This is a genomic window from Reinekea sp. G2M2-21, assembly GCF_015687175.1.
In the GTDB taxonomy this organism is placed as follows: Bacteria; Pseudomonadota; Gammaproteobacteria; order Pseudomonadales; family Natronospirillaceae; genus Reinekea.
On record NZ_JADPQG010000001.1, the window covers coordinates 346027 to 403043 of the forward strand.

58 protein-coding genes (2 of these 58 only partly in view) are annotated in these 57017 nt (G+C 50.2%); 23 read left to right on the plus strand and 35 right to left on the minus strand.

The features are described 5' to 3' along the window. From purL to IYN85_RS01525, 4 genes are all read left to right on the plus strand, one after another. A protein-coding gene (gene purL / locus IYN85_RS01510) for a phosphoribosylformylglycinamidine synthase (protein WP_196157085.1) crosses the window boundary here: on the plus strand, positions 1-54 show its 3' portion. It extends 3846 nt beyond the left edge of the window; only the last 54 of its 3900 coding nucleotides appear in the window; its start codon lies off the left edge, out of view; its stop codon occupies positions 52-54. Positions 55-132: 78 nt separating this feature from the next. Next, positions 133-483 (plus strand): hypothetical protein, encoded by a 351-nt coding sequence (locus IYN85_RS01515; RefSeq protein ID WP_196157086.1) that lies wholly within the window; start codon positions 133-135, stop codon positions 481-483. 110 nt (positions 484-593) lie between these two features. Then, a complete protein-coding gene (locus IYN85_RS01520) occupies positions 594-1706 on the plus strand; it encodes a trypsin-like serine protease (RefSeq protein ID WP_196157087.1) in 1113 nt (370 codons plus the stop codon). Next, positions 1703-2038 (plus strand): hypothetical protein, encoded by a 336-nt coding sequence (locus IYN85_RS01525; protein ID WP_196157088.1) that lies wholly within the window; start codon positions 1703-1705, stop codon positions 2036-2038. Before IYN85_RS01520 ends, IYN85_RS01525 begins: the two co-directional genes overlap by 4 nt. A 10-nt stretch (positions 2039-2048) precedes the next feature. Here the strand turns inward: IYN85_RS01525 and IYN85_RS01530 are convergent, their stop codons facing one another. Together IYN85_RS01530 and rsgA are read right to left on the minus strand one after the other, a co-directional pair. After that, positions 2049-2552, minus strand: a complete 504-nt coding sequence (locus IYN85_RS01530) for a hypothetical protein (protein ID WP_196157089.1) — start codon at positions 2550-2552, stop codon at positions 2049-2051. Next, entirely contained in the window at positions 2549-3574 is a 1026-nt protein-coding gene (gene rsgA, locus IYN85_RS01535; protein ID WP_196157090.1) for a small ribosomal subunit biogenesis GTPase RsgA, read from the minus strand. Before rsgA ends, IYN85_RS01530 begins: the two co-directional genes overlap by 4 nt. A 70-nt stretch (positions 3575-3644) precedes the next feature. Between rsgA and orn the strand changes: the two genes are divergently transcribed. Further along, positions 3645-4187 carry an oligoribonuclease gene (gene orn / locus IYN85_RS01540; RefSeq protein ID WP_196157091.1) on the plus strand — a complete coding sequence of 181 codons (543 nt, stop codon included), beginning with the start codon at positions 3645-3647 and terminating at the stop codon, positions 4185-4187. Between the two features lie 74 nt (positions 4188-4261). Next, entirely contained in the window at positions 4262-6127 is a 1866-nt protein-coding gene (locus IYN85_RS01545) for a diguanylate cyclase domain-containing protein (protein WP_196157092.1), read from the plus strand. Between the two features lie 13 nt (positions 6128-6140). On the opposite strand, the gene IYN85_RS01550 is transcribed toward IYN85_RS01545, so the two are convergent. Next, positions 6141-7025 (minus strand): LysR family transcriptional regulator, encoded by an 885-nt coding sequence (locus tag IYN85_RS01550; RefSeq protein WP_196157093.1) that lies wholly within the window; start codon positions 7023-7025, stop codon positions 6141-6143. Between the two features lie 110 nt (positions 7026-7135). On the opposite strand from IYN85_RS01550, the gene trxA reads away from it, so the two are divergent. Beyond that, positions 7136-7459 (plus strand): thioredoxin, encoded by a 324-nt coding sequence (trxA, locus tag IYN85_RS01555; protein WP_196157094.1) that lies wholly within the window; start codon positions 7136-7138, stop codon positions 7457-7459. Between the two features lie 19 nt (positions 7460-7478). Here trxA and IYN85_RS01560 read toward each other — a convergent pair whose 3' ends face one another. Together IYN85_RS01560 and rnt are read right to left on the minus strand one after the other, a co-directional pair. Continuing rightward, positions 7479-7787: an MTH1187 family thiamine-binding protein gene (locus tag IYN85_RS01560; RefSeq protein WP_196157095.1), complete on the minus strand. Its 309-nt coding sequence runs from the start codon at positions 7785-7787 to the stop codon at positions 7479-7481. Continuing rightward, positions 7784-8458, minus strand: a complete 675-nt coding sequence (rnt, locus tag IYN85_RS01565) for a ribonuclease T (protein ID WP_370592138.1) — start codon at positions 8456-8458, stop codon at positions 7784-7786. The genes IYN85_RS01560 and rnt overlap by 4 nt, the downstream gene beginning before the upstream one ends. 197 nt (positions 8459-8655) lie before the next feature. Between rnt and IYN85_RS01570 the strand changes: the two genes are divergently transcribed. Both IYN85_RS01570 and IYN85_RS01575 read left to right on the plus strand, forming a co-directional pair. Continuing rightward, the gene (locus IYN85_RS01570; RefSeq protein ID WP_196157097.1) at positions 8656-9537 is read left to right on the plus strand and encodes an OmpA family protein; all 882 of its coding nucleotides are present in this window, start codon (positions 8656-8658) and stop codon (positions 9535-9537) included. Further along, entirely contained in the window at positions 9538-9882 is a 345-nt protein-coding gene (locus IYN85_RS01575) for a hypothetical protein (RefSeq protein WP_196157098.1), read from the plus strand. It begins immediately after the preceding gene. Between the two features lie 19 nt (positions 9883-9901). Here IYN85_RS01575 and IYN85_RS01580 read toward each other — a convergent pair whose 3' ends face one another. The 8 genes from IYN85_RS01580 to pgi form a co-directional block, all read right to left on the minus strand. Continuing rightward, positions 9902-14590, minus strand: coding sequence for a DUF6701 domain-containing protein (locus IYN85_RS01580; protein ID WP_196157099.1), 4689 nt, complete (start codon positions 14588-14590; stop codon positions 9902-9904). 58 nt (positions 14591-14648) lie between these two features. Beyond that, positions 14649-15047 carry a hypothetical protein gene (locus IYN85_RS01585; RefSeq protein ID WP_196157100.1) on the minus strand — a complete coding sequence of 133 codons (399 nt, stop codon included), beginning with the start codon at positions 15045-15047 and terminating at the stop codon, positions 14649-14651. Beyond that, complete coding sequence (locus IYN85_RS01590) at positions 15044-15952, minus strand: type II secretion system protein (protein ID WP_196157101.1); 909 nt, start codon at positions 15950-15952, stop codon at positions 15044-15046. Before IYN85_RS01590 ends, IYN85_RS01585 begins: the two co-directional genes overlap by 4 nt. Further along, positions 15949-16539: a prepilin-type N-terminal cleavage/methylation domain-containing protein gene (locus IYN85_RS01595; protein WP_196157102.1), complete on the minus strand. Its 591-nt coding sequence runs from the start codon at positions 16537-16539 to the stop codon at positions 15949-15951. Before IYN85_RS01595 ends, IYN85_RS01590 begins: the two co-directional genes overlap by 4 nt. Then, the gene (locus tag IYN85_RS26250; protein ID WP_196157103.1) at positions 16523-17113 is read right to left on the minus strand and encodes a Tfp pilus assembly protein FimT/FimU; all 591 of its coding nucleotides are present in this window, start codon (positions 17111-17113) and stop codon (positions 16523-16525) included. The genes IYN85_RS01595 and IYN85_RS26250 overlap by 17 nt, the downstream gene beginning before the upstream one ends. A gap of 54 nt (positions 17114-17167) precedes the next feature. Next, the gene (locus IYN85_RS26255) at positions 17168-17689 is read right to left on the minus strand and encodes a type II secretion system protein (RefSeq protein ID WP_196157104.1); all 522 of its coding nucleotides are present in this window, start codon (positions 17687-17689) and stop codon (positions 17168-17170) included. A gap of 94 nt (positions 17690-17783) precedes the next feature. After that, positions 17784-18311 (minus strand): type II secretion system protein, encoded by a 528-nt coding sequence (locus IYN85_RS01610; RefSeq protein ID WP_196157105.1) that lies wholly within the window; start codon positions 18309-18311, stop codon positions 17784-17786. 367 nt (positions 18312-18678) lie between these two features. Beyond that, positions 18679-20322, minus strand: coding sequence for a glucose-6-phosphate isomerase (pgi, locus tag IYN85_RS01615; RefSeq protein ID WP_196157106.1), 1644 nt, complete (start codon positions 20320-20322; stop codon positions 18679-18681). Between the two features lie 238 nt (positions 20323-20560). On the opposite strand from pgi, the gene IYN85_RS01620 reads away from it, so the two are divergent. Then, the gene (locus tag IYN85_RS01620) at positions 20561-21430 is read left to right on the plus strand and encodes a hypothetical protein (protein ID WP_196157107.1); all 870 of its coding nucleotides are present in this window, start codon (positions 20561-20563) and stop codon (positions 21428-21430) included. Between the two features lie 113 nt (positions 21431-21543). Here the strand turns inward: IYN85_RS01620 and panD are convergent, their stop codons facing one another. From panD to pcnB, 5 genes are all read right to left on the minus strand, one after another. Beyond that, positions 21544-21927 carry an aspartate 1-decarboxylase gene (panD, locus tag IYN85_RS01625; protein ID WP_196157108.1) on the minus strand — a complete coding sequence of 128 codons (384 nt, stop codon included), beginning with the start codon at positions 21925-21927 and terminating at the stop codon, positions 21544-21546. 118 nt (positions 21928-22045) lie between these two features. Further along, a complete protein-coding gene (panC, locus tag IYN85_RS01630) occupies positions 22046-22894 on the minus strand; it encodes a pantoate--beta-alanine ligase (protein WP_196157109.1) in 849 nt (282 codons plus the stop codon). Positions 22895-22899: 5 nt separating this feature from the next. Continuing rightward, positions 22900-23697 (minus strand): 3-methyl-2-oxobutanoate hydroxymethyltransferase, encoded by a 798-nt coding sequence (panB, locus tag IYN85_RS01635; RefSeq protein ID WP_196157110.1) that lies wholly within the window; start codon positions 23695-23697, stop codon positions 22900-22902. A gap of 99 nt (positions 23698-23796) precedes the next feature. Further along, positions 23797-24273, minus strand: coding sequence for a 2-amino-4-hydroxy-6-hydroxymethyldihydropteridine diphosphokinase (folK, locus tag IYN85_RS01640; protein WP_196157111.1), 477 nt, complete (start codon positions 24271-24273; stop codon positions 23797-23799). Then, positions 24270-25616, minus strand: a complete 1347-nt coding sequence (gene pcnB, locus IYN85_RS01645) for a polynucleotide adenylyltransferase PcnB (protein ID WP_196157112.1) — start codon at positions 25614-25616, stop codon at positions 24270-24272. The genes folK and pcnB overlap by 4 nt, the downstream gene beginning before the upstream one ends. Before the next feature lie 79 nt (positions 25617-25695). Here pcnB and IYN85_RS01650 point away from each other — a divergent pair, with 79 nt between their 5' ends. Next, on the plus strand, positions 25696-25980 hold the full coding sequence (locus tag IYN85_RS01650) for a hypothetical protein (protein WP_196157113.1): 285 nt from the start codon (positions 25696-25698) through the stop codon (positions 25978-25980). A gap of 312 nt (positions 25981-26292) precedes the next feature. Here IYN85_RS01650 and nagB read toward each other — a convergent pair whose 3' ends face one another. The 4 genes from nagB to IYN85_RS01670 are packed head-to-tail and all read right to left on the minus strand — an operon-like array spanning position 26293 to position 29899. Further along, positions 26293-27090, minus strand: coding sequence for a glucosamine-6-phosphate deaminase (gene nagB / locus IYN85_RS01655; RefSeq protein ID WP_196157114.1), 798 nt, complete (start codon positions 27088-27090; stop codon positions 26293-26295). 8 nt (positions 27091-27098) lie between these two features. Then, positions 27099-28241 carry an N-acetylglucosamine-6-phosphate deacetylase gene (nagA, locus tag IYN85_RS01660; RefSeq protein ID WP_196157115.1) on the minus strand — a complete coding sequence of 381 codons (1143 nt, stop codon included), beginning with the start codon at positions 28239-28241 and terminating at the stop codon, positions 27099-27101. A 15-nt stretch (positions 28242-28256) separates the two neighbouring features. Next, positions 28257-29027, minus strand: coding sequence for a GntR family transcriptional regulator (locus IYN85_RS01665; RefSeq protein ID WP_196157116.1), 771 nt, complete (start codon positions 29025-29027; stop codon positions 28257-28259). After that, positions 29024-29899 (minus strand): BadF/BadG/BcrA/BcrD ATPase family protein, encoded by an 876-nt coding sequence (locus IYN85_RS01670; RefSeq protein ID WP_196157117.1) that lies wholly within the window; start codon positions 29897-29899, stop codon positions 29024-29026. Before IYN85_RS01670 ends, IYN85_RS01665 begins: the two co-directional genes overlap by 4 nt. 101 nt (positions 29900-30000) lie before the next feature. On the opposite strand from IYN85_RS01670, the gene IYN85_RS01675 reads away from it, so the two are divergent. The 4 genes from IYN85_RS01675 (at position 30001) to IYN85_RS01690 (ending at position 35269) form a co-directional block, all read left to right on the plus strand. Next, a complete protein-coding gene (locus IYN85_RS01675) occupies positions 30001-31848 on the plus strand; it encodes a beta-N-acetylhexosaminidase (RefSeq protein WP_196157118.1) in 1848 nt (615 codons plus the stop codon). A 151-nt stretch (positions 31849-31999) separates the two neighbouring features. Then, complete coding sequence (locus IYN85_RS01680; protein ID WP_196157119.1) at positions 32000-33256, plus strand: ABC transporter substrate-binding protein; 1257 nt, start codon at positions 32000-32002, stop codon at positions 33254-33256. Positions 33257-33481: 225 nt separating this feature from the next. Further along, positions 33482-34411 (plus strand): carbohydrate ABC transporter permease, encoded by a 930-nt coding sequence (locus IYN85_RS01685; RefSeq protein WP_196157120.1) that lies wholly within the window; start codon positions 33482-33484, stop codon positions 34409-34411. 15 nt (positions 34412-34426) lie between these two features. Further along, complete coding sequence (locus IYN85_RS01690) at positions 34427-35269, plus strand: carbohydrate ABC transporter permease (protein WP_196157121.1); 843 nt, start codon at positions 34427-34429, stop codon at positions 35267-35269. A gap of 298 nt (positions 35270-35567) precedes the next feature. On the opposite strand, the gene IYN85_RS01695 is transcribed toward IYN85_RS01690, so the two are convergent. The 6 genes from IYN85_RS01695 to gluQRS form a co-directional block, all read right to left on the minus strand. Continuing rightward, positions 35568-37019: a sigma-54 dependent transcriptional regulator gene (locus IYN85_RS01695; protein ID WP_196157122.1), complete on the minus strand. Its 1452-nt coding sequence runs from the start codon at positions 37017-37019 to the stop codon at positions 35568-35570. An 85-nt stretch (positions 37020-37104) separates the two neighbouring features. After that, a complete protein-coding gene (locus IYN85_RS26300; RefSeq protein WP_196157123.1) occupies positions 37105-40062 on the minus strand; it encodes a sensor histidine kinase in 2958 nt (985 codons plus the stop codon). After that, complete coding sequence (locus IYN85_RS01705; RefSeq protein ID WP_196157124.1) at positions 40059-40217, minus strand: hypothetical protein; 159 nt, start codon at positions 40215-40217, stop codon at positions 40059-40061. The genes IYN85_RS26300 and IYN85_RS01705 overlap by 4 nt, the downstream gene beginning before the upstream one ends. Before the next feature lie 153 nt (positions 40218-40370). After that, positions 40371-41915 (minus strand): DUF3369 domain-containing protein, encoded by a 1545-nt coding sequence (locus IYN85_RS01710; protein ID WP_196157125.1) that lies wholly within the window; start codon positions 41913-41915, stop codon positions 40371-40373. 26 nt (positions 41916-41941) lie between these two features. After that, positions 41942-43537: a sensor histidine kinase gene (locus tag IYN85_RS01715; RefSeq protein ID WP_196157126.1), complete on the minus strand. Its 1596-nt coding sequence runs from the start codon at positions 43535-43537 to the stop codon at positions 41942-41944. A 30-nt stretch (positions 43538-43567) separates the two neighbouring features. Next, a complete protein-coding gene (gene gluQRS / locus IYN85_RS01720) occupies positions 43568-44443 on the minus strand; it encodes a tRNA glutamyl-Q(34) synthetase GluQRS (protein WP_370592139.1) in 876 nt (291 codons plus the stop codon). 61 nt (positions 44444-44504) lie between these two features. Between gluQRS and IYN85_RS01725 the strand changes: the two genes are divergently transcribed. The 5 genes from IYN85_RS01725 to IYN85_RS01745 all read left to right on the plus strand — a co-directional run bounded on the left by IYN85_RS01725 (position 44505) and on the right by IYN85_RS01745 (position 48641). Further along, on the plus strand, positions 44505-45683 hold the full coding sequence (locus tag IYN85_RS01725) for an aminotransferase class I/II-fold pyridoxal phosphate-dependent enzyme (protein WP_196157127.1): 1179 nt from the start codon (positions 44505-44507) through the stop codon (positions 45681-45683). A gap of 21 nt (positions 45684-45704) precedes the next feature. Next, the gene (locus IYN85_RS01730) at positions 45705-46298 is read left to right on the plus strand and encodes a DUF998 domain-containing protein (protein ID WP_196157128.1); all 594 of its coding nucleotides are present in this window, start codon (positions 45705-45707) and stop codon (positions 46296-46298) included. 612 nt (positions 46299-46910) lie between these two features. Next, positions 46911-47783: an AEC family transporter gene (locus IYN85_RS01735; RefSeq protein WP_196157129.1), complete on the plus strand. Its 873-nt coding sequence runs from the start codon at positions 46911-46913 to the stop codon at positions 47781-47783. A gap of 14 nt (positions 47784-47797) precedes the next feature. Beyond that, positions 47798-48220, plus strand: coding sequence for a phosphoribosyl-AMP cyclohydrolase (gene hisI / locus IYN85_RS01740; RefSeq protein ID WP_196157130.1), 423 nt, complete (start codon positions 47798-47800; stop codon positions 48218-48220). A 10-nt stretch (positions 48221-48230) separates the two neighbouring features. After that, complete coding sequence (locus IYN85_RS01745; protein WP_196157131.1) at positions 48231-48641, plus strand: hypothetical protein; 411 nt, start codon at positions 48231-48233, stop codon at positions 48639-48641. Positions 48642-48705: 64 nt separating this feature from the next. On the opposite strand, the gene IYN85_RS01750 is transcribed toward IYN85_RS01745, so the two are convergent. Genes IYN85_RS01750 through IYN85_RS01760 form a run of 3 tightly spaced genes read right to left on the minus strand, consistent with a single transcriptional unit; the run spans position 48706 to position 51734 of the window. Beyond that, complete coding sequence (locus tag IYN85_RS01750; RefSeq protein ID WP_196157132.1) at positions 48706-49626, minus strand: hypothetical protein; 921 nt, start codon at positions 49624-49626, stop codon at positions 48706-48708. Beyond that, positions 49613-50797, minus strand: coding sequence for an amino acid aminotransferase (locus IYN85_RS01755; protein ID WP_196157133.1), 1185 nt, complete (start codon positions 50795-50797; stop codon positions 49613-49615). The genes IYN85_RS01750 and IYN85_RS01755 overlap by 14 nt, the downstream gene beginning before the upstream one ends. A gap of 16 nt (positions 50798-50813) precedes the next feature. Further along, complete coding sequence (locus IYN85_RS01760; RefSeq protein WP_196157134.1) at positions 50814-51734, minus strand: DMT family transporter; 921 nt, start codon at positions 51732-51734, stop codon at positions 50814-50816. Between the two features lie 150 nt (positions 51735-51884). Here IYN85_RS01760 and IYN85_RS01765 point away from each other — a divergent pair, with 150 nt between their 5' ends. Continuing rightward, positions 51885-52346 (plus strand): Lrp/AsnC family transcriptional regulator, encoded by a 462-nt coding sequence (locus IYN85_RS01765; RefSeq protein ID WP_196157135.1) that lies wholly within the window; start codon positions 51885-51887, stop codon positions 52344-52346. A gap of 77 nt (positions 52347-52423) precedes the next feature. After that, complete coding sequence (locus IYN85_RS01770) at positions 52424-52882, plus strand: YbjN domain-containing protein (protein WP_196157136.1); 459 nt, start codon at positions 52424-52426, stop codon at positions 52880-52882. Here IYN85_RS01770 and IYN85_RS01775 read toward each other — a convergent pair. The 3 genes from IYN85_RS01775 to IYN85_RS01785 are packed head-to-tail and all read right to left on the minus strand — an operon-like array spanning position 52876 to position 55927. Further along, entirely contained in the window at positions 52876-53616 is a 741-nt protein-coding gene (locus IYN85_RS01775; protein ID WP_196157137.1) for a hypothetical protein, read from the minus strand. The genes IYN85_RS01770 and IYN85_RS01775 overlap by 7 nt on opposite strands. Further along, entirely contained in the window at positions 53606-54217 is a 612-nt protein-coding gene (locus tag IYN85_RS01780) for an RNA polymerase sigma factor (RefSeq protein WP_196157138.1), read from the minus strand. The genes IYN85_RS01775 and IYN85_RS01780 overlap by 11 nt, the downstream gene beginning before the upstream one ends. 18 nt (positions 54218-54235) lie before the next feature. Next, a complete protein-coding gene (locus tag IYN85_RS01785) occupies positions 54236-55927 on the minus strand; it encodes a VWA domain-containing protein (RefSeq protein WP_196157139.1) in 1692 nt (563 codons plus the stop codon). A gap of 156 nt (positions 55928-56083) precedes the next feature. Between IYN85_RS01785 and IYN85_RS01790 the strand changes: the two genes are divergently transcribed. After that, positions 56084-56986 (plus strand): DMT family transporter, encoded by a 903-nt coding sequence (locus IYN85_RS01790; protein ID WP_196157140.1) that lies wholly within the window; start codon positions 56084-56086, stop codon positions 56984-56986. 18 nt (positions 56987-57004) lie between these two features. On the opposite strand, the gene IYN85_RS01795 is transcribed toward IYN85_RS01790, so the two are convergent. Then, a protein-coding gene (locus IYN85_RS01795; protein WP_230390428.1) for a dihydrofolate reductase family protein crosses the window boundary here: on the minus strand, positions 57005-57017 show its end. The gene runs 530 nt beyond the window's last position; only the last 13 of its 543 coding nucleotides appear in the window; its start codon lies off the right edge, out of view — the gene reads right to left on this strand; its stop codon occupies positions 57005-57007.

Genomic DNA, 57017 nt, shown 5'->3' on the forward strand with positions numbered 1-57017 from the left:
GAAGATGGGGCTTGGTTGCGCATGTTCCGAAATGCCCGTGTCTGGTTAGGCTAAGGTTAGGGGCAATGATAGAGCGGTCAACTCAAGGGTTGGCCGTTTTTCGTTTAATTGCAAAATACGTGGGTGAGTACGATGGCTGAATTTATGGTGGTATTCGTCGTCACGTTTCTGATTATTCTTGGCGTCACCGCAGCCCTGGTGTTCGGCCGAACGCCAGTTTACCGGCCCGATATTGAAAAAGTGCAAGGGATTCTGACTAATCTGCTCGATGGACAATTGTTGGATTCAGAATGGGATTTCTTCATCAGCATGCCAATTCACCACGATACTGAATTGGAAGAAATCAGACTGAAATGCTTTGAAATAACGGAAATGCACGGGCTACGACCAAAAAACCAACTGGTACGACTGAAAGAGCCGGGGTTGATCCGCGTTCGACACTTACTGAACCGCTTGGAACAGGCAGGGTCCAAAAGTTTTTAGCAAGCTAACCCGCTGTTTTTATTTAACTTCCTTCACAAAGTATGCGTTCTCTGTTCGCATTTCTAGCCGCTTTGGTTTAGTCTTTTGGCTCGAGTTGAAGGTGATGTTTTATGATGAGAGTTGGTTCGTTTTTGTCGGTTCTGTTGGGGTCATGTCTGAGTGCGATGGCATCTGTGTCAATGGCCGATACCTCACCCAGAATTATTGGCGGACACGCCGCCAGTGTTGGTGAGCATGAATATTTTGCATCCTTGTTGATTGCCTATAACTGGGACTCTGGTGAGACGTCACTGACACCTCAGCAGTCTACCCGATACAGTTGGAACAGTTTTTGTGGTGGCAGTTACATCGGAAATAAAACCGTGATTACGGCTGCACACTGTATTAAAGATCTGCCCAGTAGCGGCACACTGCATTTGTTGGTGGGAAATTATTCAGATACGGGCATGCAATGGGAATATTGCGCGGACGAAGGTGCGGCCGTGTATAGCTGCCAGGGCAGAAATACAGCTAATGAAGAGTTAACCGGTTTTCACCCGACGGGGTGGACGATGTATACCGGGAATGAAGCTGAAATCATCGAAGTATCAATGTCGGATATCATTATTCACCAACAATACAGCACCAATACCCTGATTAATGACATAGCCATCATTCCATTGCCTCAGCTCATTAATAATCCAGCGTTAACCCTGCCTACTTCAGACCTGTTCAAGACATTGGCGTCTTCGACAGACACCGGAAATGTGCAGGTCATTGGCCACGGCGATACGATATCGGACAACGACAGCAAAACATTTCAAGCCAGTGCGCAGTTGCTGGAAGTAGATGTTACCGCGCGCACCAACACAGAATGCCGAGCTTTTTTTGGTAGCCAATATATCGAGGGTCACATGATTTGCGCGGGAGATTCCGGTTTGGATTCCTGCCAGGGCGACAGTGGCGGCCCATTGATTGAGCCAGATTCCGATACGTTGTTGGGTGTGGTCAGTTGGGGCCCCGACGTATGTGGGGCTTCCGGCACTTCATACGGGGTTTACGCCAATGTATTTACTCATGTGGAATGGATCGAATCGGGCGGACTAGCCGGGTTTTCCGGCGGGATGGTATCAGTAAACGAAAACGGCGATACGATTCGCATGGGTAATTCTGTTGCAGGCAGTTTGGGTGTTGGTGTTTTGCTGGTGAGTGGTCTGCTGTTGTGGCGCAGGAGATCGTGGTGAAATTGGTTATCCCTGCTGCGCTATTAATTGCCGTGACCGCGTTGGGTGGCTGTGCAAATTTAAACTCAAAGAGTGGCCGAGAAAACGTGTTGTTTAATCCCGTCATTCAAGGGCAGCAGCTCGATGTGTCGGTCATGTCCAATGGCTGTACCGAGCCTGAACATTTCTATCTGAAAGTATCTGGCGATTTTGTCGAGCTGCGTCGGACCCAACCGGATCAGTGTCGGGCGGCACCGCATCTAGTTCGTCTGTCGTTTACGTACCCCTTTGAACAAGGTGTATATCAGATCAAGAACGATATTCGTTATTCGAGCCGTGTCGAAAAACGTTGATCACGACGCGTCAAATATGTAAGTGCCTCAGGTCGGCATGGGTGTCACTATAGCGCCAGTATTGATCGAAATCTTCGTTGAAATTTTTAACGCTGTGCTTGTCGTCGAAGTGACAGAATCCCACAAAATCCTGCAAGGATTGCCGAACGACTATACCGCCTCGATCTACCAAAATCATGGTTTGCTTTATCGGTTGTTTTTCCTGCATTTCCTGCTGAATGACGCGAGCTTCGAAGCGCGACAGTTTGCGGATCAACGGGATGAGAGGGTGCCCCGTGCGAATAGCCAGCGTCGGGTCCGTTACCAACAACCGTACCGATACACGACGGTTTCGAACAATGGCTTTCTTAAGGCTGTTGACCAGGTCTTCATGACCTAACCAGGGGCGTTCCATATCGGTAGTCAGGATATTGATGGTGCGTAGCGCCGGGTTGATCAGTTCTGTGCTGTATTGGACAAAGTCCTCAACGGTTTCTAGGCGGACAACCCCCGTATCGGAGTTTGGTTCTGTCATGATTCACCTCTCATGGTTACTTCGTCGACGGAATCCCGAATCGCCAGATAGCTGTCTAACCGGCGCTTCAAAATAAATTGATCATCGAGCGCTTTTTTTACCGCACAGGTGGGTTCGTGAGTGTGGCTGCAATCGTTGAACTTGCACAGCCCGGCAAAGTGATCAATTTCCGGGAACCCTTTGGCGAGATCGGCTTCTGAAGTATGCCAAAGACCGTATTCACGTATGCCTGGGCTGTCAATGAGCTGCCCACCACTAGGTATGTGGTATAGCCTGGCGGTCGTTGTGGTGTGGCGGCCTTTCCCGGTTGCTGCAGAAATATCGCCAACCCTGATTTCCTCCGCCGGGAGCAGTTTCTGAATGATGGACGATTTGCTAACGCCGGATTGCCCCACAAACACGGAGTTGCCGGTGGCAACTAGTTGTTGAATGACTTTAAAACCCTGTTCGTCTTTCGCTGAGGCAATCACCACCTCGTAGCCCAATTGCTCATATTCGGCTATTTCGTCGCGCATGCCTGGCGCTTGATCAATCAGGTCAATTTTATTCAGCAAGATGACAGGTTTGATATCGTCGTGCGCGGTTGCTACCAAATAGCGGTCAATTAGATTGACCGGCGTTCGAGGGGAGGGGCAGGCAACTATGATAATACGGTCGACGTTCGCCGCGACCGGACGCAAGGTGCCGCGCACATCAGGCCGGGTCAATATTGAGCGGCGGTCCTGTACCGCACTGATGACACCGCTGCCTTGATCATCTGCTTGCCAGAGTACCTGATCACCGGTGACTAGGGCCGGCAAGTTACTGCGCACGTGGCATCGGGTGATTTGACCATTGGCGCCTTCAACATCAATGGTGGCACCGAAATGCGCGATCACCAAACCCGCTTGAGCCTCGGATAATGCGCCTTGGTTAATTTTTTCTTCAATGACCCTGTCTTTCTTTTGTGCACGAGCAAGCCGTTCCTGCTGGATTCGGTCGATTCGGAATTGTTGTTGTTTGCTTAGTTTTCGTTTGCTCATGCGCGTTTAATGGCATTCAGTTATACTTCGCAGCAAAGTGTAACCTCTCTGCGTATAAAGGTTGAGTCTGATGGATAAAAAATCCAATCTAATCTGGATTGATTTGGAAATGTCCGGTTTAAAACCGGAAACTGACCACATTCTGGAAATTGCGACGCTGGTCACCGATAAAGACCTCAATATTCTGGCCGAAGGTCCTTCATTGATTATTCATCAGTCTGATTCTGTTTTGGATGCCATGGATGAATGGTGTACGACTCATCATGGTGCCAGCGGCCTAACCGAAAAGGTTCGGCAAAGTCGCATCTCGGTTGCTGAAGCGGAACAGCAGACATTGGCTTTTGTGAAACAATGGGTGGAAGCCGGGGTATCGCCACTGTGCGGTAACTCAATCTGGCAGGATCGTCGCTTCCTGATAAAGTACATGCCGGCACTGGATGCTTTTTGTCACTATCGTAATATTGATGTCAGTACCTTGAAGGAGCTCGCTGCACGTTGGCGGCCGGAAATATTGTCCGGTATCAATAAGAAGGGCAGTCATCGAGCATTAGATGATATTATTGAATCAATTCAGGAGTTAGCCTATTACCGGGCTCACTTCATACAATTATAGTTAACGCTTCAAAGGACTGTTTCAGGTTAAGGGTTCAACCACAATGTTGTTTTATGTGGAGATAGGCATCTTTAATGGTCCGCCAATTCGTTTTAAGTATATCCATTCTAATTGCCATCAATGGTGCTTTCGCTGGACCAGCCAGCGTTAGCGTGCCAAATTGGTTTTTTCTCGAAAACCGCCTGTACGAAGAGCCGCAGGTTGTTTTGCAAGAATTATTGGCCATCGACATTGCCACCTGGTCCGACAAACAAAAGGTCTATTATTTTGATCTCTTAGCCAGTTCCTATCTGGTGTTATCTGACTATGAGTTGGCAGAGGACGCCTTGAGCCAAGGGCTGGCGCTGAAAGAACGGGCCGAGCCTTATACGCTGGTGAACATGCTAACGTTAAAGGGGTACTTCAAAGAACTGTCCGGCGACCTGGCCGCGTCCAAGGCTGACTATCACACCGCATTGCGCCTGGCAGAGCAGTCCGGTTCTTATGATGCCATGATGGTGGCGTTAAATTATCTCATCGGCTTCTACTCGTTTACCACCGATCAATACGATATAGCACTGGAATATGTTGAGCGGGGCAGTGGCATCGCGAAGTCGGTAACCCGTCAGTTCCTGGTTGGCGATCTTTATAATGCCTATGGCGGTATTCAAAGCTACCTTGGTGACAGTGAAACGGCTCTGGAGCAATATACGATTGCGGAATCCATTTATCGCAAGCTGAATAACAACGTCAGTTTGTCTGACATGCTCTACAATCGCGCCCTCACACTGGAAGAATCCGAAGACTATATTGCGGCACTGCGAACCTATCAGGCGTTCATCGATCAAGCTCAGAAGTGGGGCGACCCCACAGCTCAGTTTTTCGGCAATATGGGTATTGCCAACTGTTATAGTTATCTGGAGCGGTTTGACCAAGCCTATACCTCCATGCAGTTGGCTCAGGAAGCTTTACCCTATATCGCAGATGCTGTGTATCAATTTGATTTCTGGACCAGTGTGGTTTACATCGCCGCCGACGTCGAGGACTTTGCATGGGCCAGTTTGGCGATCGCCGAAGCAGAACGATTACTTAAACAGTTGTCAGATGAAGAGCAGAGCTGGTATCTGGCTCAGGTATTAAACACTCAGAAATACGTCGCTAAAACGCAGCAGGATTTTGAAGCCGCGTTTGAATATTCGGAAGAATTGCGCCGGCTTCAGCTCGATTTGCAGGCAGAAGAGCAGGAAGAAATCCTGTCGGAAATGCGCATCAATTCCGAGAATGCGATGTACAAATCCGAAACTGATCGTCTGTCGGCCGAAAACCGCAAACAGCAGGAGATCATCGCGGCAAACAATCAGTTGCAACAGATTTTAATCGCGTTGAGCGTCATGTTGGTGGTATCGGTCATGATTTTGGGGGTTACATTGCGTCGTAAGATTCGCCAGATGCGCATATTGCAGCAGTATTCTGCGATTAGTGAGTCGGTGAAAACGTCTGGGCAACGGATCATGGAAAATGTCGCGGGTTTAATGTTCGATCAGTCTGAGCGACGTAAATCACCGTTGTCGGTTGTCGTGTTTGATTTCGGTAATATGTCCGATGTTCGTGAGCAGTTTGGGCAAGTCGCGGTTGATGAAGCCAACAGCTGGATAAAAGAAACATTAGGTGCCGAGCTGCGTGAAGAAGACAAAAGCGGTCAGATCAGCTTTGGCCGCTATATGATGCTTTTGCCTGGTGCGGATGCTAAGTTAGCCCGCAAACAGGCTGAACGGTTGATCGCTTTTTTTAAAGAGAATACCGTGCCCGGCTTTCCAACTTTGTATTTAGACGTGTCGGTCGGTATTTCAGAACGCTCTCGCTATGACCGTAACCCGAATGTCTTAACACACCGCGCTGCCACCGCCGTCGATATCGCTCGCAATCATGGAAATTTCACCGTGAAAATCCTCGCGGTCTGATGCGCTTGTTGAATTACACTTGGCTGTACAAGCGGCCAATATGGTTTTGAAAATGCTCCAGGAATAACCTTGTTTTCAATGGCAGTTGGCGGCTCTTGTAGATTACGCTTAATTGATCGGCCACCGGTTTTTCTTCGAATTTCAGCGCAATTAGAGCACCCCGTCGAACATAAGGCTCTGCCAAATACAGCGGCAGCCTAACGACGCCTAGTCCACGGATGGCTGCTTGCATACGCATATCCGGACTGTTCAGTGTGAGCCGTCCATTCACCGGGATGGCGTGTACCTGGCTCCCTTCCCGAAACAGCCATTCGTGCTCATTGGTCTGCAAAATGCAGGCGCATTGGCTTAGGGCTTTGAGTGATTTTGGAGCTTTGGCTTTGCAATGGCTGGCGATGTAAATGTCGTTGGGAATACTCATTAAAGACCGCGCGATCCAGTCACTCGGTGGGAGTTGCTGTTGGTGTAGCAAAAACTGCAGGTCATAGGCGACATCGAAAGCCGGTAGAGAACCAAAGTATTGTGTGCCACACAATGATATCTGCGGCCAGCTTTGGACGAACTCAGCAATTAAGTCGGCCATTTGGGATGAGAACAGTTCTTGAGGCCAAAGCAGGGTGAGGTTGCCCTTGGGCTGTCTTTGGTAGGCACCAATGCTGGTCTGAATTTCACTGAGTTCTTCAACCAGCGATTGTGCTTGGGTGAACAGCTCGCGCCCTGCTTCGGTCAGGTTCAACTGCCGGGTTGTTCGTTCAATCAACTTTACGCCGAGTTGATCTTCAAACTCAGAAAGCTGTCGAGACAAGGTCGATTTTGGTCTGCCCAAGACTTGGGCCGCTCGGGTAATGGAGCCTTGTTTAATGGTTTCAATGAATACCGCTACACCGTTCAGATCCATCAGATCCCTATTTATTGTTTCGATAATGGAACAGTCTAGTCAAAAATTACGGCCTAGTCTCGTATTTGGTAAGTATTTAATCTATACCGCACACAAGTGAGGAGAATGACATGAGTTTAGCAATTTTGAACGCGGCGGAATTTAAAGATCAGGTGGAGACAAACGCGGGTCTGACCTTAGTGGATTTCTACGCAGATTGGTGTGGGCCGTGCAAAATGATTGCACCGGTTTTAGAACAGCTGGCTGACGACTATGCCGGCAAAGTGAACATTGTGAAGCTAGATGCTGACGCCCACCCTGAAGTGCTTCAGAAGTATGGGGTGCGTGGGTTGCCTACGCTGATGATCTTTGAAAATGGCTTACCGAAAGCGACGGCTGTAGGTGCACAACCGGCCAGTGCACTGAAATCGTTTATCGAGCACAATGTCGCATAAACGGACATATCGCCTGGCGCTATCTTTTAGCAGCCAGGCGGTCTTCAACCGCTCGAATTTTGTCACCGATGGTCTGGTCTTTGTCGGTTCGGGTGCCAACCTTGATGGTCGACGAAATCCGCACAATTCCAGAGTCATGTAATTGCGAATGGCAGGCTTTGATGGCCGCAAAAACTTCATCCCACTCCCCGTAAAGATTCGTGCCGTAGCCATGCAACTGAATGACAATGTCAAACTGTTTCAAGACCTCGTGACACTGGGCAATTTCATCTGCAACGGAAACTTGTCCGTTAAACGGAATCACGCATAGATCAGCCATGCATTTCATAGGATATCCTCTGTGTCGTCACCGAATTCGTCGATTGCCGCCAACATAGGCCAGCCACCCAGCGCTTTCCACTGATTGACCATTTTACAGAACAGATCCGCTGTCTTACGGGTGTCGTATTCAGCGTTATGGGCTTCTTTGTCGGAAAATTCGATTCCGGCGCTGACGCAGGCCTTCTTCAGGACTGTTTGGCCATAGACCAGCGCTGCCAGCGCAGAGGTGTCAAAGGTAGAAAACGGATGGAAAGGGTTTCGTTTATTACCCGTCCTTTCCACGGCCGCCATCAAGAAGTTGTGATCGAATGTCGCGTTGTGCCCAACCAGAATGGACCGTTTACAGCCCGCTTTTTTTTGCCCGGCGCGGATGAATCGAAACATGTCTTTCAGAGCGTCGTTTTCATCAACAGCGCCCCGCAGCGGATTGAACGGATCTATACCGGTAAAATCCAGGGCCGCTTTTTCCAAGTTGGCTCCGGTAAAGGGTTCAATGTTAAAAAAGACGCATTCATCGGGTATAAGCCAGCCTTCATCATCCATCTTTAGTGTCATTGCGGCGATTTCCAACAACGCATCGGTTTTCGCGTTGAAGCCAGCGGTTTCGACGTCGATAACCACGGGGTAATAGCCGCGAAAACGTTCGGATAACAGGTTGTGTGTCGGGGTGTCAGTCACAAGATCTCCGGCAGGCTTGGTAAGGTATGAAGGAGCGACCATGGTAATGATTTAAACCGGTGCTGCAAGTTTTAAGCCTTTACCCTTGTTCATACATGGCCCGTCCTTTGCTCTGTTTTAGTGAAACTGAGTAAACAACGAATAAGCGGTAGATTATGTCCTTTAAGAGGCAGATATTTTCCCTGATAGGGGGCGCGATGTTGGTATCGATCCTTCTTCCAGCGCGTGCAGCCACCTTTGGTACCGGTTTAACGGACACTGAATGGCGCATGGACGCTTCCATATATTTCTGCCGTTTTTATCAGCCTATTCCACAATATGGCCTGGCGGTGTTTTTTCATGAAGCCGGAAAAACGTTGGAATTTTATCTGGAATCGACACGGAACCTGATGGCGGAAGGTCAGGCTGCGCTTACTGTGCAAGCACCTCCGTGGCGTTCGAGCGCGATCACGACAGAGCTTGGTTATGTCACGGTCAAAGACCGGCAAGTTCCCATCCGGATTGAAACCGCTCGTGCTGGGCGCATGATGGATGAACTGGGCTCGGGTATGGCGCCAACCCTGACCCGCAAAGCAAAATTCGGCGATGACCGTATCGCGGTGCAGATATCTCCGGTCAATTTTAAACAGTATTACAACCTATATTTGGCCTGTCAGGCGGGCTTATTGCCGGTTAATTTTAGCCAGATTGAACAGTCCACAATCAGCTTTGCCGGCGGCGGTGATGATACCCTCGACAACCGGGCGAAAGCGCAATTGGACGACATCGTGACTTATCTGAAAGCAGACAATCTGATCAGCGCGATTTACATTGATGGTCACAGCGACAGTGTCGGTAATCGTTATGACAATCGCCGTTTAAGCGAGCGGCGCGCCTATCGGGTCACTGACTACCTGGTCAATGCCGGTATCGACGCGGCGATGATTTTGACCCGATATCATGGTGAGCGGTATCCCATTGCCAGCAACGATACAGCGGCTGGCCGAGCCAAAAACCGACGGGTAACACTGCAGTTCGATAGAATCGAGGACGACCCGAATGACCCGCTCAAAGATTTACCAAATTTTGAGGCCAAATAGATGAAATGGCTGCTACAGACTCGTCAACCGATTCATTTTCAAGTGTCCATCCGGATCGAACAGGGCGTTTTGGTGTATGTCCGCGAAAACGGTGCGCTAACCCAGATCGACATTGATCAGTTAAGGTTGGCTGAGCTGCGTGTTCTCAACCAAGGACTTTACTGGTACCTGGTCGATGAACAGGGCAACTTTGTTTTGCTGCCAGAGTCTTTGGCGGACATCGGTGTCGTTCGCCGTTATCTCTCTTCGTGGCGGGGGTTTAATTACGATGGTCTGCTGCGGTTCGATGCCAGTCAACAGCAAACGCTCAGGCTTTGGCCATTGGCCGACCGAAAGGCCGCCTGATTCGTTAGAGAACGACCCATCAACGGAAACCCGGGCGTTGAAAGAGAATGGGCGAACGTCCCTGGTAGTCACCAAACAACAAATATGTCGAAGTTGGGGCCAGTTCACTGTTTTCCAGAATGCCATTGCCGTTTGCGTCACCTTGCCAGTACCAGGTTAACCAATCCGGAATGTCCGCATCAACCTGTAGCACCCCTTGCAAGCTTACTGGGCTGTTGATGGATAATAACCCCAGACCATTACTCAACGTCGCCCCAAGCCCTCCGCGGTCAGTTAAGCTGTTATCCGCCAGATCCGCAACGTCGTTGCTGTCACCGGGGCATCCGGCAATGGTGCAAGCACCACCGGTGTAATCCAATCCGGCGATTGTTGTTCTGCCCAGAGCGGACTCAGCGGTTTGAATGGCAAAGGTCGCTTCACCACCGGAAAAAGCAGAAAGGTATTCTAAGGTGAGCGGAATGTAGGCGGCATTGGAACTGGCGTCGACCTGCTCAGGCATGACAAGGCGGGCGTAATAAAGCGTGCGGTCAGCGATGTCGGCGATAACCGATTGACAGCTCCCTGAGGCATTCAGCTGGACACAAATGTCATCGATATCGGTCATTGCACTTGTCGCCAGTAGCAACGTTGGCACGGTCTTTATGGTGTCATTGGCATTAGGCCCTGCATTGTTGCGGGTCCAGTTGATGTCGTTGACGTCCGCCGTTAAGCGAATGGTGCCATCGAAATCAGTATCGTTACTGATCGTCCAATCCAGTGTGTTAGTGAGCGCGCCGCCGGTTGCCGACAGGGTTGTCGGTTTTTCCAGTGCGCCGGTTTTACTCGGAAAATTCACATAGGCGCCCACATAGTTATTCAGCGGATTGCCATTCACATCATAGGCCGTTACGTCATAGCTGAGTCCACTCAGGCTATTCGACTGACCCTGATAGACCGATCCTGTATTACTCCACTGTGCAGTGTTGGCGTTGACTTCGGTAACCTGCAAGTAGGCCGGTGTAAAGCGACCGACATTCACAGCATTGCTGGTAATGGATGTGCCAAAGCCCATGAAGTCGTCGATGCGCGCCCGCAGGTTGATATTGCCAACTTCACTGTAAGACACTCCGTTACCCGACCTCATGACAATAGTATCCAGGCTGCCGTTGCTGTCGGAGTCTTCACCTTGCCATTGTGTTGCCGACGAAAGGTTAGGGCCATCACCCGAAAGCGCGCCCAGTGTTCCGCCTGTAGGGCCAATTAACGTCGTGGCCGACCAGTCGATATCATACAGCCCAGCCACCCGTCCAAAACTCTCCAAGGGATTACTGTTCGCATCCAACGCTTGCAGTGTGGTGGCAAACAGCTCGCCTGCTTTGGCGAATTTTGTAACACCATCGTTGTCGGCGTTGAGCGCATTTTTAACAGAAGTGATCGCAAGGCTGGCCGGACTGACCTGCAGCACAACCGAGCCGGTGATGGTCAGTGCACTGGGGTTGCCATCCACATCAGGAACATTGGGTGTCGTGACAGTCAGTTGCTGCGTGCCAATATCGGGTGCCGTTAGAGCGATACCGGTTGCTGTGCTATTCGCCGAAAAGGTTACGCCCAGTGTAGTGGTATTGTTACCGGCAACCTGGTTTTCCGGATTTGCTAAGCTCGTTGCGGTGGCAGCCTGTTGCCAGGTCACCTGTTGCCCTGCTGCGCAGCTGGCGGGGTTACTGCAGGTCGTGCCAATGTTACTGGTCAATGTTGCGCTGTTGGCTAAAAACGCCTGACATTGCCCGGTGGCTTCATCCGTTTTTATGGCTCGCATCAATATGTTGGTCAGAGGTTGGCCAGCGGTCATCGAGAAACGGGTAACACTGGTGTTGGGCGCTGCGGTCGAGAAAAACCGATAAGCCACATCCACGAAATCAACGTCGCAGTCGGACTGTCGTGCTCCAGAGACGTAACATTGAACCGGGTCGGTGGTTAAAGGTTTCAACGCCGGCAAAGAGTCGATTACACCCAGTGTATAGGTTCCGGCAGTCGTTTGCTGGAAAGCAAAGCTGTCACCGCTGCTGTAACCGGATTTGATATTGCTGCCTGCCCAACCGGTTACCGGCGCGAAAGTGGTGTCGACCGGGTCACTGATTTGCGTAGAACAGTCCGTATTCAAGCAGGCTCTCGCGGCAATGTTAAGCGGTTCGCAAGTAAGCCCCTGATCGTAATCCCGATCCAACTCATAGTGATCAATGTAGTAGGCTGGCTCAATGGTATTTGCGCATACTTCTAGGTTATCGATTTCATGTGCGTTAGTGGCGCCCCCAGTTGACCCTGTTAGCGTTACGTACATTTTTTGCGGAATAGCTGCCTGACCACTTTGCGCCAGTAAATCGAATGTCGACACGATATCGACAAAACCTGTACCGGTATCACGCTCAATCGTGACAAAAGCATTTGTGCCATTTTCGTGGTCAATGGTCACGCGGTAGCGATGCCCCGTAGACGTTTCAACCCCTGGTGACAATGTCGACGGCAACACACCAGAGCCCGGTGTTTGTCCGTTGGATGTAATGTAGTTGTAGCCCGTTGTACCCGCACCAGAACCTCGAATGGTAATGGTTTCGCGCACTCGGGTGGTAAATCCGCCGCTTTTATTGCCATCTGTTTGGTTCAAGAAGTTGCCGTATTCGTCAAAGCCGACCGCCATCCAACCGCCCGCAAAACCACTGATGGCATCTTTTTGTGCGTATCCCAGAGAGCCGCCGTAGCCGCCAGGTTGTGGGACTTCGTTGGCATCTGAAAACACCAGAGCCAGACCATCACCCCCATCAGACGGGTCGCCATAAGCAAAGTAATCAAACTCAACCACAATTTTATTGCCCGCACTGGGGAACAAACGAAACAGTGTGGCGGCGGTGGATACGTTGCCGGAGTCATCGTTTATGCGTAGCCGGTTATTGACGATACGAGGGTCGCCGAAGGCGCCGCTGCGGCTACTGACCGCCCAGTCACTGCCCAGTGTTGCGCGCTGATAGTCATCGGTAAAACAAACGCTGGGTTTTGGTGGCGTACAAGATCGCACAGAACCATCGAGATTCTGGCCGTTCGCCTGCAACGTGTAGATCTCTTCGATCTCCACAGCATTTAGAACTTCATTGAAAACGATGAACTCATCGATCAGGCCATTAAGAAAGACCAACGAGCCGCCGGAGTCTTCGATGAGCCCAATCCAACGAAACAGGTACGTGACGTCTCCGGTTTCGGTGGTGTAGCTGTGGTCCAGAAAGCCATCAATATAGATGTTGGCCGCTCCGGAAATGGAATCCCAACTCAGCGCGACGTGATGATAGGTGTTGTCGTTGATGTAACTGTTCGTTAAAGGTGGGGATATTTGGGTGTTGCCTTTGGACATGGTTATACGGCCGCTGCCATCGATACTGCCCCAGAAAACATCATTACCCCCTCCATTTTCTTCATAACCGGTGATCACAGGAGCGCGCCATGGTCTTGAATCTCCTGTATAGCCATTAGGCACTTTCAACCAAAAACTTAGGGTAGCCGATGAGCGTAGTGGGGATAATCCGGGCGATTCGATGTATTGGTCAACGCCATTAAAACTGGCTGCGTTGCAAATGGCACCGTCGACTGAAGGCAAAATGCCCGCTCGCCCAGTGCCATGTGCAGCCGTTATAGACGAATCAATGACTTCTTCGGCAGTGCCATTCCACGTTATTTCGTCAAAGCGGTATTCCAGGACTGGTGCAGGGATAGAGACTTGAGGTGTTAAACAAACATCATCGATATGCCAGTAGTCATAGTCGCCATTACTGCCGGCCACTTTGTTCCATCTTAATTGGAATTTGTTGTGCAGCTGGGTCCCCGAAAATATGACGGATAAACTAAAAATTTCTCCTGGGGTGCCACCTCCTAAATAGGTTGCAACGGTATTCCAGCTTCCACTGGCATTCAGGTATTCAACCTGTAAGTTTTCCCCGTTATCTGGTAATTCGCTGAAACTGCCACCGCGTCTGATCCACGCGGTTAATAAAACTTCATCATCACTGGCGATATTGAAGGATTGGGTAGTGACAACTACTTGTCTGTTACGAAGGTAAAGGCTTTGGGTCCCGGAAGAGGCCGTGTCTGAGTTTGTGCCCGCTTCGCCTCGACCCGTAATGGTCCAATCCGTTGGCATGCCAGCTTCAAAATTTTCGCAGTAACTAGAATTTAAAACCGGATTACCGGCGCCGCAGTAGGGGGTATAGTCCACCGGGTTTGTGCCCGAGCAGGAGCCGGTAACACCGGATCCATTACCGAAATTAAGCGTTGCACCGGCGGTGACATCGCCTACGACAATCGCTGTATTGTTGAAGGTAATATTCGCGCCGCCTACCAGATCCGCGTACATCAGCGAACCGTTTCCAATGCTGACATTACCTCCAACCTGAAACAGCAAACTAAAAGTACCGGTGACATTAACGTTGAAATTGTTTCCAGCGGTAAAATTCGCCCCGACCTGAACGATGACATCTTGCGTGAGGACTAACTCGTCATTATTGCCGAAAACCAAATCCGCAGAATTGCACTGAATGACATTGCCAAACACACCACAGCCCGCAAAGGGTCCGGTTGCGGTATTCACTGCAGGTAGGGTGTAGGTTACCGCAAAAGACAAACTTGGCATCAAGCACAAGATGAATGACACGAATAAAAGTCGACTTACTTCAGAAATTCTTTTCAATCTAACTCATCCTAACTGTTATCTGCTTGCAACTCTTAAAGGGTTTGAATTGTCAGCGCTACAGTTCAACCGTGGTTTTTTGATTGACCCAAACATAGTCCGGGGTATCTACCGTGCCATACTCAACGTCCACCGATAGTTCGAAAATATTGACGGCTTGTGAGGTTCGATTATAGCTGTTTTGAGTGCAACTCAGATTGATCGTGTAGTCCGCATATGCCGGAACAGTAATCGAACCTTGTAAACTCGGAGCAGTACAGTTGCTTCCGGAAATCAACAACTGCACGCCATAATCAATTGCCGCCAGTGCTGCAGCGTTTGCGCGCATCTGCAACAGGTTTTGCGTGGTTTGTTGCGAGCCGCGTAAACTCAGAGTTGCCAGCAAGATCAGCGCTGCGCCAATGACGACAACCAGGAATATAGCGGCAATCAAAGCGATGCCTCGTTGGGTTCTCATGACGCATTCTCCAGTATGATTTTGTCAATCAACCGGATGCTTTCAGTACCGGCACCTATGCCTAAGGTGACTTTCAATTGCGGTGGGCTGTATGTGGTTCCGGCAACTAACTCAAATTCACAATCCAACACATGATCTACCACTATTGAGCGTGCCGCCGTGGCCGTGCGGCCCGCAAAATTGGTTGTACCTAACGTTGTATAGTTGGAAACCCGGTACAGCACGCCAGCGCTGGTATCACACTCGTAGGCTTTTGGGCCGTTAAAAAAATACGCGCGGAAGTAGGGCGAGTGGCTACCAAAATCGTGATTACCGGTCAGGGTGATGGTGGTCAGTGGACCGGTATTTTCGCTGCCGGTTGGGTTGGCTGTAGCGCTGGCAATGGCGGCCAGACTACCGGTGCCCAGAGTCAGGTTGTTCTGCCAGTCATTGATGGCGGCAGTGGCGTTGGCGGTGCCGATACTGACATAGTCGGCAAAGCTGGTCAGGTTGGGAATGTTCGCGAACACGTCAAAGCTGACATCGTTATTGGGTTGCAAGCGATCAAAGCCGGAAAGGTTTTTATCCCGATAGCGGGCGGCCAAGTGGGAGGCGTCGGTACTCAATCCCAAAAACTCGACAACCTGATTCGCGCCTGCCGCCGGTTCGCTGCCATAAATCGAGTTCGGCACAGCGTAAGCCAGGTCGTTTTTTAAATGGAACAGCGCAAACTCTGCCTGCTGCACCCATTCGGCGCGGTCAGTAGATTGTGCGACAGCACTGAATTTATTACCGATCAATGGGGTAATCACGGCTCCGATAATCCCCATTATCACGATCACCATGACCAGTTCCGTAAGCGTAAAGCCCGCAAACGAGGTTAAGGTTTTTTTGGGCTTGATTACGGGACTTACCGTCCGTTTCATACGCAACTCCAGCTGGCAGGGCGAGCAAAGTAACTGGTGCGGTAGCCGCTTAGCAGCGTTTGTTGGCCACGTGGATCGGTCACGGTCACATCGACCCGCAGAATATCGGGCGGACATAGCGTGCCTGGGTTGGAAAGAATGCCCAGTGTCAGGCTGACGCTGTCATCAATGGAAATGCTAATCTGATAGCCCGCAAGTTCTGGAATAACTGTGCCATCGAGAGCCTGAGTCGGTTGGTTATAACCGTTGTATTCAAAGATATTGTCGAACAATAGACGATTTGTGGCGTTGGAATCTCGGGCTGCGGTGTCGGCAGCGCTGTCGTCGGCAGCGTCTCGGGAAACGCTGGGCGATAGCCGCGGATCGGCCGAAGGATCAAAAAAGGGTCTGCTCAATACTTCGCTGAGATATTGCTTAGCCAGCATTTGTGTCTGACTTTGAATCATTGGGTCGACATTACGCGCCGTTTGAAAACCCAAACCTGTCAACAGGGCGACCGAGGCAATGGAAATAATTACAATGGCGATGATCAACTCAACCAGCGTCACGCCGGTTTGCTGATGTATTGTTTTACTGGACTGCCACATAACCCGTCATTCCATCTGCAGTAAGGGTTAATTGTTGTAACGCAATGCTCGCGTTATTGCCAACCAGATCGGCGTTGGTTAACGCAGTGCAGCCCAATGAAGTATCGGTTGGCAGTGTCGTCAAACGATACAGCTTGCCGGCTCCAGTGAAGATGAATCGTTGGTACGCGCTGGCATTGGGGGTGGTTATCTCAGTACCGGACATGCGGCTCCCAGAACCATCTTCAACAATGTCGTTGTCATTTCGATACACAAAACTGAAAAAATCCGGGTTCGCACAACCGGTTGCCGGCAGTGTGGAGGCACAATCATTGTCTGCGGAATCACCATCTCGGTCGTCATCACGCAATACCATCCAGCCCGTTGAAGACACTCGCAGTTCATGAGCGCATTGAGAAGTGACCGCGCGGTTGCGAGTCCAGCTCAAAGCGCTGACGAAATCGGAACGATCAAAAAAGGTTGAAAAGGTGTCGTTGTTGAAAAAGCGCGGCAAGGTCACGGCGGAAAGGATGCCGAGGATAATGATGACCGTAATGAGTTCGACTAGTGTGAAGCCGACAGTGCGTTTTTTCATTGTTTGCAATAATGAAATGCCTCATGGAGGCATTCCATGCTTATTTAAAACTGGTTAATCACACCAGGCATTTGCATTATCCCAGGTGCCTGTAAAAAAGGTGGGGGTTCCATTTGCGGTAGCTGCTTCTTGATAATAAAAACAATCTTCGCCATCTACTGTGCTTGAAGTAACATGCATTTGAGCTGCAGCTGCAGTTGCAACTGCGGCTGTAGTTGGCGCGTCAGTATAGGTAACTGTAAAATCTGCCGTTAGGTTAGCAGCGTCCGCTGCGTCTAAGTCCGCTACTACACCGGATACGGCAGGGTATCCAAATTTTAAAAGATAGTTACTGCCCTCCATAGAAACTGTTGCTCCAACAGCCGCTTGATCCAAACCCGTTGTGCCCTGAGCGAGTGATGATGCGTGCATAATGGCTGACGTGCTTTTCATGGAAGCCAATGCCCCATCGAGAGCTGCATCATTTGCTTCATTGGATAAGTCTGCAAATCGTGGGAGTGCGAAGGCCGACAAAATACCCAGAATGACGATGACCATAATGAGTTCAATCAGTGTAAAACCTGCTTGTTTTTTCATGTTATTTAAACCTTTTGTTGAATCGAAATAGTTTTTCGAAGTTTAGTCGGTAAATCTGCAAAGTAAATGCACACTTAATGTTTTACTTTAACTATCAGCTGCAAGTGTTGGCAGTAGTGTCATATGTTAATACGCCATTCGAGAATATAGGGTCATCCCCAGCTGTGGTGGGCGGTTGGTAAGACACACAACGCGTACCCGAATGCAGGATAATGACATCGTCAACCGCATTGGCACGGGTATTATCAGTTGTTGTGCCGGTTCCGTTCGCGTTGTAAGCAATGCTGATTTCATTATCAATTTCCATCAGTGCTTCCAGGCCGATAAAAGTCGTGCCGTTACCGGCGGGCCGTGCAACCGGATAACCGTTAACCATAAAAATGTCTTTGGTATCGATAGTGACGTCGCCTTGAGCGTCAGCCGCCTCGGTGCGTGCGTAGACGTTACCAATGCGGGCGGCAGATTTCATTGATGTCAGTGCGCCTTTCAATACCGCTTGTGTGGCTTTTTCTTCCAAATTAAATAAACGTGGCAAAGCTGTCGCAGTTAATACCGACAAAATCACAATGACGATGACCAGTTCAACCAGTGTGAAGCCTGATTGATTGCGTTGGTTAAGCATTAGACTACTCCTAGTTTCAAAAACGATAGACCCGTTGCCACTCGCCTCAACATCTAGTTCGTGCGCCGTTCAAGAACGGGTTTGAAGCCCTTTTCGTTGGTTTGCAATTTTTGTGACAAGTTTCACATTTTACGTTGAAAAAAGGTAAATGCCCATTTTTAGCGGTGTTCAGAGTCTTGGGATAGCAGACGAAGACAAATTAACGTGTATTGACAAGGTCTATCGGTGACAAAAGATTGGCAAAGGTGACAAAACTGGTCAGTTGGTCAGAATCAAAAGTAAGTAGGAGTTTTAACAGAGAGAATGCTTTGACCATAAAAAAACCTGGCTGAGCCAGGTTTTTCAATGTGAGACAACCTAATGCGATTTAACAGTTTGCGTCACGGAATGCGGCGATTTGTGCTGCTGTAGAGCTGTCCAGCGTTGCGGTATCTCCGGATTCAATTGCCGAGTAGATCGCGTCCCCCAACAGTTTGCCTAACTGCACACCCCATTGGTCGAAGCTGTTTACATCCCAAATAACGCCCTGAACATAAATTTTATGTTCGTACATCGCGATCAGCGCACCAATCACCTCTGGGGTACCCTTGGTGAAGGTGATGCTGTTACAAGGGCGGTTTCCGGGAATGACTTTATGCGGCGCCAGCCACTTCGCCTGGTCTTCAGCCATTCCACTGGCTAACAGCTCTTCCAATACTTCGGCTTCATTCTTGCCGTCCAGCATGGCTTGTTGCTGACCGAGGTAGTTGGCGAATAACCAAGCATGGTGATCGGCGACAGGGTTATGCGATTGCAAAGGCATAATGTAGTCAGCTGGAATCAGACGCGTTCCTTGATGAATCAACTGATGGTAAGCGTGTTGACCATTGGTACCGGTTCCACCCCAGATCACAGAGCCTGTTTGCCAGTCGACGACCTCACCTTCACGCGTTACGCGCTTACCGTTGGACTCCATATCCACCTGTTGCAGGTGGTTTGGTAAATCCTGCAGGTATTCGTCATAGCTCAATACCGCATGAGACTCAGCGCCGAAGAAATTCTGATACCAAACACCCAGCATGCCGAGCAGAACCGGCAGGTTTTCGGTCAGTGGTGCCGTACGGAAATGCTCATCCATGTCATGAGCACCCTGTAACAGGGCTTCAAAAGTCTCGGTGCCGAGCACTATCATCTGTGCCAGACCGATAGCGGACCACAAAGAATAACGACCGCCGACCCAGTCCCACATCGGGAACATGTTTTCTTCTTCAATGCCAAATTCAGTCGCCGCCGGAATGTTGGTAGACACTGCCACGAAGTGATTCTTTACTTGCTCTGGTGTGCCACCTTGCTGCAGGAACCACTCGCGCGCGGCCTGAGCATTCTTCAATGTTTCGAGCGTGCCGAAAGATTTTGAAGCGACGATGAACAGCGTGGTTTCAACATCCAGTCCTTTGACCGTTTCCGCAAAATCGGTCCCGTCGATGTTGGCAATGTATTTCAGATCGTAACCTTCATTCCAGTAAGGTTTGAGCGCGTCCGAAACCACTTTCGGTCCCAGAAACGAGCCACCGATACCAATGTTGACGATCGTACGCAGTTTTTTCCCGGTATAACCTGCGAACTCACCGCTGTGGACTTTAGCCGTAAAGGCTTTCATTTTCGCGAGGGTTGCGTTGACGGTGTCGGTGACGTTTTCCCCGCTTACCCTGATTTCCCGGTTTGAGCGGTTGCGCAGCGCAATGTGCAGTGCAGGGCGGTTCTCAGTCTTGTTGATCACAGCACCGGAAAACATGGCTTCAATAGCTTCAGGCAAATGCGCTTCTTTGGCCAATGCCATCAGTTTGGTTAGGGTGTCGTCGTTAATTCGGTTCTTTGAGTAATCCAGAGAAATACCGGCTGCACTGACGTTGTAGCGGTTAAACCGTTTCGGATCTTCCCGGAACATGTCGCGCATATGCACATTTTCAATGGCTTTCTGATGTTCGGTCAATGCTTGCCAAGCGGGCAATTGAGTCGGTTTCTGAGACATAGCTGCTATTCCTGAGCCGAGGGTGATAAATTGGGCTGTAATTTAATTACAAATTGACTCGGAAAACCACCTTAGTTTGGTTGGTTTTTGACATCTATCAGGCGAAATTCGGAAATTAATGACATTAACGGTGATGATGAGACCGGTTATGGGTGCCCGGTAACCTGTTCAATGGTCAGGTATATTCTCGGCTGCGAAATATCTGATAGAGTCGCTGTTTTATGCAGAGGGCAATTCGTTGTTTGTTTACGTTAAGTCCGCCTGGCGTGGTAATTACAGCCAAGGTGCTCTGTTCTGGGGTGGCATTATGGTCCCGGTGTTGTTGGCTCAAGGGTTGGGCGCGGTGTTAGTTGTGTTTAACCTGTTGCAGGACCCGGTATTGTCGACACGACTCTGGTTGCTGTCCGCACTGTTCTTTATCTGTATCTACTTGCCGTGGGCTTTTGTGGTTTCCTTGCGTTCAATCATAGTTCACATCCGAGCCCTGCAAGAAATGACCGCGGGATTGATATTGGTTGTTTTATGGGTGCTGATGCTCAGTTATTGCGGCGTACAGATTTCCCGATCATTATCGGTATTTCAGCGCATGGCTGTGATCGCTTTGGAACAGGACCGGCGAAAGGCCGAATTCCATGTTGTGGATCAAGACCTGTTTGTTGACGGTTTCGTAGGCTACGGCGACCCTCGCCGTTTACGCCAGTGGTTGCGAGATTATCCAGAACTGAATCGGGTCGTCTTCAATGTGTCGGGCGGCCACCTTTACGAAATAAGACAGTTTGCCCGGCTAATTGCTAAGCGCAAGCTGAATACCCATGTGGACGGCGATTGTCTGCAGAACTGCCTGATTGCCTATGCCGGTGGTTATTTGCGTACGGCGGGATCTCAAGCGCATTTCAATTTTGAAAAGCAAGGCGGTTATACCAACGGTTATCGCTCCTCATGGATTATCTCGCGGGAGCAGGAAAAGGATCGGGAATTTTTTCTCAGCCGAGGGGTCAGCCTGGTCTATAGCTTCAAGCTGTTTTACAGCAACGCTGACGGCGTGCCGTATGAACACCCGGTAAAAACGCTGCGGGCGCATAATGTGATTAATCGGGATCAAGCCTGAATCGAATAGACAAATTAACGGGGCGCAAAGCCCCGTTTTTTGGTATGTCGTCACGCAGTACTGCGTCACGACAACCGCCGATATTGCCTTGCGGTTTTCATCTGCCCGCAAATTTATTCGGCGAGTTGTACCGGAATTGCGTTAGCGGTGTGACTGACGGTGTTGTCCGAATTCATATACACCATGCTGGGTTTAAACGATTCCAGTTCCGGTGCACTGAAATTGGCGTAGGCGCAGATGATAATGCGGTCACCGACATTGGCTTTATGTGCTGCGGCGCCATTGACTGAAATAATGCCTTCGCCGTCTTCGCCACGAATGGCGTAGGTGGTGAAGCGCTCCCCATTGCTGATGTTGTAGATTTGAATCTGCTCGTATTCGCGAATGCCGGCAAGGTCCAGCAGGTCGCCGCTGATGGCACACGAACCTTCGTAATCGGGCACAGCGTGCGTCACGCGAGCCTGATGCAGCTTCGCTTTTAACATAATGAGATCCATGGCGTTCCCCTTTAATGCATGTTCGGTATTGACGTAACCGAAATCTAATAACAGCCAATTGATGCCAAAGACATCATTAAATTTGCAGTGGTCGGTCTTGCTGCTTTCGTTAGCGGCACTACCGGTCTACTGTAAACGCAATATTGTCAATTAACCGAGCTTTGCCCAGATAGGCTGCGGCCAGAATAACCAATTGGGTATCCTTATCGGTCGCAGGTTCCAGATCACTTTGCCGACTAATATTGAAATAGTCTGGCGTCAGACCCGCGTCGTGCAAACGTTGTTTGGCCCGTCTGGTCAGTTCCGCAAAGCTCGCGCCGCCAGATTGTATTTCTTTCATGGTATCTTGCAATGTTTTGTACAGCACCGGTGCCACTTCGCGTTCGTCGGCCGTTAAATAGTTGTTGCGCGAACTGTGCGCAAGACCGTCGTCAGCACGACCGGTGTCTACCCCGATAATGCTGATTGGCAGGAACAGATCGTCCACCATGGAGCGAATAACGGTAAATTGCTGGTAGTCTTTTAAACCGAATACAGCAACATCCGGCTGAACCTGGTTAAACAGTTTCAAGACTATCGTGGCGACACCCACAAAATGGCCTGGGCGGCTTGAGCCACAATGCAAGGTTGTGATTTTATCGACCGATACCCGGGTTAAATCCGGGGCAGGGTACATGATGTCGTTGTTGGGCAGGTACAGCAGTCCACAGCCGTCGGCAATCAGATGTTTCTTATCCGCTTCCAGAGTTCTTGGGTACCCGGATAAGTCTTCATTTTCCCCGAACTGTGTAGGGTTTACGAAAATGGACGCTACGACAAAATCGGCGTGTTGCAGCGCTGTTTTTACCAGCTTCAGGTGGCCTTCATGTAAATTGCCCATGGTGGGTACAAACGCGACGGTTTTACCCTGAGCGCGCACGGCGGCCAGTTCTGCGCGTAAATCTTGCAGGTTGTTGACTGTTTTCATGTTGCTTACTCGAATGCGTGGTCGGCGTTCGGGAATCGGCCCGATTTAACGTCGTCCTTGAACGAGGTTACGGCATTTTCCCAGGTATTGGCTTCTGCCATATAATTTTTGACGAACTTTGGCAAACGGTGTTGTGTCAATCCGAGCATGTCATAACAAACCAAAACCTGACCGTCGGTGGCGGCGCCGGCACCAATACCTATAACCGGAACAGGGACGGTTTCTGTAAGGGCTTTGGCAAGATCCGAAGGCACGCACTCCAGCAAAATAAAGTCGGCTCCGGCCTCGGCTAATGCCAGGGCATCATTAATCATGACCTGGGCAGCGCCTTCTTCCCGCCCCTGAACTTTGTAACCACCAAATTTATTGACCGATTGCGGTGTGAGACCCAAATGTAAACAGCTGGGAATGCCAGCTCGGGACAGCGCGGTGACGGTATCGCATAGCCAGGCTCCGCCTTCCAGTTTGACCATGTGGGCTCCTGCTTGCATCAGCAGGCCAGCGTTTGCGAGCGCTTGGTCGACGGAACCGTAACTGTTAAATGGCATGTCTGCTACCAACAGTGAGCCCTGATTGCCACGGCTGACGGCCTGAGTGTGATAGACCATCTGTTCAACCGTGACGGGTAGTGTCGACGATTGACCCTGAACGACCATACCCAAAGAATCACCCACGAGAATCGTTTCAATGCCCAGCGAAGAAAACATAGCTGCGAAGGTGGCATCGTATGCCGTCAACATGGTGAACTTTTCACCATCTTTGACCAGTTGCTTGATGGAGGAAACCGTAATTGCTTTTGGCATAACTCAGCGCCTGTTTTTTAATAAGGTGCGAATGGTTGCTATTGTGGCTTTATAAGTCAAGTAACTGACGTGATCCAACGTCAGTGAAACTGTAATGGATCAAATAACCTGTATGTTTTGATCGGAAACGGACGTGAGCCATTCGGTTATTGACTTGCCCTGCAGCTGAAAGTCGGCGTTCAAATCCACTAAAGGTTGAAGTACAAAGGCACGTTCATGGGCTCTCGGGTGGGGGACGGTCAGCGTTGCGGTATCGCTGTAAAAACCTTCAACCCAAATAATATCCAGATCCAGGGTACGAGGACCCCAGCGGACTTCACGGGTACGGCCGGCTTCAGCCTCAATGCGTTGAAGCGCCTGAAGCAGTGCTTCCGGTTCGAGTCGGGTTTCAAAGGCGCAAACCGCGTTCAGGTAATCCGGCTGGTCTGCCGGTCCGCCGATGGCTTGCGATCGGTACCAGCGGGATGTGCGCAGCCCTGAGGTTGTGGGCAATTGTTCAATCTTGCTCAGGGCATTTGAAACAAAGTTGTCAGACACCCCGAGATTGCTACCCAGCGCGACAAATACCTGACTCATGATTCAGGCGTTTGGCGTTTTCTGGGTGGACGGCGACGACGTCGTTTTTGAGCGGGTGGGTTATTTTGCAGGTTGGCGACCATGCTTTGTCTGGCTTCGCCATTTGTTGCCTGGTAGTCGGTCCACCATTGCCCCAGCCCGTTCAGTTGCTCACCGGCGTCTTCACGCAAAATCAAGAAATCATAAGCAGCACGGAAACGCGGATGGCCCGCTATCTGTTCTGCTCGGTTGGCCCGTCGCTTGGGCAATCGCAGTTGCATGTCCCATATCTCTTTCATCGGGATTGAGAAACGTTTGGGAATGGCAATGGTCTTTACCTGACGTTCCAGTACCTGAGCCATGGCTTTGTGCCAGGCGGGGATTTCAGGTGTGCCCATATCTATATTGTGTTGGGCGCTTTCACGCACCGCTGGCCACAACAAAGCGGCATACAGGAACGCCGGTGTTACCGGCTTGCCACTGTTGATGCGGGCATCGGTGTTGCGCAGTGCAATGTCAATAAAGGTGGCGTAATGGTCGTCTTCGACGCAATTAAGAACCTGATGGGTTTGTGGCAGTAGCGGCTCTACGATGTCGTATTTTTGCATCAGTTCCCACGTGTCTCGACCTTGGCCAGACATCAGTAACTTAAGCAATTCGTCAAACAGACGCGCTGGTGCGATATGGGTGAGCAACGGTGCCAGAGTGTTGATCGGCGTTTCGGTCGCCGGTTCAATATTGAATCCCAGCTTTGCGGCAAAGCGTATCGCTCGCAGCATTCTCACCGGGTCTTCGCGATAGCGGGTCTCCGCGTCACCAATAATGCGGATGACTTTATCCTGCAAATCCTGCATACCTTGAGGATAAGCCTTGATGGAGAAATCTTTGGCGGTGTAATACATCGCGTTAATAGTGAAGTCTCGGCGCTTGGCGTCGTCAGCCAGCGAGCCATAAACGTTATCACGCAGTAACAGACCTTCGGCGGACTGCTTGTGATCGGAATCGCTTTCATCGGCTTCGCCACGAAAGGTGGTCACTTCAATAATTTCACGTCCAAAGGTGACGTGAACGATGCGGAAGCGGCGCCCGATAATGCGTGAATTGCTGAATAGTTTGCGAATGTTCTCAGGTGTGGCATCGGTGGCAACATCAAAGTCTTTCGGGTTCAGTCCGAGTTGCAGGTCGCGTACGCAACCACCCACGAGATAGGCTTCATGTCCGGCGTTCTGTAGCCGGTACAAGACTTTAAGCGCGTTATGGCTGATGCCTTTGCGGGAAACCGAGTGTTGATCCCGTTCGATTGAAATCAATTGATGCGCTTGTTCTGGCTGCTTGAGCCAACGTTTTATCCACTTAACGACCATGTATTTGGAATTCTGTCTTTGGAGTGCAATTAAAAGAGCGCGAAGTGTATAGAAAATAGCAAAAATAGGCTACTAACGAATGGGAGAGATTAAAACACTGGAGAGACGAGCCAGCCGGCAAATTTTGCCGGCCGCAACAGCACTTTCCGCAGGTGGTGTTGAGCTTATTATTCTTGTTGGTTTTATTATTGTTTTTATTTACTCATTTATTATTAGCTGCCCCTTATTCTTGTTTTTAGGCGGGGCTGCTTTTCTTGGTAGTGCCCGGTTTTTGTTTTTGTTGGTGGGCGTACCTGCTTTGCGCGGTAAGTATTGCAGATGCTGTGCCAAAAGTAATTTATCCTTATATATCAATAGCTTATAAATGTCTGGCTATTTGGTGTACAGATTTCGTATGGGCCGTTGTTACCGTAAGTTGCAAAGGTGTAACACTTTTATGGTAACTGTTACGGTTTGGATGAGATGAATAGGCGAATTTAACCTGTTGTTACAAACCAGGTGGAAATGAAGGGTTAATACCGGGGATAAGCCGTTTGTCTGACAGAATTCAGTGTCGGTGTTGAACGAACTGTTATAAACGCGCTGGGCAGGCCAAGGGGTAACACCGGGCGAGTGTTTCGCTGCACAGAGACGTGTATCGATGCCGGCGACAGACATGCCGCCGGTTTCAGGCCTATTAACCAGCCATCTTAATGGCGGCTTGCAAACGGCTTTGCTCTTGCTCAATGTACTGATAAAACGCGACGTCTTTCAATCCCAGTGCCGCATCTTGGTCGATGACAACCGTGACATTTGCGTGCATCTGTAAGATTGATGCTGGGCAATAGGCCGAGACTGGTCCTTCAATCGTATTTTTAATCGCTTCTGCTTTATCGGCTCCGGTTGCAATCAGCATAATCTGACTCGCTTCCATAATGGTGCCGATACCCATAGTCAACGACAGGTGTGGCTGGAACTCGCCGGGTTTAAAAAAGCGCCGGTTTGCTTCAACGGTGTCCTTGGTCAGCGTCTTGACGCGGGTGCGGCTGACAAGGCTCGAACTGGGTTCGTTGAAGCCGATATGTCCATTACGTCCAATGCCCAGAAGTTGCAAGGCTACGCCGCCGCGTTCGCGCATGTTGGCTTCGTAGTCAGCGCAGGTTTTCAATGGGTTTTTTGTCGAGCCGTCGGGTACAAAGGTGTTGTCCAGATCGATGTCTATTTCATTAAACAATTGCTGATTCATGAAGTAGCGGTAGCTCTGAGGGTGATCTCCAGTTAAGCCCAGATATTCGTCCAGATTGAAGGTGGTCACCTGTTTAAAGCTGACTTGCCCCTGTTGATAGGCTGTAATCAGGTTCTGATACAGTCGGATGGGTGACGAACCGGTCGCCAATCCAAGATTAGTATCTGGCTTTTTGTTGATGGTTTCGATGATCTGATTCGCACCGTAATGTGCAACCGACTCAGCATCGTTTAAGACTACAATTCGCATAAGTGCCCCTATCGTTGGAATTTGGATAAGCCGGCCTGCCAGACCTGCTGTACGTCGAGCTCATCGTTCAACAGACAGATATCTGCCGCGGCGCCAGGTACAAATGTTCCCACCTGCTCGCTGAGTTGCATAAACTGCGCAGGTACCCGACTGGCCATGGCGAGCACCTGTTCGATGGGTAATGCCAGGGTGTTCGCGCAATATTTGACGGCGTCTGCCAACGTAATAGCGCTGCCGGCGAGTTTGCCTTCTGCATTGACGAGCTGGCCGTTCATTTCTTCAATGGTTTCACCATAGAGTTCGAAAGTCTTCTGATCACTGCCAGCGGTGGCCATGGCATCACTGACCAAAAAAACCTTGTCGTAACCTTTTGCCTCGATCGCCAGTTTCATGGTGGTGTTGTGCACATGTATGCCATCGGCGATTAAACCCGCCCAGGTATCCTTTAGTTCTAGTGCGGCGCCCACGACACCCGGTTCGCGCCCGGTCATCGGGCGCATTGCGTTGTATAGGTGGGTAAATCCGCGCAGTCCCGCTTGATGCGCGTTGATAACGTCATCGTAGCAGCCATTAGTGTGCCCAGCGCAAATGAGGACCCCCAGTTTAGCGATCCGTGCAATGGTGGCGGTATCGACCTGTTCAGGTGCCAGAGTGAGAATAGCAGGCAGTGTGGCGAGTTTGTTCAACCATGACCAATCTTGCTCGTTGGGCGTTCGAATTTTGTCACTGCGGTGCACGCCATTTTTTTGCAAACTGAAAAACGGTCCTTCCACATGAATGCCCAGAATTCCGGCGACCTTATCTTTTGCCTCGATGGCAACCTCAACAGCGCGACTGGTGACAGTAGCATCATCGGTAATCACAGTTGGCAGAATATTGGTGACCCCGAATGGCAACATGGCGTTCGCCATGGTTGCGAGGGTACTCATATCAGGCGAGTTGTTGAATTGCGCTCCACCGGCGCCGTTGATCTGTAAGTCAATAAACCCAGGTGACAGAATGCCACCTTTCAGCTGGATCAGTTCATAGTCGTCCGGCACCACAGACTCGTCTGCAATGGCCACTACACGGCCGTTTTCTATCTGTAGCACCGCATTGTCGTGGAAACAGAATCCATCAAAAATGCGGGCGCCGGACAAAGCATATTTCATGATTGTTGTCTCTTCTTAACTCAATTTTAATTCGGTTACGAAGTCGTAAATGTCGCCTCGGTACCAAGAGCGAGTGTATTCCACTGGGGAACCGGCCTGACTAAAGCCCTGTCGCTCGATATACAAAACGGCGTCGCCCGGAACCAGCTTCAGTGCTTCGGCAACGGCGTTGTCTGCGTTTTGGGCGGTCATGGTTTGTAGTGCCCGCACTGGTCGCGCACCACTGTCATTTAACTTCGTATACAAAGAGTCCTGAACGGACTCAGCATCGGCAATGATCGTCGCCGGCACGCTGGCAATCTCATAGGCCATGGGGGTATCACTGGCGTAACGAACACGTGTGAACCGGCTGACAAGGCTTCCAGGAGACAGATTCAAGGCCATGGCTTCTTTAGGGGATGCTTGTACCGTGACCCGGGCCACCCAGGTGGATGAGGGTTTCATACCACGCGAGATCATGTCTTCGGTAAAGCTGTTCAGAACCGCGAGGTTTTTGTGAATGGATTGTTTGCTGCCGCGCGTTACCATGGTGCCTGCACCCTGGCGTTGAATCAGTAATCCTTCGCGTACCAGGCTTTCGATAGCTTTGCGTACGGTAACCCGAGACACGCCAATGGCTTCAGCCAGGTCCCGTTGCGGTAGAATGAAATCGCCGTCTTCGAGCATGCCTTCGTGAATCGCCTGTGTCAGCGATCTGGCTAATTGTGTGTAAAGTGAACCATTTCGATTTCCATCAGGGCGGAGAAAGTCGATGAGTTCCTGATCTTTTCTTATTTTTGTATTCATGCTTGATTCCTTTTTTTGGCAAATTGCAAAGCGCCAGATAGTGCATCCCCTTGAGACGAGGTGATGATCTTCTGTAGTCTCTCAGGGAGTTGAGTAGTTACCCAATCGGCCAGTCCTCCCATCAAACACAGCGGGTGACCGTCGATGTGCAAAGCATCTATCTGGCGGCTCAGCAAGGTTACTTGTTGCTGCACAATCTCTACAGCGACTGGATCGTGCTGGTTGAATGCGTTTAGTACCAGAGGTGCAAATTCGCCATAATTGCCGGAGCTGGCGTGTTGCGACCAGCTGATTAATGACTCCGGCAGATGGTCAAAATGCTGCCATATCATATCGGCCAGCAAGCTGTTTGTAATCAGGCTGTCGTGCTGGTTAATGGCGGCGCGTACAGCCTGCTGTCCCAGCCAAGCGCCACTGCCCATGTCGTCGAGCGGAAAACCCCAGCCGCCGACCTGTTGCCATTGACCATTGCGATAGGAAATACCAATCGCGCCCGTACCAATAATGAAAATGGCGCCTTCTTGGCCGCCGTGTGCACCAAGGCAGGCTATTTGGGCATCGGTCAACAACTGAAAATTTGGAAAACCGTGAATCAGCGCTTTGAATTGTGTCGCGCATGAGGTCACTTCTGCCCCTGCCAGCCCAGCGACAATATGGCTGTCCTGCAACGCTTGTTGGCTCAGCGCGGCCTGTTGATTGGCCAATGCAATGGCATCCTGTACCGATTGCCAGGCCAGTTCGTGATTCTGAAAAACATTTGCACTGCCGGCCTTGCCTTCACCTAAAATGAGACCATTAGCGTCGGCAATGCGAGCCCGGCAACTGGTGCCGCCGCCATCAATACCAATGTAGTATGGGGTTACCGTGTTCATCGAGAGCGCTTTTGTTGGCTTAATTTTTACTAAGGGTACGACCTTTTGTGGATTTTAACAATACCAATCTAATACCATTGTCGAAATAAATGGAAATAACTATGCATGTCGATGCAAAAATAGAGATATCACACCAGTCAGAGGGTGATTTTATTATCTTGGGGCTCACTCCCACCCATGAACTGTCCGGATTATTTCCGATCCTGTGCTTTTCAATCGCTTTACCGATACAGGAAGGTTCGGTCAGCGGTGGTCAGCTTATTGAACGGCAGGGTGATTGGCATCGCGTTGTTCTGGATCGACCTTTTACTGGCAGAGAAGAGACTCAGATTGGTTTCAAGCTGGGTACGTCATTGCGTAAAGCAACGGATTACCCAGAAGGCTTGTATCTGGAGAGCGATCAGCAGCGTATTGAGGTTCTGTTGCCGAAGCCAGTCAACCGCACGGCAAACGCGATTTTGCCGTTATCAAATACACGCCCTGCATTTATTCCGGCCTGTGACCAGTCGTTTACCGAGCATCGGATTTCCGCGCCGACATCCTTGAACATGATGGGCTCATTGTGGAACGTCGCTTGGCTACAACGGCTGTTTAAGCGATTGCAGATGTCCGTGGATATGGATGATAGGCAGGGCTGGCCTGTCGAATACCAACAGAACACCAGGCAGGTTACCGCTTTTCATCTGAGCCTTTCCGAGCGGGGCGCTCGTTTGTCGTATCGTGATAAATCCGGCTTCCTGCAAGGTCAGGCTTATCTGGCTCAGTTTCTGATGCAGTGGCTGCTTACGGGCGTCAGCGTGTCGTGCGAGTTGAGTGGGTCTGCAAAGTATCCCTACCGCGGTGTGCATCTGGACGTTGTTCGACATTTTTTCAGTGCTGCGCAGATTCAAGATTGGTTAGATATTTTTGCGTTATACCATTTCAACTACTTTCATTGGCATTTGACGGACGATGACGGCTGGCGAATAGCCAGTAATGCGTTCCCAGAGTTGACGGAACTAGGAGCTTGGCGCGGACCAGACAGCGCTTTGCCACCTCAAATGGGTACCGGATTGCATCGCTATGGCGGCATTTACAGTGCCGAAGAGGTCAGCGCTTTAGTGGAACATGCCCTTCAGTTGGGTATTCAGGTTATGCCAGAAATGGACCTGCCCGGTCATGCCAGAGCGCTGTTAAAAGCCATTCCGTCCCTAGTGGAGTTGGCAGATCGATCCGAATACCGCAGTGTTCAGCACCACAATGACAATGTCATAAACCCGGCATATGGCGACACGATCGAGATTATTGAAACGCTCATTAAAGAGTGGTGTGCCTTATTTCCGGCACCTTTGTTTCATATTGGTTCGGATGAAATTCCCAAGGGAGTTTGGCAACAATCGCCCGCCGCATTGGAATGGTCGAAGCAAACCGGTCGTGCCATTCCGCAATTGCAGGGAGCGTTTCTGCATCATGTTGAATCTTGCCTGTCGGCGCAGGGTAAAACCATGGCAGGCTGGGAAGAGGTGGTTGATGGTGGTGGCACCAGCACAAAAACCTGGGTTTTCTCATGGCAAGGAACGCAAGCTGGGTTGGAAGCCGCCCAAGCTGGGCATCCGGTGGTCATGACGCCTGCACAATACTGCTATTTTGATCTGGCCCGGACAGAAGCATTCGACGATCCAGGATACTGGTGGGCAGGAACCGTAGATCTGGAAAAAGCATACCAATATGAGCCGGAAGCGGGCTTTGATGCGGAATCGGCTGCCAGAATTCAAGGTGTTCAGTACTGTTTATGGACAGAATTGGTCGAAACGCCGGCTCAGGCCGAGTTTATGTGGTTTCCACGGCTGCTTGCCGGGGCTGAAGTGGTATTTGGAAGTAATACCAATTTCAGTTTTGAGTCCTTTAAAACACGTGCGGACGTGCATGCTCAACTGCTTTTACGGCTTGGTATTGACCTTAAAGCCTAGTGATGGGGTAAATAATTTTCCTTATTTATCAGTGGGTTATCCATTTTTTGATAAGAAAGTTGGTTTTTTTTCTGCGATTCAGTTGCCTGTGGTTTTTATTGGTATTATATTGGTCTGCACTCCATGAGTGATAACAACAAAAGAGGCTTACATGAAACTTCTAAAAACCACCTTAATCGCAGCTACCGCTGCCGCAACATTAGCAACATCTGGTATGGCATTGGCTGATACAACTCTTGAGTTGTATACATGGCGAATCCAGGATCAGGAGTTGTTTGATTATATTAACGAAAACAACCTGATTCCTGGCGTTAAAATCCACGCGAATGTCTATCCTGGCGCGGATGAGCACGAAACCAAGCTGCGAATTGACTTCCAGACGAACCGTCCTGACCTGTACCACGCGAAAGCGGGCACTGCCTGGATTCAACCTTGGATTGACGCGGGTGTTGCTGCTCCGGTAACAGACCTGGGTGTGGATCTCAGTGATTTCTCTGATGCGGCATTGTTTGGCGCAACCGGTGCAGACGGTAAAGTGTATGGTGTGCCTTTCGTTATGCAGATGGAATCTATCCTGTATAACAAAGCGGTTGTGAAGAAAGAGCCTAAAAACCTGAAAGAGCTGGAAAAACTGTTTGCTGACCTGAAAAAGCAAGGTATTACACCTCTGCACGTCGATGGTCGTGACGGTTGGTACCTGAACCAGGTTCTGCACGAAGCTGTGTTGGCCGGTATGACTTCTGACGACTGGGCTCAGAAAGTTGTCGCAGGTGAAGCCTGTTTCACAGATGACGTTTATGTTAATGCATGGGAAACGTTCAAGTCTTGGCAGGATAAAGGCTACATGAACGCTACTCCGTTGGCGGACGATTACGGCGCGATGCGTACCGGTGTTGCACTAGGTACATCTGCGATGATGATCGATGGTATCTGGTCTGCGACGCCTGCTTCTCCAATGTTTGAAATTGATCCAAGCCTGGAACTGGGTTACATGGCTCTGCCAGGTAAGAACAACAAGGTTTACGGTTTCATGGACGGTTATATTTCGTATAACCCGAACAGCGAGAAGCAAGACGCAATCAAGAAAGTTCTTGAGTTCTACACAACAAAAGAATTCTCTCAACTGTTCGCTGAAAAAGTGGAAGCAATTCCAGCTTCTTCACACAAAATCTCTGTTGATAATGACCGCGTAAACTCTGCTGCGGCGCTGATCGGTAAGAATGCATTGCCAGCACTGCCATTCTTCACGCCAGCTTTGAACAGCGGCGAGCCAACTTACCAGCAATTGACTGCAGCGGGTCTGCAAGAATTGTTGGGTGGCAAGACCACCGCGAAAGAAATGGCTGAGAAAATTCAGAAGACTCTAAACAGCCAAGGTTATGTTGGTGCAGCTAACTGCGCAATGTAATTGCTGAATGATCCGGGTCGCTGCTTCACAGCGGCCCTGATTTCCCGGCTTCAGCCAAGGAATCTCTGCATAAGTTTTGAGTTGAGATTGTCATCGCTTCGATCCACTCAGATTTTATCCAGAAACTCCTCAAAACAAAAACTCCCTAATTAGCAGAAGTCTTCTACTATGACACAAAGCAGCCTGACGCCAACTGAACCCGCAACTTCGTCCGAGAGGTCAGTAATGAACGAACAGAAGCAAACTCGTTTCAGTTACAGAACGATTAAAAATTTCCAGCGCACACTCCTTTTACTGCCGGGTGTTTTGCTCTATGGAATTTTCAACTTCACACCATTGATGATGATGGTGCCTACTTCATTACTGGACTGGCCAGGTATTGGTCCGAAAGAATTTGTCGGCCTGGATAATTTCAAGAAAATTCTGGGCAATGAATATTATCGCGACCAACTGCTCAACGCGTTGTCCCAAAACGTTCTGTTTTTTATTGTGATCATTGGTACTTTTCTGGTGATCGGGACGAGCTTGGCGCTGTTGTTAAGCTTCAAGACCTATGGCCGTAAGTATTATCAAATTATCTACTTCCTGCCTTACCCGATGGCCGGTGCCGCGGTCGCGTATTTGTTAAACCTGTTTGTGAATCCGCGTGGTCCACTGAACGCCATTATGATGCAGTTCGGACTCATTGATTCACCGATTCCATTCTTGGGCTCTGAAGATACCGCGTTAACAACGTTGGCGCTGTTCTACTCCTGGCACCGTATGGGTTTTGCCATCATGTTGATTCTGTCTGGTATTTTGGCGGTGCGGATCGATCTGTTGGAAGCCTCGATGCTCGATGGAGCTAACCGTTGGCAGTCGATTAAAAACGTGGTGTTTCCGGTGTTAGGACCAGCCTTTATTTTGATCACGGTTATCATCATGGTCGATGTCTTTAACAACGCCGACTACACACTGTTGATCATGGGCGCTGAAGCTGGACCGTTCCGCTCTACCGATATCATGGGGACCTTCCTGTACCGTTCCGCATTCGGTGCCTCTGCCGCTTCGTCAGACGCAAACTTTGGTATGTCCGCCGCGATCGGTTTGATAACCACCATCATGATTTTGCCAGCAGCACTTTTCCTGGCACTGAAAAATTTCAGAAATAAGTAAGGTGAGGCAGTAACCATGGATAAGATTTTTAAACTCAGTAAAAAAGAACAGGTTATCGTGCAGTTTATTATGATTGCCTGGGCTATCGTGGTCTTGGTACCTTTCCTCTCCGCCGTTTTGAATGCATTGAAACCTAATGTGGGCGCGGTTTTTCGCGACCCCTTTGGTCTGCCCGATCCAGTGACCTGGGGGAATTTTGCCAAAGCTTGGGTCAATGCTAATTTTGGTCGTTATTTTGCCAACTCAGCTTTTATTGCACTGACCAGTGTCGCGATTGTGACCTTTGCCTCCAGCACAACCGCCTTCGTTCTGGCACGCATGCCGTTTAAAGGCAGCACGATTATTTTTATTGGCTTTATGATTGGCGTTATCGTGCCAATTCGCCTGGCGCTGGCGCCGTTGTTTGATACGGTTCGCGCGCTCGGTTTGCTGGACACCTTGTGGTCCGTCATTCTGGTGCAGGCCGCCAGTATGATGCCGGTGGCGGTGTTCATTCTGGTTTCTTTTTTCCAGAATATTTCCAAGGAAATTGAAGAAGCGGCCATCATGGACGGTGCCATGCCTTTTACCGTGTACTGGAAAATCATGCTGCCATTGATTCGTCCGGCATTGGCGACCATTGCCTTGCTGACGTTCGTGCAAGCGTGGAATGAATACTTCCTGCCTTTGATCTTCATTCAATCGGAAGAACTGTATCCGTTGACACTTGGACTGAACCAATTTAACCGTCAGTTTTCCATTCAGTGGCACATGATGTTTGCCGCGATCCTGATCATGATGGCGCCGACCATTATTGCCTTTATCCTGGCCTCAAAGCAGTTTATTTCGGGCTTAACACAGGGTGGGGTCAAAGAGTAATTTGGCGTAAACGCCGCACAGAGTTTTTCATCTGGGTCATGTTGATGACTAATTTTCACCCCGACTGGTTCGGGGTTTTTTTGTCTGCAAAAAGGGGTCAGTCGAATGGGCATAAACGGAAAGCCGGAGTTGCCTCGCTCAAGTGTTTCACAAAACCACTGTTATGAGGACGATGCAGGCTGGCACGTCAGGGTTATGATTCGTTCTGTCTTTTGCTATTGGGACAGCCATTGACCGCGAGACACGTACGGAACTTGAATAGCACGAATGAATACATACGAACTTCTAACTCAGGACACTAGCGTGCAGCCGACGCGGAAGCGCTGACTTTTTTCGGCCGCGGAATACCGAGGCGTTGACGTCTTTCCCACAGGCACTTTCGACTAATGCCGAGCTTATGGGCCAATTCTGTTTCGGACATATTGTCTTGGTGTTCGACAACGAAATGTTGGAAGTAGTCTTCCAGGGAAAGGTCTTCGGCGCTGTCATCGGTGATCGTCGACACGGGTTCAACATCTTGACGACTTTCCTGCGGGGACACCAAGGTGTCTGGTACCTGCCAGTCTTCATCGGCCAAGCCAAGATCAGCAACGGTTATTTCGCCATTATCAGCGAGGATCAAGGAACGCTGAATGGCATTTTCGAGTTCCCGCACATTGCCGGGCCAATCGTATTGGGCCATGACGTTGCGGGCTTCCTTGGAGAGTCGGATCGGGCTTTCGATTTTCAACCGTCGACTGTGTTTGCTGACCAAATGATCGGCGATCTCAAGCACGTCACTGAGTCGTTCGCGCAATGGCGGGAGCGCTATTTCAATCACCTGCAGCCGGTAATACAAATCTTCCCGAAACAGGCCTTCTTTGACAAGTTTCTTCAAGTTTCGATGAGTTGCCGCGATCAACCGGACATCGACTTTGCGCGCGTGCACAGAACCCACCCGGCGGACTTCGTTTTCCTGCAAGACGCGCAGTAACCGGGCCTGGGCTTCCATGGGTAATTCACCAATTTCATCCAGAAACAAAGTGCCGCCTTCGGCAGCTTCAACAAGACCTTGCCGAGCTGCCGTGGCTCCGGTGAAGGAGCCCTTTTCGTGACCAAAGAGTTCAGACTCTATTAGGCTTTCGGGGATCGCAGCGCAATTGACGCACACCAATGGGTGATCTTTGCGCAGGCTGTGTTGGTGAATGGCGCGTGCAGCCAGCTCTTTGCCGGTACCGGATTCACCTTGAATCAGTACCGTAATATCGGCGGGGGAAACGCGCAGAATACGGCGGTAAAGGGCTTGCATCGGTGCACAGCTGCCGACAAGGTCGCCGAGCGCGGAGCGGTTACCGTCTTCGGCGACGTAGATTTCATCGTCGATATCACTGAGATCGGGGACTTTCTTTGCGCCTTTGTTGGACCGTGCATCCTCAATAATACGACGCACGGTACGGATCATGTCTTCGTGATCAAATGGTTTGGCAATGTAGTCCACCGCCCCCATTTTCATCGCATCGACCGCAGAACGCATACTGGCGTAGCTGGTCATAATCAACACGGGGGTGTCTTTAGCGGCGGTAATCAGGTCGGTTCCCGGTGCACCCGGTAGGCGTAAATCGGAAATGATCAGGTCAAAACTGTTCAGGTCATTCTGACTGGCTTCGGTGACGGATTCAGCCTCCGTTACTTTATAGCTGTTGCGCTCCAGTAATCGTTTTAAGGCTGAGCGAATAATGCTTTCGTCTTCAACGATTAGAATGTTACCCATATAGCTGACTCCGATTGTTGTCTAAACCATCAAGTATTTCATTATTTCGACCCGAATCTGTCGAAAACGTCATAACTGATCACTGTTAGGTGTTACCCGAGGTAACATCGACATGTAAGGGTAACCGAATCGTGAACTGAGTTCCAATGTCTTCCAGAATAAATGCGGGTGATTGCACACTGATGTGACCGTAATGCTCTTCAACAATCGTGTACGACAGGAACAGGCCCAAACCAGTGCCTTTACCTACTTCTTTGGTGGTAAAGAATGGGTCAAAAATATGGTCAATGTTTTTCGGATCGATGCCGGTTCCGCGATCAACCACGGTGATGTTCACCGTTTCCCGGGCGTATTCCGGTTCGGCATCGACCACAACCTTTTCCAGCCGGGGGCTGGCATCACGGGCGTTACCCAACAGGTTGATGAACACTTGCGACAGGCGCTGCGGTTCACAGATGACCAGCAGTTCCGGGTCTACCTTATTGACGAAGGTGATTTGTTTTTCATCCCTCGATAAAGAGAGCAGATCGATCGCTTCCTGCACGACACTGTGCAGGCTGTGTGGAATATGCTCACTTTTGCCCTTGTTTTGACCTGCGTGTGAGAAGTTGATCAAAGATCGTACAATTTTCGTGACGCGATCGGCTTGATGGCGGATCTGATTGCCAATTTCGGCGACTTCTTCTTTGCTTTCGGCGTATTTCAGGTCTTGTGCCAGACAATCGATCCCGGTGATCGGATTGCCGATTTCATGAGCAACCCCAGCCGCCAACCGACCAATGGACGCCAATCGTTCGGAGTGCACCAACTCTGATTCAAGCATCTTGTGCTCGGTTTCGTCCTCCAGCAGCACAATTATGCCTTCATTCAGGTCGCTGCTGGACTGACCAAACTTCGTTCGATGCAAACTGAACCAGCGTTTACCGGATAGATCGTTCGGATCGTCCTGTTCTATGGTGATTTTTTCTTCCCGTCCTTTGATAAAGCTGTCGATCAGGTCGTACCATTGGCCGGGCAGCAAGTCGATCTTGGCACCAATGGCCTGTTCCTCATCTATTCCGGTGAGTTCCGCCATTAGTTCATTCCACAGCAAAATCTCTCCGTCGATAGTGAGTGAGCACACACCAATGGGCAAACGGTAAAGAGTTTCACGGTGATGCCGACGCAAGCGGTCCAGTTCTGCGGACATACCACTGAGTTGATAGTGGTAGTTGTCCAGGTTCTGCTCGAGAAAGTGGATGTCTTCATGACGTACAGCTTCGACCTGCTCATAGGGCAAATACCGACTGACCATCGCTTGAGCGACAGACGGTCCCATAATGCCGGACAGGTTTGCTTCCAGCGTATCTCTGAGACGACGTAATGCGTAGGGGCGGTATTCACTGAGGTCGAGTTTCAGTTGTTTTAACGCCCGGCGAACTTCCCGCTCGGCCATGACCTGACCTAAAGGCTTGCTCAGTGAATCGATAAATTCTCGGGCGTTCTTTGCTTTTAAGGGGATACGCTGCCGTCGGTCAACGGAGCTGATAACACAGATTTCGGCTGCGTTTTTTTCCTCCGGTGAGGTCTTGGTCATCAGAGATACCAGTACAAAGGCGGCGGAATTCAACGCAATAGAACTGAAAACCACAAAGGTCCAGTTGTCCCGGTCGAGCGCAAAGTGCAAGGGCAATCGACCCGATAGCGACAGGCTGTCAACGATAACCGGCCATAGTTGCATCACAAACCAAAAACCGAGGCCTAAGATGGCGCCGACAATGAACCCTTTGCGGTTTGCTTTGCTCCAGAACAACAAACCCAATAATCCAGGGGTCATCTGCAGCAAGCCGATGTAAGACGTGATCAATAGTGTCGATTGATTCTGCACCTGATTCAAGAACAGATAGAAGCTGAAGATCAGGGCAAACACCGCCCCGATCAGCATACGTCGCACCCATATCAGCCAGCGGTAGATGTCGACATCCATTCCCGGGCTGTAAAACGGTAAAATCGCGTGGTTCAGCAACATACTGGACAAAGAGAGTACAGCGATGATGGTAATCCCACAGGCTGCAGACAGGCCACCCAAGTAGGTTAGCCAAATCAGGGTTGGCGATTCCAGAGCGTAGCCGATGCTGAGCGTAAAGTATTCCGGGCTGAATCCGGAACCCGTGCGAATGCCTGCCCACATAATGGGAAAAACCGGTAAAGCCATTAAAAACAGATAGAGCGGGGCCGCCCATGTGATGAAGCGCAGCCGGTTTGGTTGGGAATTTTCGCGAAACAGGATCTGGAACAGATGCGGCAGCACCAACGGCGCACTGATAAATAACAATAACAGTGAGAACCATTGCGTGGGTTTCAGGTCGGGGTTGATGGAACTGAAGTTGGCTGGTGCGGTGCGCACCCACTCTTGCATTTCACCGATGCCACCGCCGATCTTGAACACCGCCACGGCACCTATGAGTAAAAAAACCAGCAGTTTAAACAGAGCTTCAAACGCCAGAGCGAAGATTAAACCTGGATGTTTTTCACTGGGTTTAATGTCGCGGGTGCCGAAAAGAACGGTAATGTAAAGCAGAATAATGCTGACCAAACCGGCGATAAAACGGGTATGAGCATTCGGGTCCAGAATAACGATAACGTCGGTAATGGCCTGAATCTGTAATGCCAGCAAAGGCAGAATAGCAATGAAAACACCGCCCGCAGTTAAAAGCCCGACCCAGCGTGAGCGGTAGCGGAAGGCAAATAAATCGGCCAGTGATGACAGCTGATAATTTTTAGCCAAATTAAACAGCGGGCGGATCACAATTGCCGAAAACAGTAACAAAACAGACAGTCCGACATAAAAGGCAAGGTAGCCATGCTGAAGCTCGTAGGCCATGCCAATGCTGCCGTAAAAAGTCCAGGAACTGCAACTCACCCCAAAAGCGAGCACATAGACCAGTGGATGTTTGATGAATTGTTCAGATACTTTGCCCTTTTCGGCGAGGTAAGCGGCAAAGAAAAGCAATATTAGAAAAACGACGGCGCCGAAGACCAGAACCGGCCAATAGAAGGTCACGACGATTGCCCCCGTGAACGTTCAACCAGCGCGTTGACGATGATGCCAAACAGCCAGAATACAAACGGGACGTACCAAAATACCCGCGACTCCAACCAGTTAAAGGTAAAAGGCAGAATTAAATACAGTGGCAAAATAAGCAGTTTGATAAACATGATGACCAACGCGTTGATTGCGGCCTAAAAAGTGCGCGTAAGTGTACAGGGTGTTGGGTTTGCGGGCAAAAATAGGTGAATGTGATTGTGGTCAGGATGTGATTGAGCCAGCTGGGGCAACGCAGTCGCGTTGCCCGGTATTGGCGGCAGATATTATTCTGGGTCTGGGTAGTTTTGCTGAATCTCAATAAATTCATCCAAATGTTCGAAGAGCAGGTCAACCAGGTCGGGATCAAAATGCAATCCACGCTGTAATTGGAAATATTCTTCAACCCGTTTCATGTCCCACGGTGATTTATAGACGCGACGGGAGCATAAAGCATCGAACACATCGGCAATCGCGGTTATTCGACCAGCAATACCGATTTCATCACCTTTTTTACCTGCGGGGTAGCCAGTGCCATCCCAACGTTCATGATGATCCCTGGCAATCTCCGCACCGAGTTTCAGGAGCGGTTTGTCCGAAGAATGCAACATCTCATAGCCGACTTCTGAGTGACTCTTCATCACCTCCCATTCCTCGGCATCCAGCTTCGCCGGTTTGTTGAGAATGGAGTCGGGTATGGCTATTTTTCCGAGGTCGTGCAATGGAGCGGCTTCGCGGATTGATCGGGCGGTTTCCTGCGATAACCCGCACTTGGTGGCCAGGACAAAGCTGATTTCCGATACTCGCTTCAGGTGATACCCCGTCTCCTTGGATCGATGCTCGACAGCGTCGCCGAGTAGGTAAACAATTTCACGCTGACTTTCTTCGAGTAACGTGCGCAGCGAGATGTTTTCAAATGCAGTCAGTGCGTTGCGGCAGAACATCTGCAACAAATGGTTTTCCAGCTCATTGCGTGTTTTCAATTCCCGCATGAATAGCAATCCGGTGTGTTCTTCACTGGATCGATACATACAGATAAAGCCTGCGGAAGTCATTTTACTTTTGAAGCCTGGCTCTTCGTCGTCAATGATTTCCCGACACTCAGCTGGGATAATCTGATAGGCATTTTCAGATTCTTTGTCGGCAAATTCACCGGTGCCGGCGATGACCTTCAGTTCTCCTGAATGCTCGAACGCCGCTACACCGTCGTTTTTAGCGTAAAAGGCGTCTTCCTCGGGCGACAAAATGGCTGTAATTTGTTCAAGGATGCCTTTGGCAAAATCTTTCAGGTAGGTTTTCTGCTGCAGTTGCGTGGAGCTCTCAAGAATGCGCTCCAAGCCTTGGCGGGATCGATCTAACGCGATTATATCGCGGTAGCTGCGCAGGCAAGAATAAATGAGCGTGTGCAATTTGCCGCGGGTCAGTTCGGTTTTTTCTTTGTAATCGTTGATGTCGTATTCGGCAATAATGGTTTCTTCAGGCGCCTGTCCGGGTTGGCCGGTACGCAGCACTATGCGCACAAATCCATTTTTCAGGTCAGAGCGAATCGCGTTGGCAGTATCCAAGCCTGCGTGTTCGGTTTCCATGACAACGTCGAGCAAACAGACTGCCACATCTGGGTTCTGTTGCAGCGTATCAATACCTTCCTTGCCTGAGTAAGCGTGCAGGAACGTTAAGGGTCGATCGTCAAAAGTAAAATTCCGCAAGGCTAATTTGGTTATGCTGTGAACTTCTTCGTCATCGTCGACAATGAGAATTTTCCACGGACGTACAGCGGTGGGTGCCTGTTCCGTTGGGTGTACTTCATCAGCAAAGATCAGTTCATCGCTCATTCGCGGTATTCCTATTGCAAGCTGGATTAGGTTTTGATCGTCATCGTTACTTTGAGCCCATAACCAGGCTGGCTTGTCGTTTCTATATAGCCGTTTAGTTTAGACGTTACTAAGTTATATACAATGTTCATTCCCAACCCACTGCCACCTTCAGAGCGGCGCGTGGTAAAAAACGGGTCATAAATACGTTTCAGAGTGGATTCATCCATTCCCACGCCATTGTCTTCATAAATCAATTCGATTTGATGATCTCCCAGTAAAGCGCGGAACAATATTCGACCACCTTCTGGCTTGTCTTTGAAGCCGTGAATAATGGAATTCATAATGAGATTGGTGAATATTTGTGCAACCGCGCCCGGTGCGATAGTTAACTCAATATTGGCGGGAATTTCATTGACGACTTCGATGCCGGTCCGTTTCAGTCTGGGTCTCAGTGACAGGGTGATTTCATCCAAATACTGCTTCAGGTTGATTTGTCGTTCCTGATCACTGGACTGATCCACCGCGACCTTCTTAAAGGATTGTATTAACTCAGCTGCGCGTTTGAGATTGTTTGTGAGCAGCGCTTCAGTTTCATTGCACTCGTCAAGAAAACTTTCAAAGCCGCTTTTGGTGAGCTTTTGTTCATCCAATGCCGCGCGGGTGATACGCATTTCTTCCGCGAGATGGCTGGCAGCGGTAATGGCGATGCCCAACGGCGTATTGACCTCATGAGCAATACCGCTGACCAACGTGCCCAGGGATACCAGCTTTTCATTTTGGATGAGTTCAGCCTGCGCCTTTTTCAATTGATCGAGTGACTCAAGTAACGTGGCGTTGGTATCGCGTAGTTCAGCCGTGCGCTCAGACACCGTTTGCTCGAGGCGTTCACGATATTCCGTTAACGACTGGTCGCGTTCAATCAGGCTGTAACGCTGCAAGTTAAAGGTTTCAAACAGCCGCCCGATTTCATCTTCACGGCTGCTCAATTCGGGTAAATCGATATTAGCGTCACGGTCCATGTTGGTGGCGTACTTCTGCACATGCTGGGTTACCAGTTCGAGCGGTTTTGCTACCGTGGAGCGCACCAACAGATAGATGAGAATCTGCAGTGCGAAGATGGTGAATACGCTGGTGGTGAGAGTGACCTTGGTGAGTTCATTGACCTGATCTTTAATCAGTTGATTGTCACTGCGTATCTGTAGCGAACCGATATTGAAGTCTCGGCCATCTTCGCCTTCGGATTTGACGATTAATGGTACAACAACGGTCAGAGCATCGTTTTCTTCGCGGCGGAAGATGTTGGACAGTTGTGGGTTTCGATGTTCGGTCTGAGCCAGGTCCCCGGCTCGGAATTCGAACAACCCCGCATGGTCATTGACCAGGATGCCCGAAATGAACTGATCCCGCAGTATCGCGCGCGCTGAGTCTCGGGCCGCTTCCTCATTAAAGACCCAGAGTGATTGCGATACCAAATTAACCAGGTTTTCGATCGCTGCATCCACATTACGGGCACGTGTTCGCTCCAATATGGGCTGTAAAGCCAGATATTGTGTAGCAATCGTCAGTAAAATAGCCGCAAAGACACTGCTGGTGATGTAAACCATCAACCGGCGGGTCAAATGCGTATTGAGTCCAAACATAGGTTATGTAACGAATCGTTAACTTATGCATCAGTCTAGCTGAAAAACAGGGCAGTGCAGTATTTGTTTATCAATTAATATTGGTCGACGCCACTGTTTAATGGCTTGTTGTAGCATAGCCTCTGGTGCATCGCGCTCTACGTGGATGTTGAGCAACCGGAATACCTGCTGCAGGTTTTGTTGTGGCTGCGTATCGTCAACCGCCGGCGCCAAATTTTGTTTGCTTAATTTTTGTTCAGAGCCGGTTGAGTGGATGACGGCAAAGTGACCATAGGTGGGCGGTTGTGCATTCAATACCCGGTATAGTTCGCGTTGCCAATAGGTCGATTCCAATAAATCGATACCCCGGATCACGTGCGTCACGTTTTGTTCTATGTCGTCGCAGACGACTGCCAGCTGGTACGCGAAGAGATTGTCACGCCGACGCAAAATAACATCGCCCAGCTCATCGCGTGGGCGGCTGTGTTGCATGCCTTGAAAGAGATCGTTAAAACGATCGTCGTCGCGGTCGATGCGCAGACGTATCGCGCTGTTCGCGACCGGTTGTAATCGATGACGACAATGACCCGGATACAGCTTATGGCCCGCCAAGTCCTTTCGGCTGCAGGTACACCAGAACAGCCGCTCAAGTTCGGTGAGTTTGGTTAAATAAGATTGATAACGTTCGCTGTTCTGACTTTGGTAAGTAACGGATTCATCCCAGAACAGACCATGTTTTTCAAGGGTGCTTAGAATGCTGGTTGCGGCACCGGGTTGTTCCCGGGGTGGGTCGATGTCTTCAATACGCACTAACCAGTGTCCTTCGGCGGCTCGGGCGTCCAGAAAGCTGACCACCGCGGCAAACAGCGAACCAAAATGTAAGGGGCCACTGGGCGTTGGTGCAAATCGTCCGCGATACGTCGTCACTGTAATTAGGTCTGATGTTAGTTACTATGAGTCTATCAGTTTTACATTGGAAGGAAACCGTATGCAATTGGCCAGCCGTACCCAGACCATTACGCCATTTTATGTGATCCAGGTACTGAAACAGGTGGAGGCATTAGAGCGTCAAGGCAGAGACGTGATTCGTCTGTTCGTTGGCGAGCCGGATTTTGAGTCGCCGTCGGCCATTGTCAAGACCGCTCAACACAGCTTGCAGCATGAGGCTCAGACTTACACATCGAGCACAGGCATTGCGGCGTTGAAACAAAAAATTGCGGAACGGTATCAGCGCTGGCATCAACTGGACATTAATCCCGAACGAATCATTGTCACCCCCGGTGGGTCAGCTGCCTTGCAAGTCGCCTTTCTGGCTACGCTGAACCCGGGTGATGAAGTGTTGTTGCCGGAACCTGGGTATCCGTGTAACGGCAATCTACTGGCGATGGTGAATGCAGTCGGTGTGCCGGTCTTTTTGGACCCAAACCATAAGATGGCATTGTCCATGGAAAACCTTGCCGCTGCGGTTTCAAAACGGTCGAAAGGTCTGTTGATTGCCTCGCCCAGTAATCCTTTGGGGTCGGTCATGTCATTGCAGCAATGGCAGCGGGTAGCTGACTTTTGCAAAGCCCGTGGCATCCATTTGTTTGCCGATGAAATCTATCACGGCCTAACCTTTGGTGGCCTGGCACCTTCCGTCTTACAGGTTGATGATCAAGCTTGGGTTATTCAGTCGTTTTCCAAGTTTTACGGGATGACCGGCTGGCGCTTAGGGTGGTTGGTTGCGCCCGATTCGGCCGTGGATGCCTGTGAACGAATTGCCCAGAACTTGTATTTGTCATCACCCACGATAGCGCAACGGGCGGCTTTGGCCGGTTTCGAAGAGGGTGTTGAACAACAGTGTTTTGCCCGGCGGGATGAGCTTCAGCAACGTCGAGATTATTTAGTCGAAGTATTACCTACTTTGGGTCTGGAGGTCATGGCTAACCCCGACGGTGCGTTTTACCTGTATGTTGATATTTCCAGATACAGCCAGGATTCGGTTGCCTTCTGTGCGGATGTTTTAACCGAAACCGGTGTGGCAATGACGCCGGGAATTGACTTTGGCGGTCCTTGTCCGCGCACCAGTGTGCGCATTGCCTACACCGTGGACGTCGAACGGCTTAAGGTTGCCGTCGATCGCCTGAAGACTTATCTGACCCTGACACACGCCACCGATAACCGCTAGCAGCAGAGGCAAGAAATCACCATGAACAGCGCAAAAATACTGTCTTCTCTGGCCATGGGTTTAACCCTTATCTGCGTGGCACTGTTGACGTTGCTGGATACTCAGCTCACCAGTTTGGATTACATCAGCCGCTTGAATGAAATAGAGGCTCAGTATCAGAGTTTCAGCAACGGTTTGTTTGTCTTGATCGGCATTTTTTGGATGGGTACGGTCGATGCCACCCGTCGCGCCGTTGAGCCGGAAAAACTGTCGCCGTGGCTGCGATATGGCAGCATTGCTTTTGCCGCGAGTTACCTGTTGAGTATGGTGTTTCCCTGCGATGCCGGCTGCCCACCAACCGGTTCCCTGAACCAGATGGTGCACAGTTCACTGGTCTGGTTGTTGTATGCCGGTCCGGCGGTGTGGTCGGTGTCTATCATACGGGCAGAGGATCGGCCGTTGTTGCGCGGAGTGGCCTGGGGCTTGGTCAGTGTTTTCGGCCTGATGCAGGTGGACACCCTGTTTGTGCACGTCGCACCCGGACTCTGGCAGCGCCTCTATGATGCGTTGTTCTGTCTGTTGTGGTGGCTCAATCTTCGTCAGCTTGAGCAGGCGAAGGTGGGGCGATCCATTTAAGCTAGTGTCCTGAGTCGAAAGTTCGTATAGTTTCAGAGCGAATGGGAAGCGCTAGTACAAGGCGCTCTTCGTAGAGAATATCGAGATCTTTTCAAGAAGAGCAACGCCGTAATAGTGTTTTCCATTCGCTCCCTGCGGGCGCGACATTCAAGCTCTCTACCGTCGTTTTGTCTCTTGTTAATGGAATGATCATTGACAGCGAGACACGCCTAGGGCAGCTCTGAATAATTTCTATCTACCTCAGCGGGTGAAGAAATGATCAAATTTCGAGGCAAGTTCTGCAGGCAATATTCATTATCTTGGCAAAGGACTTAACAACGAAATTTGCCATTTCAGACCCGCCCTCCGGGTTCTTCAGTTCGATGACTGAGCTTTGTTGTGTGTTTTGAAAAGGACTCGCCATTCCCTGCAACACACGCCTCGCTCATCCTTCGATCTGATAGGACTGAGGTGATTTGAATTAATCACAGCTGCCCTAGCTATAGACCTTGAATGGCACGCTGAATTCATGCGAACTTCTTATTCAGGACACAAGCCATGCTTTCGTCGTAGCCAGGCAATTTAACCTTATTTTTTCGGTATGATCGCTGAAATTTCACAGTGAGATGGTTCATGGTTGCTCGAATTTTTGGCATTGTCGCCCCGATTATCTTTGTCATTTTAGTGGGATATCTCTACGCCAGATTTAAAAAACCAAACATGGAAGCGGCTAACACCACCAACATCGACGTGTTTGTGCCGTTTCTCATTCTGGCGGTCTTTGCCGGGCAGCAAATCAATATTGCCGAATATAAAAACCTGTTGTTCATTGTGGCCATGATTACGCTGATTCCCGGGTTGTTGTCCGGATTACTGTTCAAATTACTAAAGGTGCAATGGAAAACACTGGCGCCCCCTATGATGTTCAAAAACAGCGGTAATCTGGGTATTCCGCTGTTGCTATTGACCTTTGGTGAGGATGCGCTGCCGGCCATATTGATGATGTTTATTGTTGAAAACACGCTGCACTTCAGTGTTGGCATCTGGATACTCAGACCCAAAGACCACTTTCTGGGTTTTCTGAAACAGCCAATGATGTTGGCGACCTTTGCCGGTTTGGGTATTTCGCTATTGCACCTGCAGTTGCCACATTGGTTGGTGACTGGCTTTGAACTGTTAGGTGATATTGCCGTACCGCTGATGTTGTTTGCCTTGGGGGTTCGTTTGGTGGACCTGGACTTCCACGGGTGGCGGTTGGGCGTGATGGGCGCCATTTTGTCGCCTCTGCTGGGACTGATTGCGGCGGCTCCTTTTTTATTGTCGATACCCTTGCCCGACACTCAAATGAAAATGGCCTGGATCTTTGCCGCGCTCCCGCCGGCGGTACTGAATTATTTGGTGGCGGAGCGATATCAGCAGGAGCCTGATAAGGTTGCCTCGATTGTAATGTTTGCCAACGCGGGCAGTATCTTTATCATACCGGCGATTCTTTTTCTCATTCTGTAAAAGGCAACCCGCTTATGTTCAAGCAATGGGAGCAAGCTCCCGCGCAAACCCGAATCGAGGCCGACCGTTTTGTTGGCCAATTGGTTTTCAATGCCGATGGACTGATTCCCGCTATCGCACAGCAACACAATACCGGCGAAGTCTTGATGATGGCCTGGATGAATGACCAATCCATTCAAGAAACATTGGCAACAGGTCAGGTGTGTTATTGGTCTCGCTCAAGGCAAACTTACTGGCGCAAAGGCGAAAGCTCCGGGCATCAGCAGAAATTAGTTTCCATGCGCGCCGATTGCGACGGTGATACGTTGCTGTTGCTGGTCGATCAAAAGGGACCTGCCTGCCATACCAACCGACGCAGTTGCTTTTTCTTTGAATTGGATGCGAATGAAGCGACAGTATTGAACGACGTAAACTCCGGATTGACGGAAAAACCATAAGGAACAGGGAATGTTACGAGAAAATCTGCAACAGGAATGGTTGCTGCACCAAGCACAATATGATGCCTATGAACGGATGTCGTTGATCATTAAATTGTTTGCCATTGCTGCTCTGATTGCGATGTTAGCTTTAATGATCGACTTTCTGTTGAGTTTGGTCACTCTGTCGGTCATCTGGTTATTGGACGGCATCTGGAAAACCTATCAGAGCCGTATTGAGCAGCGTCTGCTGGTCCTGGAAGCTGCACTGGGCACCGACGCAGAGTCACCCAGTACCGCCCAAGCGTTTCAGTTCAACCGCGAATTTGAGCGACTCAGACCCTCCGGTACCGGTTTGTTCGTGGAATATCTTAAGCAGGCATGTCGCCCCACGGTTGCCGTGGTATACGCGGTACTGATTCTGGTACTACTGATCAGTTGATGCCGTCTGGCGAAGGGACGATCGTTTAGGAGACGTTCAGGGCGACTTTAATCGCCCTGAACGGTTATGGCATGGCGTCGATTAACTGGAATTGATCCAAATACAGTGTTTGATATTGTTGCAATTGGCTGAAAAAGATTCCCAACGCGAACATGTTTTCGACATCCATCGTCCGGTTTTTTGGCGCGTGAATAATGTCGTCTATCGAAAAAACGAAGTTATTCCAACCTGGAGTGAGCATTAGTGATTGATTGAAACGATCATTAAAGCCTCCACCGTACTTCCCATGTTGTTTGTCGTGAATACGAATCGTAATGGTTAATTCAGCCGATGTCGGATTAAACAGATTCATTTCCAGCTTGCGATAACCGCTCCAGTCCAGCAAAGTCGGCGTCAGCATGAGTGTTGCGTAATTCCCTGGCTCAAAATCAGCGCGCCCGCTGAAACGACCCTGCAATACATGTTCTTCGGAAGTGGCCAGGTTACCTTCCCACCGCGCGACGGAAAATTCGGATTCGAAGTCTTCAATAATCGGTTTGCGGTTTTGCTGCAGATAGTCGGTGTAACCGGCCATGGCAAAGCCGCCTAAATCGACAATCAGCACAAAACCTAAAAAACTGATGGTGGAAATGTGCAAGTGTGCGCGCGCCACAAACCAAAGTGCCAGAGCACAACCCACCAGATTACGCAAAATATCCATCGCGCTCATGCTGCGGCCAATGACACGCTGTACGCCTTCAATGAAAAAACTGAAAACGAGCACAACGGCCAGATAACTGAACACCTGCAGGGTCGACTTGAACGGTCGAAACTGGCTGTACACGACGGTAGCGGTTGCAAAAAATACGATATGTCCCATGTTCCAGGCGTAACGCAACCATGGCATGGCGAGCCCATCGGGTCCGCCAATAAAAAACAGGGACACCACGGGCAGCAGAAGTAGCAGCGACCAGTGGCGTTTGTTCAGCTGGTTAGGCGCCCACATGGATAAACGCCTGCGCCAGCGTTGTCACCTCAGATTCCTTCAGGCCGGCAATGTTGACTCGTCCGCCGCCCACGATATAAATACCGAATTCACTTTTTAGCTGCGCGATCATGTCGTCACTCAATCCGGTTAGAGAAAACATCCCTTTGTGTTGTGCAAAGTAATTGAAGCGGTCGCTTTGGCTGAGCGTTTGGAACTCGTTGACCAATGCTTGTCGTAACCCATTAACGCGTTGGTTCATTTCATCCAGTTCCTGACGCCAAAGGGCGTTGAGTTCTGCATCGTTGAGAATGGTGCGTACAATGGCGGCACCGTGTGCCGGCGGCATGGAATAGGAACCACGTGATAGTTCACACATTTTGGCCCGCGCATTGGTTGCTTGTTCAATACTGTTGGACACAATCATCGCGGCACCGGTGCGCTCACGGTATAGACCAAAGTTTTTGGAACAAGACGTGGAGATAATCATCTCCGGGACCTGATCAACCAATAACTGCATGCCTTTGGCGTCTTCTTCAAGACCGTTACCCAGCCCTTGATAGGCAATATCCACAAAGGGTAAGAAGCCATTTTTGTTGGCCAGTGCGGCGATCTGCTGCCAGGCTTCCAGGCTGATGTCGGCGCCGCTGGGGTTATGGCAGCAGCCATGCAGCAGCAATATGTCATCCGCGCCGAGTTCCGCTATTTTGGCTAACATCGCGGCTTCATTAACGAGCTTGGTTTTCGGGTCCAGATAGGGATATTCCTCGACCTTTAAACCGGCTCTGAGCATGATCGGGCGATGGTTTATGTAGCTCGGGTTGCTGATCCAAACCGTGCTGTCCGGCTTGGTAGCGGCAATAAGGTCGGCCAAATTGCGTAACGCCCCACTGGCACCAGGTGTTTGCAGGGTTGTGGTGCGGCCCAATGCGCTGGTCGTTCCCAACAGCAGGTTCTGCAGCGCTTCGTTGAACAGTTCGTCCCCGGTCAGACCCTGATATGCTTTGGTTGATTCTTGCGCCAACAATAATTTCTCAGCTGCGCTGACGGCTTTCATGATCGGTGTAATGCCTTCATCATTGCGGTAAACACCGATACCCAGGTCAATTTTGTCGCTACGGGGGTCATTGCGGTATTCAGTAATCAAAGACAGGATCGGATCGCCTTTTGGGGCAGCAATTTGTTCAAACATGTTGGCTCCAGTGGTTTTATTGTGCGCGAGCGGATTTATATACGCCGAAGGAGGTTAAGCATAACCCTAACAGCGATATGAATTCGAGTGATTCCTGCAATATTAGGAAAGCGAATACAGAAGCAATCACCGGCGTCATAGAGCCGATAGCTGATGTATTCTCTGCACCCAGCCGGCGAATGGCGGTGGCGTAAAACCAACCTGACAGAATGCCAACCAGAATCCCCTGTACCAATAATTGTGTCAGCAAAAAACCGGTCGAAAGATGAGCACTCAGGGTCAGGTCACCACTGAGCAAAACCCAGATTCCGATGATGGTGCCATTAGGAACCGTGACCAATGCCGCTACCTGTAAAGGCTGTAAATCGGCTTGTCTGACACTGACCGTAAAAATTGCCCACATCAATGCACACCCCAGCAACAGCAACTGGCCTTCAATCAGCTGGGTATTGAATTGGGTCATGGCGCTAAAGACCAGGGTAAGTACTCCGGCGAGAACAAAGCCGAGACCCAGCAGTCTTTGCTGCGGCAGTGTCTGCTTGAACAGAGTCACCGCGAGTAACGTCACAAACAACGGCGCAGCGCCTGGAATGAGTGTGCTGCCCTGCATGACATTCGCTCGCGCCATCCCCATGGCGGACAACAGAAAAAAGCCGACGCCGCTCCCTAGGCTGATTCCAAGCAGATAAAGCCAGGGTGTGTAGCGATAAGCGGGAAGGGCACGGACAAACACCGGCACCAGCAACAGACCCGGCGCGGCATAGCGCATGAGCAGCAATTCTTCTTTGCTCAGCCCCGACAGGGCGCCAGCGCGAAGGGATAGAAAGTAGCTGGACCAGATAACAACCGTCATTACCGCAGCAGTCCAGCCTATCAGGCGCTGGCGTGTGCCTTGTGGTAAAGGTTTCACCAGAAAAGGAGATATCTGTTCACTCATGTGTGCTGCCTCAAGGTCTTTGGAGGCAACATTCTAGTCGTGATGGTGTTGTGTCTAGTGCTAAACTGTGGCTTTGTAAGCCATGTATTTAGTATAGATTGTTAAATTTTTGTATTTTTTTGATAATTGTTGTTGCTTTAGTGGGGTTTGATGGTGGATTTGGATCGTATCGATAAGCAGCTGCTGCGTCTGATGCAAAAAGATGCGCGGCTGACGGTGGCCCAGCTGGGTGAAAAAGTTGGCCTGTCTGCGTCACCCTGCGCTCGTCGCGTCCGTGCTCTGGAAGAAAAGGGCTTTATTACGGGTATTCACGCCCGGGTAGACCGGCGCAAATTGGGTTTTCAGATGACCATCTTCGTGCATGTACGGTTGAGCCAGCATCAGGAGCAATGGGTCGATCAATTTGAGCACGCTGTTTTGACCATGGCCGAAGTGGTTAGCTGTCATATCGTGTCGGGAGCGTTTGACTATCTTATGCAGGTTGTCGTGCGGGACTTGGGCGAATATGAACGATGGGTTAAACGGTTACAAGGTTTAGCCATGGTGGCACAAATCGACAGTTCCTTTGCGATCCGTACAGTGAAGGAGCAAAGTGTCATCGATCCGGGATAAGAATCATCACGGAACAGTGCAATAGCCGTTTGGCGGCGTTACAATCGCCGCCAATTTCATTACCGTACGAACCTTATATGTCAACGCTAGACCGAGACACCATCCAAGCCTGGATCGAACAATTGCAACACGAAGCCTATGTCTGCCCGGATTGTGAAGGTATACACCTGCACGGCTGGGAAGCCAAAGAAGCTGTCCTGGAAGCGCGTTGTTTTGTTGAAAAGGACCGGGTGTCTTTATTGGTGGAGATCGCTATCCGCCCTTCGGCCGTTTTGCCTTTGCAGGGCGCCGTGCATTTCATGAATTACGATTACAGCTTGTTGAAAGTGATGATCGCCATGGCGGATCACGATGTCCCGAGGCTGTTATTGACGCATGCCTTGCCCATTGCGCATCTGTCAGAGCCGATGTTTCAGGACTGGCTGAAGCAGTTGCTCAGTGAAATGGATGCGGTCTACAAACACCTGACTGACATGGAAGTGTTATTGCTGGAAGACGACGATTACTTCACGGACTTTGACGATCAGCTTCACTGAGCACAGGGAGATGCTTCCAGTGCTTCAAACAACCACTCGCCCTGTTTAGCCTGATGTGCCTGTACCCAAACCCCCGGCTTAAAGTCAGTTTCGACGTCCAATAGCAGCGGTTCGCCTGCGCAGTTTTTGAACGAACCGGTTTGACCATCAACGACTTGCAGCCAGAGCGTCTCCTCTTTTTCCGCAGTCTTGTTCATGGCAAGGCTGTCGGTCATCGGGATCGAGGCGATCTGCTCGTCATCCGCCAACATGTCTGCATTGACGTCAGCTTCTTCAGCCATCAACGGCACCTTTACCGGGGCAGCCGCTGGTTTGGCGACGGCACCGCGTTCGGCTGTCTCTGCTTGTGCCACAACACCGGTTTCGCTGGGCTGACTTGCGAAGGTTGATTGCGTAACACCAGCCTCACGACTTTTGTTTACCGTTACTTCCGGCGCCGTTTTCGCCATTTGCGTGGCAACAGGACTGGGGACTTCCTCGTAGAGAGCACTTTCTGACATGGCATCCGATGACATCGAGGTCAGCATCAGTTCATTTGGCTGCCGCGCAGGCCAGACAATCATAACGACCAGCAAAGAGACCGCAATGCCTGGCAATGCTAGGGTCCAACGCGAACGGTGAGGTTTTTTCGGTGCGCGACTCAATAGTGAAGCGTGCAAATGCTCGGGCGCTTTGTGTTGCTGCTTTCGCTGTTCGTACAAACGATTCAGTGACGTTTGATCATTAGGATTCATATGTCACCTCTAATGTTTTTTTTAAATAATGGCGAGCAAAACGTAAACGACTTTTGATCGTCTCCTGTTTTTCCTGAGTGATGACGGCAATATCAGCCAATGAAAAACCATCCAATTGCAGCATCAGAGCTTCTCTTTGCGCAAAGGGCATTTGCACTAAAGCGTCATCAAATTTGGCCTGAATGTCCGGGTGTGTGGCGAAGGTCAGGTGTTCGTTCCAGTCTTCGTTGTCTTGCTCGGTAAGCTCATCCAGTGATGCCCATTGCCAACGGTTCAGTCGCCTCAGTTCATCAATAAGCGCATGACGACCAGTGGTGAACAACCAGGTGCGGAACTGTGCCTGGTTGGTCTGAAATCGGTCAGGTCGCTCCACTAATTTGAGCCAGGTGGCCTGACAAATATCTTCAGCCAGATGCGCATCCGACAGCGTCAGCAGAAAATGGTACAGCGCATCGCTGTGCCGCTGTATCAAAATCGATAACGCCGCTTGGGTACACTGAGTCTGGTATTGAACCAGCAGTTGTTCGTCGCTGAGTTGGTGGTAGAACGATTCATCTGATCGATCTTGCCACCAACGTTGTATCTGGCTGATGAGTGTCAACGGGTATTCCTGAGGCGGTTATTCTATCGCTTGCGCGTTTTTCACCAACTGTAGCAGTTCCTGGCGGTATCCCCAACGGTCTTCCGCCAAGCTCTGTTCAATCGCCTTCTGCGAAGGTGGGTAAGTCCAATCAGCCAGGTAAGGACTGTTGCGCAAATGCTCGGCGAACCCTGCGACAGCGCTCGCCAGTAACATGGCATTTGAAGCGGTCTTGTTGTGCAACCGAGTGACCGGAATGCTCATCAGTTGGCTGTGCTGTTCATTGGGCTTTTTGTATCGCACTTTCACGAACGCCAGTTCCTGACTGTTGCTCTTTGTCGCCGAAGCTGTGTCTTGATAGCGCAGCGGATCGGTAAAACGAAATTCACTGTCTGTGGTCACAATTTCATACAACGCGGTAACCGTGTGGCCAGCGCCCATTTCTCCGGCGTCGATCTTGTCGTTGTTAAAGTCTTCACGTTCGAGTAAACGGTTGTCGTAACCGATCAAACGATACTCAGCCACCTGCGCGGGGTTGAACTCGACCTGAATCTTCACATCCTTGGCCACTGTTTGTAGCGTTGAGGTGAGTTGCTCAGCGAAAATTTTTCGGGCTTCCTGAAAACTGTCGATGTAATAAGCACTGCCATTGCCATGATTGGACAGCTCTTCCATCAGGTAGTCGTTGTAGTTTCCAGTGCCAAAGCCCAAGACGTTGAGGAAAACCCCGGTATCACGTTTGTTTTCAATCAGGTCTTTCAGAGCATCAAGGTTCGTGGTGCCGACATTAAAATCACCGTCCGTACCCAGAATAACCCGGTTGATGCTGTCGGTTTTAAAATTCTGTTGCGCCAGTTGATAGGCAAGATGAATGCCCGCGCTGCCGTGAGTGCTGCCACCTGCGCGCAGGTTGTTGATGGCGTTCATGATCTGTGCTTTTTGATCACCGCTGGTGGGCTCCAATACGACCCCGGAGTCACCCGCATAAACTGCAATGGCAACGTGGTCTTGCGGTCGAAGCTGATTCACCAATAAATTGAAACTGCGCTGCATCAGAGGCAGTTTGTCGGCTGCATTCATCGAGCCGGAGACGTCAAGCAGGAACACCAGGTTTAACGGTGGCAGATCATCCATGTTTGAGCGGTAGGCCTGCAAGGAGACGCGCATGAGTTGCGTGTTTTCATTCCACGGGGTTGGCATCAGTTCGGTTTCAATACCGATCGGTTCGTCGATCGACTCCGGCGAAGCCAGCTGATAGTCAAAGTAATTTATGAATTCTTCTACTCGAACAGCATCAGCAGGTGGCAACTGCCCACCCATTAAATAACGTCTGGCGTTGGTGTAACTTGCCGTGTCGACATCGGTTGAGAAGGTGCTGACCGGGTTAACCAATACCTGTTGGATTTTAGATATGACGGTATCGGCGTAGTTTTCCCGGTTTTCGTCTACCGGGAGTACAGGCTGGGTGGGTAAAATGATGTTCGCAGCGCGTTGACCAGTGGGCGCTGTCTTTGCCAGAGCTGATGACGCCATTGACTCCTGCACCATGGGGGCAGGGCTGGATGCGTATTCAGCGTCACTGACCATCAGATCCATTTGCACTTCTTCTGCAATCGGCGCCGGTGTCACCTGAGTGACTTGTTTTGTGGAATCTGACTCGATTGGAGACTGCGCCCCGCAGCTGACCAGCAGCACGGCAGCGAACAAACTGGAAGTGGTTAATTTCATCATGATTGTATCCAACAGTAGTGGGTGTATCACTTAAACGCCTGAGCATCAGAAAAGGGGTAAAACTTTTTTTATTTTTTTGCTGATACCGTACCAAGGGTGGATCGGTTTCACGTAGCGGGCCTGTTACACTGGGCATACCCAATTAAAGTTTCCTTCATGCCAGATTCATTGCCGCGCCCTTTAGCCATTACTATCCTGATTTTTGCAGCCACCTTGTTTGCTGCGAACCACGTATCGGCGCGTTTTGCGTTTGATGACGGTGCGGGTTTAGTACTGGCGTTGGTAGCCCGCAGCAGCGTCGCTTTCCTGATTATGGCCACCATCGTGCTGGTACGACGTCAGCCTATGACGGTTCCTGCGGGCAATCGAGGTTGGCAATTGGCCCTTGGTGTGTTGATCACTCTTCAAAGTCTGTCATTGTACGCCGCCGTTGCTCGCATCCCCGTGGCGATAGCTTTGCTGTTGATCAACAGCTGGCCTTTGTTATACACACTGTTGAATTGGGTGATTAACGGACAACGTCCCCACTTGGGGTTTGTGTTGATACTGGCGCTGATTCTCATCGGGTTGGTCATGGTGTTGGACATCCCGGGTTGGCTTGCCAATCCATCGGCATTAGGTGATGACTGGGCCGTTGGGGTAATGCTTGCGATACTGGCCAGCGTTTTTTTAGCATTGGCCATGTGGCTGACGAATCATCAATTGGCGCGAATGCCCGGCGCAGTGCGCAGTGCGTACACCATGTTTATCGTGACCGTGTCTCTGGTCGTGGCAGGTAGTGCCAGGGTTATTGGCGACGGCTTTGCAGTGCCTGAGCATGTGCAAGGGTGGTTGGGTATCATTAGTTTGGCCCTGTGTTATGGCATTGCGTCGACGGTGTTGTTTGTTTTAGCGCCCCGTTTAAATATTGCGCGTAATGCGCCCATTCTTAATTTCGAACCGGTCGCTTCGTTGTTGTTGAGCTACATAGTTCTGGGGCAGGTGCTGTCGTTCGTGCAGTTGTTGGGTGGTGCGGTGGTCTTGAGCGGCATAGTGATGCTCAGTGTGTCCAAGCACTGAACATCAACAACTGACCGGCTAGGCCTTCAGG

Bases quoted from the DNA above. Each gene is read 5' to 3' on its own strand.
- IYN85_RS01515 (WP_196157086.1), top strand. From the start codon at position 133: ATGGCTGAATTTATGGTGGTATTCGTCGTCACGTTTCTGATTATTCTT.
- IYN85_RS01520 (WP_196157087.1), top strand. From the start codon at position 594: ATGATGAGAGTTGGTTCGTTTTTGTCGGTTCTGTTGGGGTCATGTCTG.
- IYN85_RS01530 (WP_196157089.1), bottom strand. From the start codon at position 2,552: ATGACAGAACCAAACTCCGATACGGGGGTTGTCCGCCTAGAAACCGTT.
- rsgA (WP_196157090.1), bottom strand. From the start codon at position 3,574: ATGAGCAAACGAAAACTAAGCAAACAACAACAATTCCGAATCGACCGA.
- orn (WP_196157091.1), top strand. From the start codon at position 3,645: ATGGATAAAAAATCCAATCTAATCTGGATTGATTTGGAAATGTCCGGT.
- IYN85_RS01545 (WP_196157092.1), top strand. From the start codon at position 4,262: ATGGTCCGCCAATTCGTTTTAAGTATATCCATTCTAATTGCCATCAAT.
- IYN85_RS01550 (WP_196157093.1), bottom strand. From the start codon at position 7,025: ATGGATCTGAACGGTGTAGCGGTATTCATTGAAACCATTAAACAAGGC.
- trxA (WP_196157094.1), top strand. From the start codon at position 7,136: ATGAGTTTAGCAATTTTGAACGCGGCGGAATTTAAAGATCAGGTGGAG.
- IYN85_RS01560 (WP_196157095.1), bottom strand. From the start codon at position 7,787: ATGAAATGCATGGCTGATCTATGCGTGATTCCGTTTAACGGACAAGTT.
- IYN85_RS01570 (WP_196157097.1), top strand. From the start codon at position 8,656: ATGTTGGTATCGATCCTTCTTCCAGCGCGTGCAGCCACCTTTGGTACC.
- IYN85_RS01575 (WP_196157098.1), top strand. From the start codon at position 9,538: ATGAAATGGCTGCTACAGACTCGTCAACCGATTCATTTTCAAGTGTCC.
- IYN85_RS01585 (WP_196157100.1), bottom strand. From the start codon at position 15,047: ATGAGAACCCAACGAGGCATCGCTTTGATTGCCGCTATATTCCTGGTT.
- IYN85_RS01590 (WP_196157101.1), bottom strand. From the start codon at position 15,952: ATGAAACGGACGGTAAGTCCCGTAATCAAGCCCAAAAAAACCTTAACC.
- IYN85_RS01595 (WP_196157102.1), bottom strand. From the start codon at position 16,539: ATGTGGCAGTCCAGTAAAACAATACATCAGCAAACCGGCGTGACGCTG.
- IYN85_RS26250 (WP_196157103.1), bottom strand. From the start codon at position 17,113: ATGAAAAAACGCACTGTCGGCTTCACACTAGTCGAACTCATTACGGTC.
- IYN85_RS26255 (WP_196157104.1), bottom strand. From the start codon at position 17,689: ATGAAAAAACAAGCAGGTTTTACACTGATTGAACTCATTATGGTCATC.
- IYN85_RS01610 (WP_196157105.1), bottom strand. From the start codon at position 18,311: ATGCTTAACCAACGCAATCAATCAGGCTTCACACTGGTTGAACTGGTC.
- pgi (WP_196157106.1), bottom strand. From the start codon at position 20,322: ATGTCTCAGAAACCGACTCAATTGCCCGCTTGGCAAGCATTGACCGAA.
- panD (WP_196157108.1), bottom strand. From the start codon at position 21,927: ATGGATCTCATTATGTTAAAAGCGAAGCTGCATCAGGCTCGCGTGACG.
- panC (WP_196157109.1), bottom strand. From the start codon at position 22,894: ATGAAAACAGTCAACAACCTGCAAGATTTACGCGCAGAACTGGCCGCC.
- panB (WP_196157110.1), bottom strand. From the start codon at position 23,697: ATGCCAAAAGCAATTACGGTTTCCTCCATCAAGCAACTGGTCAAAGAT.
- folK (WP_196157111.1), bottom strand. From the start codon at position 24,273: ATGAGTCAGGTATTTGTCGCGCTGGGTAGCAATCTCGGGGTGTCTGAC.
- pcnB (WP_196157112.1), bottom strand. From the start codon at position 25,616: ATGGTCGTTAAGTGGATAAAACGTTGGCTCAAGCAGCCAGAACAAGCG.
- IYN85_RS01650 (WP_196157113.1), top strand. From the start codon at position 25,696: ATGGGAGAGATTAAAACACTGGAGAGACGAGCCAGCCGGCAAATTTTG.
- nagB (WP_196157114.1), bottom strand. From the start codon at position 27,090: ATGCGAATTGTAGTCTTAAACGATGCTGAGTCGGTTGCACATTACGGT.
- nagA (WP_196157115.1), bottom strand. From the start codon at position 28,241: ATGAAATATGCTTTGTCCGGCGCCCGCATTTTTGATGGATTCTGTTTC.
- IYN85_RS01665 (WP_196157116.1), bottom strand. From the start codon at position 29,027: ATGAATACAAAAATAAGAAAAGATCAGGAACTCATCGACTTTCTCCGC.
- IYN85_RS01670 (WP_196157117.1), bottom strand. From the start codon at position 29,899: ATGAACACGGTAACCCCATACTACATTGGTATTGATGGCGGCGGCACC.
- IYN85_RS01675 (WP_196157118.1), top strand. From the start codon at position 30,001: ATGCATGTCGATGCAAAAATAGAGATATCACACCAGTCAGAGGGTGAT.
- IYN85_RS01680 (WP_196157119.1), top strand. From the start codon at position 32,000: ATGAAACTTCTAAAAACCACCTTAATCGCAGCTACCGCTGCCGCAACA.
- IYN85_RS01685 (WP_196157120.1), top strand. From the start codon at position 33,482: ATGAACGAACAGAAGCAAACTCGTTTCAGTTACAGAACGATTAAAAAT.
- IYN85_RS01690 (WP_196157121.1), top strand. From the start codon at position 34,427: ATGGATAAGATTTTTAAACTCAGTAAAAAAGAACAGGTTATCGTGCAG.
- IYN85_RS01695 (WP_196157122.1), bottom strand. From the start codon at position 37,019: ATGGGTAACATTCTAATCGTTGAAGACGAAAGCATTATTCGCTCAGCC.
- IYN85_RS01705 (WP_196157124.1), bottom strand. From the start codon at position 40,217: ATGTTTATCAAACTGCTTATTTTGCCACTGTATTTAATTCTGCCTTTT.
- IYN85_RS01710 (WP_196157125.1), bottom strand. From the start codon at position 41,915: ATGAGCGATGAACTGATCTTTGCTGATGAAGTACACCCAACGGAACAG.
- IYN85_RS01715 (WP_196157126.1), bottom strand. From the start codon at position 43,537: ATGTTTGGACTCAATACGCATTTGACCCGCCGGTTGATGGTTTACATC.
- IYN85_RS01725 (WP_196157127.1), top strand. From the start codon at position 44,505: ATGCAATTGGCCAGCCGTACCCAGACCATTACGCCATTTTATGTGATC.
- IYN85_RS01730 (WP_196157128.1), top strand. From the start codon at position 45,705: ATGAACAGCGCAAAAATACTGTCTTCTCTGGCCATGGGTTTAACCCTT.
- IYN85_RS01735 (WP_196157129.1), top strand. From the start codon at position 46,911: ATGGTTGCTCGAATTTTTGGCATTGTCGCCCCGATTATCTTTGTCATT.
- hisI (WP_196157130.1), top strand. From the start codon at position 47,798: ATGTTCAAGCAATGGGAGCAAGCTCCCGCGCAAACCCGAATCGAGGCC.
- IYN85_RS01745 (WP_196157131.1), top strand. From the start codon at position 48,231: ATGTTACGAGAAAATCTGCAACAGGAATGGTTGCTGCACCAAGCACAA.
- IYN85_RS01750 (WP_196157132.1), bottom strand. From the start codon at position 49,626: ATGTGGGCGCCTAACCAGCTGAACAAACGCCACTGGTCGCTGCTACTT.
- IYN85_RS01755 (WP_196157133.1), bottom strand. From the start codon at position 50,797: ATGTTTGAACAAATTGCTGCCCCAAAAGGCGATCCGATCCTGTCTTTG.
- IYN85_RS01760 (WP_196157134.1), bottom strand. From the start codon at position 51,734: ATGAGTGAACAGATATCTCCTTTTCTGGTGAAACCTTTACCACAAGGC.
- IYN85_RS01765 (WP_196157135.1), top strand. From the start codon at position 51,885: ATGGTGGATTTGGATCGTATCGATAAGCAGCTGCTGCGTCTGATGCAA.
- IYN85_RS01770 (WP_196157136.1), top strand. From the start codon at position 52,424: ATGTCAACGCTAGACCGAGACACCATCCAAGCCTGGATCGAACAATTG.
- IYN85_RS01775 (WP_196157137.1), bottom strand. From the start codon at position 53,616: ATGAATCCTAATGATCAAACGTCACTGAATCGTTTGTACGAACAGCGA.
- IYN85_RS01785 (WP_196157139.1), bottom strand. From the start codon at position 55,927: ATGATGAAATTAACCACTTCCAGTTTGTTCGCTGCCGTGCTGCTGGTC.
- IYN85_RS01790 (WP_196157140.1), top strand. From the start codon at position 56,084: ATGCCAGATTCATTGCCGCGCCCTTTAGCCATTACTATCCTGATTTTT.